At 69.8% G+C, this 57,671-nt stretch carries 46 protein-coding genes, 2 tRNA genes and 3 pseudogenes; 33 read left to right on the top strand and 18 right to left on the bottom strand.

What is annotated here, in order from left to right; genetic code table 11:
• Positions 1-90: 90 nt before the first annotated feature.
• From ACFYO5_RS27315 to ACFYO5_RS27295, 5 genes are all read left to right on the top strand, one after another.
• Positions 91-267, top strand: coding sequence for a hypothetical protein (locus ACFYO5_RS27315; RefSeq protein WP_356568819.1), 177 nt, complete (start codon positions 91-93; stop codon positions 265-267).
• A 32-nt stretch (positions 268-299) separates the two neighbouring features.
• Entirely contained in the window at positions 300-593 is a 294-nt protein-coding gene (locus ACFYO5_RS27310) for a Dabb family protein (protein WP_356568817.1), read from the top strand.
• 561 nt (positions 594-1,154) lie between these two features.
• Positions 1,155-1,988, top strand: coding sequence for an RNA polymerase sigma factor SigF (locus tag ACFYO5_RS27305; RefSeq protein WP_356568815.1), 834 nt, complete (start codon positions 1,155-1,157; stop codon positions 1,986-1,988).
• A gap of 348 nt (positions 1,989-2,336) precedes the next feature.
• Positions 2,337-3,248: an RNA polymerase sigma factor SigF gene (locus ACFYO5_RS27300; protein ID WP_356568813.1), complete on the top strand. Its 912-nt coding sequence runs from the start codon at positions 2,337-2,339 to the stop codon at positions 3,246-3,248.
• A gap of 543 nt (positions 3,249-3,791) precedes the next feature.
• Complete coding sequence (locus ACFYO5_RS27295; protein ID WP_388713493.1) at positions 3,792-4,082, top strand: hypothetical protein; 291 nt, start codon at positions 3,792-3,794, stop codon at positions 4,080-4,082.
• A 660-nt stretch (positions 4,083-4,742) separates the two neighbouring features.
• Here the strand turns inward: ACFYO5_RS27295 and ACFYO5_RS27290 are convergent.
• On the bottom strand, positions 4,743-4,940 hold the full coding sequence (locus tag ACFYO5_RS27290; protein ID WP_356568809.1) for a hypothetical protein: 198 nt from the start codon (positions 4,938-4,940) through the stop codon (positions 4,743-4,745).
• 215 nt (positions 4,941-5,155) lie between these two features.
• Between ACFYO5_RS27290 and ACFYO5_RS27285 the strand changes: the two genes are divergently transcribed.
• The 4 genes from ACFYO5_RS27285 (at position 5,156) to ACFYO5_RS27270 (ending at position 9,653) form a co-directional block, all read left to right on the top strand.
• Entirely contained in the window at positions 5,156-5,701 is a 546-nt protein-coding gene (locus ACFYO5_RS27285) for a MarR family transcriptional regulator (protein ID WP_356568807.1), read from the top strand.
• A gap of 13 nt (positions 5,702-5,714) precedes the next feature.
• On the top strand, positions 5,715-8,240 hold the full coding sequence (locus ACFYO5_RS27280) for an MFS transporter (protein ID WP_388713490.1): 2,526 nt from the start codon (positions 5,715-5,717) through the stop codon (positions 8,238-8,240).
• Between the two features lie 71 nt (positions 8,241-8,311).
• Positions 8,312-9,133 (top strand): YceI family protein, encoded by an 822-nt coding sequence (locus ACFYO5_RS27275; RefSeq protein WP_388713488.1) that lies wholly within the window; start codon positions 8,312-8,314, stop codon positions 9,131-9,133.
• A gap of 49 nt (positions 9,134-9,182) precedes the next feature.
• Positions 9,183-9,653 (top strand): PPOX class F420-dependent oxidoreductase, encoded by a 471-nt coding sequence (locus tag ACFYO5_RS27270; protein ID WP_356568801.1) that lies wholly within the window; start codon positions 9,183-9,185, stop codon positions 9,651-9,653.
• Positions 9,654-9,668: 15 nt separating this feature from the next.
• Here the strand turns inward: ACFYO5_RS27270 and ACFYO5_RS27265 are convergent, their stop codons facing one another.
• From ACFYO5_RS27265 to ACFYO5_RS27230, 8 genes are all read right to left on the bottom strand, one after another.
• On the bottom strand, positions 9,669-10,424 hold the full coding sequence (locus ACFYO5_RS27265; RefSeq protein ID WP_388713486.1) for a TetR/AcrR family transcriptional regulator: 756 nt from the start codon (positions 10,422-10,424) through the stop codon (positions 9,669-9,671).
• Between the two features lie 110 nt (positions 10,425-10,534).
• A complete protein-coding gene (locus ACFYO5_RS27260) occupies positions 10,535-12,016 on the bottom strand; it encodes an MFS transporter (RefSeq protein WP_388713484.1) in 1,482 nt (493 codons plus the stop codon).
• 113 nt (positions 12,017-12,129) lie between these two features.
• Positions 12,130-14,373, bottom strand: coding sequence for an ArnT family glycosyltransferase (locus tag ACFYO5_RS27255; protein ID WP_388713481.1), 2,244 nt, complete (start codon positions 14,371-14,373; stop codon positions 12,130-12,132).
• Positions 14,370-15,839 carry a glycosyltransferase gene (locus tag ACFYO5_RS27250; RefSeq protein WP_388713478.1) on the bottom strand — a complete coding sequence of 490 codons (1,470 nt, stop codon included), beginning with the start codon at positions 15,837-15,839 and terminating at the stop codon, positions 14,370-14,372. Before ACFYO5_RS27250 ends, ACFYO5_RS27255 begins: the two co-directional genes overlap by 4 nt.
• Positions 15,840-15,853: 14 nt before the next feature.
• Positions 15,854-17,458 carry an ATP-binding protein gene (locus ACFYO5_RS27245; RefSeq protein WP_388713475.1) on the bottom strand — a complete coding sequence of 535 codons (1,605 nt, stop codon included), beginning with the start codon at positions 17,456-17,458 and terminating at the stop codon, positions 15,854-15,856.
• Positions 17,455-18,195, bottom strand: a complete 741-nt coding sequence (locus ACFYO5_RS27240) for a response regulator transcription factor (protein ID WP_388713472.1) — start codon at positions 18,193-18,195, stop codon at positions 17,455-17,457. The genes ACFYO5_RS27245 and ACFYO5_RS27240 overlap by 4 nt, the downstream gene beginning before the upstream one ends.
• Before the next feature lie 577 nt (positions 18,196-18,772).
• Complete coding sequence (locus ACFYO5_RS27235; RefSeq protein WP_388713469.1) at positions 18,773-19,651, bottom strand: DUF2797 domain-containing protein; 879 nt, start codon at positions 19,649-19,651, stop codon at positions 18,773-18,775.
• Complete coding sequence (locus ACFYO5_RS27230) at positions 19,572-19,991, bottom strand: HGxxPAAW family protein (protein ID WP_388713466.1); 420 nt, start codon at positions 19,989-19,991, stop codon at positions 19,572-19,574. Before ACFYO5_RS27230 ends, ACFYO5_RS27235 begins: the two co-directional genes overlap by 80 nt.
• A 115-nt stretch (positions 19,992-20,106) precedes the next feature.
• Between ACFYO5_RS27230 and ACFYO5_RS27225 the strand changes: the two genes are divergently transcribed.
• Together ACFYO5_RS27225 and ACFYO5_RS27220 are read left to right on the top strand one after the other, a co-directional pair.
• Entirely contained in the window at positions 20,107-20,583 is a 477-nt protein-coding gene (locus ACFYO5_RS27225; protein ID WP_388713463.1) for a MarR family winged helix-turn-helix transcriptional regulator, read from the top strand.
• A gap of 125 nt (positions 20,584-20,708) precedes the next feature.
• A complete protein-coding gene (locus ACFYO5_RS27220; protein ID WP_388713460.1) occupies positions 20,709-21,182 on the top strand; it encodes a carboxymuconolactone decarboxylase family protein in 474 nt (157 codons plus the stop codon).
• 40 nt (positions 21,183-21,222) lie between these two features.
• Here ACFYO5_RS27220 and ACFYO5_RS27215 read toward each other — a convergent pair whose 3' ends face one another.
• Together ACFYO5_RS27215 and ACFYO5_RS27210 are read right to left on the bottom strand one after the other, a co-directional pair.
• Positions 21,223-21,768, bottom strand: coding sequence for a YciI family protein (locus tag ACFYO5_RS27215; RefSeq protein ID WP_356568780.1), 546 nt, complete (start codon positions 21,766-21,768; stop codon positions 21,223-21,225).
• A 280-nt stretch (positions 21,769-22,048) separates the two neighbouring features.
• Positions 22,049-22,699, bottom strand: a complete 651-nt coding sequence (locus ACFYO5_RS27210) for an FMN-dependent NADH-azoreductase (RefSeq protein WP_388713457.1) — start codon at positions 22,697-22,699, stop codon at positions 22,049-22,051.
• Positions 22,700-22,822: 123 nt separating this feature from the next.
• Between ACFYO5_RS27210 and ACFYO5_RS27205 the strand changes: the two genes are divergently transcribed.
• The 3 genes from ACFYO5_RS27205 (at position 22,823) to ACFYO5_RS27195 (ending at position 24,955) form a co-directional block, all read left to right on the top strand.
• The gene (locus ACFYO5_RS27205) at positions 22,823-23,200 is read left to right on the top strand and encodes a helix-turn-helix domain-containing protein (protein WP_356568776.1); all 378 of its coding nucleotides are present in this window, start codon (positions 22,823-22,825) and stop codon (positions 23,198-23,200) included.
• A 201-nt stretch (positions 23,201-23,401) separates the two neighbouring features.
• Positions 23,402-24,166 (top strand): GAF and ANTAR domain-containing protein, encoded by a 765-nt coding sequence (locus ACFYO5_RS27200; RefSeq protein WP_388713454.1) that lies wholly within the window; start codon positions 23,402-23,404, stop codon positions 24,164-24,166.
• Between the two features lie 39 nt (positions 24,167-24,205).
• A complete protein-coding gene (locus tag ACFYO5_RS27195; protein ID WP_388713451.1) occupies positions 24,206-24,955 on the top strand; it encodes a GAF and ANTAR domain-containing protein in 750 nt (249 codons plus the stop codon).
• A gap of 314 nt (positions 24,956-25,269) precedes the next feature.
• On the opposite strand, the gene ACFYO5_RS27190 is transcribed toward ACFYO5_RS27195, so the two are convergent.
• From ACFYO5_RS27190 to ACFYO5_RS27180, 3 genes are all read right to left on the bottom strand, one after another.
• Positions 25,270-25,491, bottom strand: a complete 222-nt coding sequence (locus ACFYO5_RS27190) for a hypothetical protein (RefSeq protein ID WP_356568771.1) — start codon at positions 25,489-25,491, stop codon at positions 25,270-25,272.
• 370 nt (positions 25,492-25,861) lie between these two features.
• Complete coding sequence (locus tag ACFYO5_RS27185; RefSeq protein WP_388713448.1) at positions 25,862-27,679, bottom strand: ATP-dependent endonuclease; 1,818 nt, start codon at positions 27,677-27,679, stop codon at positions 25,862-25,864.
• A gap of 16 nt (positions 27,680-27,695) precedes the next feature.
• Positions 27,696-29,786, bottom strand: coding sequence for a 3'-5' exonuclease (locus tag ACFYO5_RS27180; protein WP_388713445.1), 2,091 nt, complete (start codon positions 29,784-29,786; stop codon positions 27,696-27,698).
• 116 nt (positions 29,787-29,902) lie between these two features.
• Here ACFYO5_RS27180 and ACFYO5_RS27175 point away from each other — a divergent pair, with 116 nt between their 5' ends.
• The 9 genes and pseudogenes from ACFYO5_RS27175 to ACFYO5_RS27135 all read left to right on the top strand — a co-directional run bounded on the left by ACFYO5_RS27175 (position 29,903) and on the right by ACFYO5_RS27135 (position 41,605).
• Positions 29,903-32,350 carry an N-6 DNA methylase gene (locus ACFYO5_RS27175; protein ID WP_388713442.1) on the top strand — a complete coding sequence of 816 codons (2,448 nt, stop codon included), beginning with the start codon at positions 29,903-29,905 and terminating at the stop codon, positions 32,348-32,350.
• Positions 32,343-33,557, top strand: coding sequence for a restriction endonuclease subunit S (locus ACFYO5_RS27170; protein ID WP_388713439.1), 1,215 nt, complete (start codon positions 32,343-32,345; stop codon positions 33,555-33,557). The genes ACFYO5_RS27175 and ACFYO5_RS27170 overlap by 8 nt, the downstream gene beginning before the upstream one ends.
• A gap of 134 nt (positions 33,558-33,691) precedes the next feature.
• Positions 33,692-33,888 (top strand): annotated as a pseudogene (locus ACFYO5_RS27165) (IS630 family transposase); the annotation flags it as partial.
• Between the two features lie 117 nt (positions 33,889-34,005).
• On the top strand, positions 34,006-37,263 hold the full coding sequence (locus ACFYO5_RS27160; RefSeq protein WP_388713436.1) for a type I restriction endonuclease subunit R: 3,258 nt from the start codon (positions 34,006-34,008) through the stop codon (positions 37,261-37,263).
• 47 nt (positions 37,264-37,310) lie between these two features.
• Positions 37,311-38,033 (top strand): M48 family metallopeptidase, encoded by a 723-nt coding sequence (locus ACFYO5_RS27155; protein WP_388713433.1) that lies wholly within the window; start codon positions 37,311-37,313, stop codon positions 38,031-38,033.
• A 356-nt stretch (positions 38,034-38,389) separates the two neighbouring features.
• Positions 38,390-38,986: pseudogene (locus ACFYO5_RS27150) on the top strand (transcriptional regulator); the annotation flags it as partial.
• 55 nt (positions 38,987-39,041) lie between these two features.
• On the top strand, positions 39,042-39,482 hold the full coding sequence (locus ACFYO5_RS27145; protein ID WP_388713430.1) for a hypothetical protein: 441 nt from the start codon (positions 39,042-39,044) through the stop codon (positions 39,480-39,482).
• Between the two features lie 651 nt (positions 39,483-40,133).
• Positions 40,134-41,249 carry a hypothetical protein gene (locus ACFYO5_RS27140; protein ID WP_388713428.1) on the top strand — a complete coding sequence of 372 codons (1,116 nt, stop codon included), beginning with the start codon at positions 40,134-40,136 and terminating at the stop codon, positions 41,247-41,249.
• Entirely contained in the window at positions 41,246-41,605 is a 360-nt protein-coding gene (locus tag ACFYO5_RS27135) for an ASCH domain-containing protein (RefSeq protein WP_388713425.1), read from the top strand. Before ACFYO5_RS27140 ends, ACFYO5_RS27135 begins: the two co-directional genes overlap by 4 nt.
• Before the next feature lie 1,480 nt (positions 41,606-43,085).
• On the opposite strand, the gene ACFYO5_RS27130 is transcribed toward ACFYO5_RS27135, so the two are convergent.
• Entirely contained in the window at positions 43,086-43,538 is a 453-nt protein-coding gene (locus ACFYO5_RS27130; RefSeq protein ID WP_388713422.1) for a GntR family transcriptional regulator, read from the bottom strand.
• 162 nt (positions 43,539-43,700) lie between these two features.
• On the opposite strand from ACFYO5_RS27130, the gene ACFYO5_RS27125 reads away from it, so the two are divergent.
• The 7 genes and pseudogenes from ACFYO5_RS27125 (at position 43,701) to ACFYO5_RS27095 (ending at position 49,672) form a co-directional block, all read left to right on the top strand.
• Complete coding sequence (locus ACFYO5_RS27125; RefSeq protein ID WP_388713419.1) at positions 43,701-44,087, top strand: hypothetical protein; 387 nt, start codon at positions 43,701-43,703, stop codon at positions 44,085-44,087.
• 160 nt (positions 44,088-44,247) lie between these two features.
• Positions 44,248-45,660, top strand: coding sequence for an FtsK/SpoIIIE domain-containing protein (locus tag ACFYO5_RS27120; RefSeq protein ID WP_388713416.1), 1,413 nt, complete (start codon positions 44,248-44,250; stop codon positions 45,658-45,660).
• Position 45,661: 1 nt separating this feature from the next.
• Positions 45,662-45,844 (top strand): hypothetical protein, encoded by a 183-nt coding sequence (locus tag ACFYO5_RS27115; protein WP_388713413.1) that lies wholly within the window; start codon positions 45,662-45,664, stop codon positions 45,842-45,844.
• Between the two features lie 48 nt (positions 45,845-45,892).
• A complete protein-coding gene (locus tag ACFYO5_RS27110) occupies positions 45,893-46,630 on the top strand; it encodes a DUF2637 domain-containing protein (RefSeq protein WP_388713410.1) in 738 nt (245 codons plus the stop codon).
• A 120-nt stretch (positions 46,631-46,750) separates the two neighbouring features.
• A pseudogene (locus tag ACFYO5_RS27105) lies at positions 46,751-48,210 on the top strand (replication initiator).
• Positions 48,207-48,389, top strand: a complete 183-nt coding sequence (locus ACFYO5_RS27100; protein WP_388713407.1) for a helix-turn-helix domain-containing protein — start codon at positions 48,207-48,209, stop codon at positions 48,387-48,389. Before ACFYO5_RS27105 ends, ACFYO5_RS27100 begins: the two are co-directional and overlap by 4 nt.
• Entirely contained in the window at positions 48,389-49,672 is a 1,284-nt protein-coding gene (locus tag ACFYO5_RS27095; protein ID WP_388713404.1) for a tyrosine-type recombinase/integrase, read from the top strand. The genes ACFYO5_RS27100 and ACFYO5_RS27095 overlap by 1 nt, the downstream gene beginning before the upstream one ends.
• 91 nt (positions 49,673-49,763) lie before the next feature.
• On the opposite strand, the gene ACFYO5_RS27090 is transcribed toward ACFYO5_RS27095, so the two are convergent.
• Together ACFYO5_RS27090 and ACFYO5_RS27085 are read right to left on the bottom strand one after the other, a co-directional pair.
• Positions 49,764-49,836, bottom strand: a tRNA-Arg gene (locus ACFYO5_RS27090).
• Between the two features lie 206 nt (positions 49,837-50,042).
• A tRNA-Ser gene (locus ACFYO5_RS27085) sits at positions 50,043-50,133 on the bottom strand.
• A gap of 156 nt (positions 50,134-50,289) precedes the next feature.
• Between ACFYO5_RS27085 and ACFYO5_RS27080 the strand changes: the two genes are divergently transcribed.
• The gene (locus tag ACFYO5_RS27080) at positions 50,290-50,802 is read left to right on the top strand and encodes an SSI family serine proteinase inhibitor (protein ID WP_388713401.1); all 513 of its coding nucleotides are present in this window, start codon (positions 50,290-50,292) and stop codon (positions 50,800-50,802) included.
• 351 nt (positions 50,803-51,153) lie between these two features.
• The gene (locus ACFYO5_RS27075; RefSeq protein WP_388713398.1) at positions 51,154-55,572 is read left to right on the top strand and encodes a PAS domain-containing protein; all 4,419 of its coding nucleotides are present in this window, start codon (positions 51,154-51,156) and stop codon (positions 55,570-55,572) included.
• Positions 55,573-55,582: 10 nt separating this feature from the next.
• Here ACFYO5_RS27075 and ACFYO5_RS27070 read toward each other — a convergent pair whose 3' ends face one another.
• Positions 55,583-56,179, bottom strand: coding sequence for a TetR family transcriptional regulator (locus ACFYO5_RS27070; protein WP_356568765.1), 597 nt, complete (start codon positions 56,177-56,179; stop codon positions 55,583-55,585).
• A 124-nt stretch (positions 56,180-56,303) separates the two neighbouring features.
• Here ACFYO5_RS27070 and ACFYO5_RS27065 point away from each other — a divergent pair, with 124 nt between their 5' ends.
• Positions 56,304-57,509: an MFS transporter gene (locus tag ACFYO5_RS27065; RefSeq protein ID WP_388713395.1), complete on the top strand. Its 1,206-nt coding sequence runs from the start codon at positions 56,304-56,306 to the stop codon at positions 57,507-57,509.
• Positions 57,510-57,671: the final 162 nt, after the last annotated feature.

The following is a 57,671-nucleotide window of genomic DNA, read 5'->3' as shown; positions in this document are numbered from 1 at the left end:
TTGTGGCGTTGATCGGGAAAAACGATGTGAGGGTTACACTCGCGGCCGGCAACAGGGGACCCCAGGGGCAGGACTCAGAGGGAGGCCGCGGTGGCGGTGAACGCAAAGAAGATCGCCGTCTACGTACTCGTGGTCTTCGTGCTGTACGTGATCATCACGGATCCGGAGAAGGCGGCGGACTACGTCCAGATAGGCTTCGAGGGCATATCGGACGCCGCCAGCGCCGTCGGCGACTTCTTCACCTGGCTCGCCGACGGAGCGAAGTAGCAGCCGCGCAGCCGCAGCCGACGGGAGTTCCCTTGATCCGCCATCTGGTCCTCTTCAAGCTCCACGAGGGCGTCACCCGTGACGACCCCCGGGTGGTGGCGGGCGAAGCGGCCTTCCGCGCCCTGGGCGGGCAGATCGAGGAGCTGCGCTTCTGGGAGCTGGGCTGGAACATCAGCGACCGGCCCATCGCCTACGACTTCGCGATCAACTCCGCGGTCGAGGACGCGGACGCCCTGAAGCGGTACATCGAGCACCCGGCACACCAGGCGGGCGTCGCCCTCTGGCGGGAGTTCGCCACCTGGGTGGTCGCCGACTACACGTTCTGACCGCGCGACGTGGCGGGGCGGCGCGTCCGGGCTACGCGTACGGGCGATGGGTCCGGACTACGCGTCCGGGCGCCCCGCCGCGCGGGCGGTCCGGGCGCCCCGCCTGCGCGGCCGGCCGTTGACCGCGTGCGTGCGGCCCGTCCGCGCGGCCCGTGCGGGCGCCCTGCCTGTACGGCCCTGGCTGCGTGGTCGGTCCGTGCGGGCGCTCTGCCTGTACGCCCTGCCTGCGCGGCCTGTCCGTGCGACCCGTGGCGGCGCCCCGCCTGTACGCCACGCCTGTGCGGCCGGTCCCGGCCGTTCTGACTTCGCAGGCCCCCTTGGCGTGCCGACTTCCGGATCCCTCTTCGCGTGCCGGCTTCTCGGCTCGTCCTCGCGCACTCCCCATGCGCTCGGACCGCTCCGCACCGAGCCCTGCGCCGGAACGGCGGGGGCTTTCGCGCGTCCCGGGACCAACTTCTCCCTCAACACGGGGTTATGGGGTGCTTGCACACAGTGCACATGTCTTGTGATGCTATGACCGCTTTTGACGGATGAGTTGACCGATGTTGACCTGACGAAGAGGTGGCGTTGACCGTGTCGGCCAGTACTGCGCCGCCTCAGGAAGAGGCACCCGCCCCGACGCCCGAGCGGCGCCGCGGCGCGGACACCCGGGCACTGACCCAGGTGCTCTTCGCCCAGCTGAAGAACCTGCAACCGGGCACCCCGGAGCACGACCGCGTGCGGGGGGCTCTCATCGAGGCCAACCTCCCGCTGGTGCGCTACGCCGCCGGCCGCTTCCGCTCCCGCAACGAGCCGATGGAGGACGTCGTCCAGGTCGGCACCATCGGCCTGATCAACGCCATCGACCGCTTCGACCCCGACCGGGGCGTGCAGTTCCCGACCTTCGCGATGCCGACGGTCGTCGGCGAGATCAAGCGGTACTTCCGCGACAACGTGCGCACGGTCCACGTACCGCGCCGGCTGCACGAGCTGTGGGTGCAGGTCACCAGCGCCACCGAGGACCTGACCACCGCCTTCGGCCGTACGCCGACCACCGCCGAGATCGCCGAGCGGCTGCGCATCCCCGAGCACGAGGTGCTGTCCTGCATCGAGGCCGGCCGGTCGTACCACGCCACCTCGCTGGAGGCCGCGCAGGAGGGCGACGGGCTGCCCGGCCTGCTGGACCGGCTCGGCTACGAGGACCCGGCCCTGGACGGCGTGGAGCACCGCGACCTGGTCCGCCACCTCCTCGTCCAGTTGCCCGAACGCGAGCAGCGGATCCTGCTGCTGCGCTACTACAGCAACCTGACGCAGTCGCAGATCAGCGCGGAACTCGGGGTCTCCCAGATGCACGTCTCACGCCTCCTGGCGCGGAGCTTCCAGCGGCTGCGGTCGGCGAACCGCATCGACGCCTGACGGTTCCGTCCGCCGCCCGGCGGGCCCGGCGACCCCTCGGCGGCGGTGACGCATAGCCCTTCGGGGTGAAATCGCGTAACCGAACGCGGAAGCGATCCATCACCGCCACGGGCGAATCACCCAGCAGGGCGCTTCCCGGCGAATCCGTGCTGATAAACCGTCACACCCCCTGTTTCCAGGGCCGATTCGTGACTGACATGTCGACATGTCACTACAGCGTGTTGCCGACATGTGACATTCTGCCGGAAGCGCGTTTGCCAGAGCTTCGGCTCCGGTATTCAGGTGAAGGCTGGCGTTCCTCGATCCGGAGCGTTCGTCACGACCGTCCCGCGACCCAAAGGGGGTGGCATGTCCGCAGACCAGGGCAGCTCGAAGGTGCTCATGCTCACGAAGAGCGAGTCCGCGCCCACCGAGCCCGTCACGCCCGTCGAGCCCGACGTGCTCGACGCCGTCACGGCCCTCGAGGCCGCTCCCGTCCCGGCCCTTCCGGCCACGGGAGCCATCGACACCCGCACCCTGTCCCGCTCCCTGTTCCTGCGGCTGGCCGCGCTCGACGAGGAGAGCCCCGAGCGCGCGTACGTCCGGGACACGCTCATCGAGCTGAACCTCCCGCTCGTGCGGTACGCGGCAGCACGCTTCCGCTCGCGCAACGAGCCGATGGAGGACATCGTCCAGGTCGGCACCATCGGCCTGATCAAGGCGATCGACCGCTTCGACTGCGAACGGGGCGTCGAGTTCCCGACCTTCGCGATGCCCACGGTCGTCGGCGAGATCAAACGCTTCTTCCGCGACACCTCGTGGTCGGTGCGCGTCCCGCGCCGCCTCCAGGAGTTGCGGCTCGCCCTCACCAAGGCCAGCGACGAACTCTCCCAGAAGCTGGATCGCTCGCCGACGGTGGCCGAACTCGCCGTCGTCCTGGGCGTGTCGGAGGAGGACGTGGTCGACGGCCTGGCCGTCGGCAACGCGTACACCGCATCCTCCCTCGACTCCCCGGCCCCCGAGGACGACGGCGGCGAGGGCTCCCTCGCCGACCGCCTCGGCTACGAGGACATGGCGCTGGAGGGCGTGGAGTACCGCGAGTCGCTGAAGCCGCTGCTGGCCAAGCTGCCGCCGCGCGAACGCCGGATCATCATGCTGCGCTTCTTCGCCAACATGACGCAGTCGCAGATCGGCGAGGAGGTCGGCATCTCCCAAATGCACGTCTCGCGCCTCCTCACGCGCACCCTGTCCCAGCTCCGCGAGGGCCTGATCTCCGACTGAGCCACCCGGCGGGCCCGTCACCGGGCCCGCGTCCTCGTCCGCGGGCTATCTTCCTGACGGCCCGTCAGCGACACTGGCGCGATGCGCCGACCAACGTGGACACAGGGCCGCCGAGGCGCCTTACTGGGCGCGTCGGCGGCCGTCGTCGTCTGTACGGGAGTCCTCCTGGTCCCGGGCGACGGCGGTCAGGACAGGGGTTACGTGGCGACGGGCGCGGCACCGGGCCCCTCGGGCGCCGCGGTGCCGCCCACGGCCGGGGTCAGACTGGTGCCGCTGGACGGGCAGAGCGCCGGGTCGCCGCCGCACGGGAGCGGTCCGACGGCTCCGGCGGCCGTACCGCCGGAGAGCGGCGACGGGTCGGCCACGGCTCCGGACCCACGGCCGTCGTCGCCGGAAACCCGGACGGAAACCCGGACGGAACCCGGCCCGACTCCGGCCGGCCCCTCCGAGCCTCCTTCGGCCTCCCCCGTCTCACCCGCGCCTCCCTCCTCCCCTTCCACCCCCTCCCCCACCGTCCCGCCCGCCGGCCCGGCCGTTCTGAACGTGGGCGAGCCCGAACGTGCCGCCACGGACCGCCGTTGGTGCGAGCGGGTGACGCTCACCTTCCACAACTCCGGCGGTACGGCCGTCCGTTCGGGCTCGGTGACACTGGGGACGCACGTCATCGGCGCCCTGGGCGTCGACTGGGCGACGATCGAGGCCACGGAGGACCTCCCGGCGCCGATCGCTCCCGGAGCCCGCGAGCACGGCACCTGGACGGTCTGCGTGGACGCCTGGCGCGTCCCCCTGGGCATGCGCGTGGAGACGCGGGACGTGTCGGTGCGGTGGGAGTGACCCCTTGGGTACGACCGGGGTCCGGATGCCGACCCGGCGGGTGCGACCCGAGGGCGTACGACCTGGTGCACGGCGCGGGTGGGGCGCTTCCGGGCGCCGGGCAGGGACCGGTGCGGACGGCTTCGGCGGACGTGTGAGCAGGGCGGGGCGGGTGCTCGGCGGGGGATCGCGCGAGCGGGATACGGCCGCCCGGGCGTAAGGGCTGTGTGGGGGTGGGCCGGGGGCGCTCTCGGTCCGAGCGGGTGCGGCAGGTACCGGCGGACGGATGCCGCCCCGACGGACGCGGCGGGACGTGCGGGCTCACGCGGCCGGCCCGAGCACCTACGACGTGGGCCGGCCCGCTCGGAGCCGAGCCGAGCCACCGACCACCGAGGCGTCAGAGGCGGGCAGAGGCGGGCAGAGTGCCGCCCTGACATGTCGGCTCGGGCGGGCCGTCCGTGCCGACCAGTCGTGCGGAAGCCCGGCCGGCGCATTCCCGTCACCCTCCCGGAAGCCGAAGCCGAAGCCGAAGCCGACGCTGGAAGCCGGAACCTGGAACCAGGAGAACTCCGAGCCCAGGTGGGGCGGGAACGCGTCGGCGGGACCTCCGGACGCGGCGCGGCGGCAGGCCCGCCCCGCGTCGTCGAGGCGTGGTCGGGCGGGGGCTGGTCGCCCTGCCCGTTACTTCAGTGCCAGCCAGGCCACCGCCGCGACGATCGCCACCGCCGCGACGATGCCGAGGATCAGGCCGAGGCGGGAGCCGGTCGGGGCGGGGGCCTGGCGGGATGCCTGGGGGGCGCCCTCGTCGACGAAGGCCCGGAACATCTGGGTGCTGCCGGCGGGGTCGTGGTTGCCCTGGGGGCCCTGCGTGTTAGCCATGCCCCGAGACACTAGCGAAAGCGGCCGGGACGGCCCAAGCGGGGGGCGCGGTCCGGCCCGATCGGTGCTCCGCCCTCGGTCACCTCCCTCACCTGGGCGTTTACTGCCGCAATACGCGTCTTTGCCAACTTTTTGCGGCGCTCACCGCCGATTTATTTGTCTGTAGCAACCAAGCGCTTCTATGGTTGCCCTAAGCAACGAACACGGGAGGTGTGATGGCCGGGCAGGCGCAGTTCGAGGAACTGGCCCGTCAGCTCAGCGCCGTCGGAGCCGTGAAGCGGGACCTCGGGCGGATCCTGCCGGCCGACTGCTCCCCGGGCTCGGCGGGTGTGCTGACGCTGCTCGACCGGCACGGTGACCTACGCATGAGCGCCCTGTCCGAGCTGCTCGCCGTCGACATGTCGGTGACCAGCCGGCACGCGGCGCACCTCGCCGAGCGGGGCTGGATCGAACGGTCCCCGGACCCGGCGGACAAGCGTTCGCGCATTCTGCGCCTCACCCCCGAGGGTCACGCGATGCTCGCCGAGCTGACCCGGCGCAGCACCGATCTCCTGGCGGAGCGGCTGGGCGACTGGACCGACGACGAGGTCGGCCAGCTCATCGGGCTGATGACGCGGCTGCGCGCCAGCTTCGGCGACTGCCGGTCGACCCCGCACCGGCCCCAACGGCCCGCCCCCGTTCCCCCTGCCGTTCCCGTGGGCGAACACCCGCGTGGACCGTCACGCGAACAGACCACCCGTACACCCGCACAAGCGACATAAGAGAAGGAAGCCCATGGCAACGACCACACCAGCCGGTGTGCGGGCTCACGCGAAGCACGGCGGAGGGTCCGCCGGCGACGCTCCGATGACCCACCGGCAGATCATGGAGGCCCTCTCCGGACTGCTCCTCGGCATGTTCGTGGCGATCCTGTCGTCCACGATCGTCTCGAACGCCCTCCCGGAGATCATCGGCGACCTCGGCGGCGGCCAGTCCGCCTACACCTGGGTCGTCACCGCCACCCTCCTGTCGATGACCGCGACCACCCCCCTCTGGGGCAAGCTCGCGGACCTGTACGACAAGAAGGCGCTCGTCCAGATAGCGCTCGTCATCTACGTGCTCGGATCGGCCGCCGCCGGTCTGTCGCAGAACCCCGGGATGCTGATCGCCTGCCGCGTGGTGCAGGGCGTCGGCGTGGGCGGCCTCTCCGCGCTCGCCCAGATCGTCATGGCCGCGATGATCTCCCCGCGTGAGCGCGGACGTTACTCCGGCTACCTCGGCGCCACCTTCGCCGTCGCCACCGTCGGCGGTCCGCTGCTCGGCGGTGTCATCACCGACACCAGCTGGCTGGGCTGGCGCTGGTGCTTCTACGTCGGTGTGCCCTTCGCCGTGATCGCGCTGATCGTGCTCCAGAAGACCCTGCACCTGCCCGTCGTGAAGCGGGACGTCAGGGTCGACTGGGCCGGCGCGTTCTTCATCTCGGCCGCGGTCTCGCTGCTGCTGGTCTGGGTCACCTTCGCGGGTGACAAGTACGACTGGCTGTCCTGGCAGACGTACGCGATGGTCGCCGGCTCGATCGCGCTCGGGCTGATCTTCGTGCTCGTCGAGTCGAAGGCCACCGAGCCGATCATCCCGCTGCGGCTCTTCCGCAACCGCACGATCACCCTCTCCTCCATCGCCTCGATGTTCGTCGGCGTCGCGATGTTCTCCGGCACGGTGTTCTTCGCCCAGTACTTCCAGCTGGCCCGGGACAAGTCCCCGACCATGTCGGGCGTCATGACGATCCCGATGATCGGCGGCCTGTTCGTCTCCTCCACCGTCTCCGGGCAGTTCATCACCAAGACCGGCAAGTGGAAGGCCTGGCTGGTCAGCGGCGGTGTGCTCATCACGGCCGGCCTCGGTCTGCTGGGCACCATCCGCTACGACACCCCGTACTGGAAGACCGCCGTCTTCATGGCCCTCCTCGGCCTCGGCGTCGGCATGATGATGCAGAACCTGGTGCTGTCCACGCAGAACCAGGTCGCCCCCAGCGACCTCGGGGCGGCCAGCTCCACGGTCACCTTCTTCCGCTCCCTGGGCGGTGCGATGGGCGTCTCGGCGCTCGGTGCCGTCATGGCCAACCGCATCGGTGACTACGCCCGTGACGGCATCGCGGGCCTCGGCCCCGACTACGCCTCCCTCGCGGCCGGTTCCAGCTCGGGCGACTCCATCCCCGACATGGACAAGCTGCCGCTGCCGCTGCGCACGGTCATGGAGAGCGCGTACGGCCACGGCATCGCGGACGTCTTCCTGATCGCCGCCGTCATGGCCCTGCTGGCCTTCCTCATCACGCTGTTCATCAAGGAGGTCCCGCTGAGGACCAGGGGCGCGCTGGCGCAGACCGCCGCCGACGGCACCCCGGCCGAGGCCCAGGCTCCCGCCGAGGCGCAGGCCCCCGGTGAGGCCCAGGCTCCCGGTGAAAAGGTCCTCACCGGAGCCGGCTCGACCGCCGAGGCCGGTCCCGAGGGCACGCAGCGGCTCGCGGCCGTCGCCACCGCCGACGCGCCCGGGGCCTCCTCCGGCGGGATCCCGGTCCGTGGCTTCGTCCGCGGCGCCGAGAGCGCGCCCGTCCCGCAGGCCGCGGTCACGCTGATCTCCCTCGCCGGCCGTCAGCTGGGCCGCTCGGTCGCGCAGGCCGACGGCTCCTACGGGCTGGACGCGCCGGGCACGGGATCGTACGTCCTGATCGCCTCCGCCGACGGGTTCCAGCCGCAGGCGTCCACGGTCGTCGTCAACGGCGAGCCGGTCGCCTACGACATCCTGCTCAGCGGGACCAGCGGGCTCGGCGGTGTCGTGCGGGCCGCCGAGTCGGGCGGGCCCGTCAAGGACGCCATGGTCGTCGTCACCGATGTGCGCGGCGATCTGCTGGCCACCGGGACCACCGGTGAGCAGGGCGAGTTCTCCTTCACCGAGCTGGTGCCGGGTGCCGTGACCGTCGCGGTGAACGCCGCCGGGTTCCGGCCGCGCGCCCTGCCCGTCGAGGTGGGCGTGACCGGGGTGACCCGTGTGGAGCTGGTCCTCGACGCGGGGGCGCGGGTCCAGGGCGTCGTCCGGGCGCCGCACGGTCCGCTGGCCGACGCGCGCGTGACGCTCGTCGACGCGGCGGGCAACGTGGTCGGCACCGCCACCACCGGCGTCGACGGGGCGTACGCCTTCACCGACCTCGACGGCGGCGACTACACGGTCATCGCGACCGGATACCCGCCGGTGGCCACCGCCCTGACCGTCGCCGGCACCGGCGTGGACGGCCACGACATCGCACTCGCCCACCCCGGCGAGTAGCACGACACGGCACCGGCCCGTGGCGGGGGTTCGCCCCGCCACGGGCCGGTCTCTTCGAGGAGTTACGTGAGATGGGACTGACCGCGAGGATCCGCACCCGGGACGGATGGGCCGTGACGCACGCGGTCGTCACGGTGACGGACACGACGGGCACGCAGGTCCTGCGCGCCGAGGCCGACGCGGAGGGCGCCGTGCGGGACGCGACCGCGCTGGCGCCGGGCGCGTACACCGTGATCGTCACCGCCGTCGGATACGCGCCGGCCGCGGCGAGCGCGCTGGTCACCGCGAGCGGCCGGGCCGAGGTCGGCACGCTCACGCTGGCCCGGCAGGGCGGCACCGAGCTGCCGCCGCCCGGCCCGTGGACCGTCGACCCGGCGCACTCCACGGTCGGCGCGGTCGCCCAGCACCTGGGGATCTCCAGTGTGCGCGGCCGCTTCACCGACTTCGCCGCGTTGGTCGAGATCGCCCCCGACGACGTCGCCCGGTCGCGGGTGGAGGCGGTGATCCGGGCCGCGTCCATCGACACCGGGAACGGCATGCGCGACACCCACCTGCGCTCGGCGGACTTCCTGGACGTCGACGCCCACCCGGAGATCACCTACCGCTCGACCGGCCTGACGGCCGCGGGCCCCGACCGCTGGACGGTCCACGGCGACCTGTCCCTGCGCGGGATCGTCCGCCCCGTCGACCTGGACCTCGCCTACCTCGGCACCGGCGCGGACCCGTGGGGCGGCACCCGCGCGGCCTTCCGCGCCACGGCCGACCTGCACCGGGAGGACTTCGCCATCAACTACAACCAGGTCGTGCAGGCCGGCATCGCCGCCATCGGTACGACGCTCAAGGTGGAACTGGACATCCAGGCCGTGCAGGGGCGGTCGCTGCCGCAGGCGTAGGACGGCCGGGGTCGGCCACGGCGCCCGCCCGCGCGCCTACGCTGGCCCCATGGCACCGAACATCGCGACCAACACGTCCGTCTCCCTCGACGAGCTGCTGGACTTCGTACGCCCCCGGCACCGCGCGATCCTCCTGACCCGCCGGTCCGACGGCAGCCCCCAGGCCTCGCCGCTGACCTGCGGGGTCGACGACTCGGGCCGGATCGTCGTGTCCACCTATCCGGAACGGGCCAAGACGCGCAACGCCCAGCGGGACGAGCGCGTCAGCGTCCTCGTGCTGAGCGACGAGTGGAACGGGCCGTGGGTCCAGATCGACGGCCGCGCCGAGGTCATCGACTCACCCGACTCCGTCGAGGCGCTCGTCGAGTACTACCGCAACATCGCCGGTGAGCACCCGGACTGGGACGAGTACCGGGCGGCGATGGTGAAGCAGGGCAAGTCGATCATCCGCGTCACACCCGAGCGGTGGGGTCCGGTCGCCACCGGCGGCTTCCCGGCGCGGCTCGCACCCCAGGAGTGAACCGGCCCGAACCCCTCAGCCCCGTTCCACCATCGCCTCGATGCCCGCGACCAGCAGGTCCAGGGCGAAGGTGAAGTCGCGGTCCAGCATCTCCGCGACCGTGTCGCCGCCGCGGGCCGCCATGAGGTTCCTGGACTCCTCGATGACCTCGGCGGTCTCCGGCGCCTCGGTCACCTTGCTCATGGAGTGCTGGAAGTACTCGTCCGGGGTCATGCCCGCGTCCGCCACCCGGCCGAAGAAGTGGCCCTCGATCGTGCCGTAGCCGTACACGAACTGGAAGACCGCCGAGATCGCGCTCGTGATGCGGTGGTCGGGCAGACCCGTGCGGCGGACCACCCGCTGGACCGTGCGGGAGAAGACCAGCGCGTTCGGCCCGATGTTGAGGTACCGCCCGGCCAGCGGCGACAGCCAGGGGTGCCGCACCAGCAGCGCCCGGTACGACGCCGCGAGCGCCCGCAGCTGCCCGCGCCAGTCCTCGCCCGCCGCCGGGTCGGGCAGCTCCAGCTCGCCGAAGGCCGCGTCGAGGGCGAGTTCCAGCAGGTCGTCCTTGGTGTCGACGTACCAGTAGACGGACATCGCCGTCACGCTCAGCTCGGTCGCCAGCCGGCGCATGGAGAACCTGTCCAGGCCCTCCGCGTCCAGCAGCCGTACGGTGACCTCGGTGATCCGGTTCCGGTCGAGTCCCGACGGCTGGCTCCCGCCCCGTCCCCGGCGCGCCTTGCCCTCCAGCCACACGCTGGTACGCCTGGGCTGCTCGGCAGCCTTCGCCATGGCACACCTCTCTGGGGTTCTCCGGGTCACTGCTGATGACGATGCTAGGCGCCGACCGAGCCTTCAAGAGGCGGGGCCGACGACGGGCGGCTGCCCCGACGGCGGGGGGCTCACGCGGCCGGTGCCGTGGCGTCCTTCCTCGCCGCCCTGCGCAGCAGCACCGCCGCCACCAGTCCGCCCAGCAGCACGGCGGCCGCGCCCACCAGCTGACTGCTCTCCAGTCCGGCGGCGAACATGTCGACCACCCGGCGCCGTTCCTCCCCCGGACCCGCCGCGGCCAGCGCCTCCGGCAGGGAGTCCGCCGTGAACCGCGAGCTGAGCACCGCCCCGAGGACGGCCACACCCAGCCCGGTCCCGAACTCGGCGAGGGTGCCGTTGATCCCGGCCCCGACCCCGGCCCTGGCGGGCGGGATCGCGCTCATGACAGCGTGGGCCATGGCCGGGCCGGCGAGCGCGGTGCCGGTCCCGATGAGCAGCAGCCCGGCCAGCGTGCCGGCGTACCCGCCGGAGGCCGTCGTGGCGATGGAGACCAGCCCCGCCGACATCGCCGTCATCCCGAGCAGGATCGACACCGGGCCGCCCAGCCGCGCCAGCCACTTCGCCGACACCCCGGTGAAGTTGAGGGCCACGACGGTCAGCGCCAGCGGCGCGGTGCGCAGGCCCGCCTCCAGGGGGCCGTATCCGAGGACGAACTGGAGGTGCTGGGTGAGCAGGAAGAGGGCTCCGCCCATGCCGAAGGCGACCAGCACCGTGCCGGCGACGGCGCCCGTGAAGCGGCGGTCGCGGAAGAAGCGGAGGTCGAGCATGGGGTGCGCGAGGTGGTTCTCCCAGTAGCCGAACAGGCCGAGGGCGGCCACCGCGACGGCCGCGCTCGCCAGGGCACGGCCCGACGTCCAGCCGTGCGAGGGGCCGGAGATGATGACGAAGACGAGTGACCCCATGCCGATCGTGGAGAACAGCGCGCCGAGCAGGTCGGGGCGGTCGCCCTGCGGGTCCTTCGACTCGGGGACCAGGGCGACGACCGCCACCAGGCCCAGGGCGGCGACCGGCAGGTTGATCAGGAAGATCGAGCCCCACCAGAAGTGGTCGAGCAGGAAGCCGCCGACGAGGGGGCCGGTGGCGAAGCCCAGCGAGTTGACCGCGGCCCAGACGCCGATCGCCTTCGGCTGTTCCTCGGGCGGGAAGATCTGCATGGCCACGGCGAGGGTGGTGGTCATCAGCAGCGCCCCGCCGACGCCCATGCCGGCGCGCGCCGCGATCAGCTGGCCGGTGCTCTGGGCGAGGGCGGCGGTCAGGGATCCGATGCCGAACAGGACGAGGCCCGCTGCGAGCATCCTCTTGCGGCCGTACCGGTCGGCGGCGCTGCCCGCGGTGAGCAGCAGGCCCGACTGGACCAGCGAGTAGGCGTTGATCATCCACTGGATGTCGGCGGTGCCCGCGTCCATCTCGCGGGTGAGCGAGGGGATCGCCACGTTCAGGACGGTGTTGTCGAGCAGCACGGTGAGCTGCGCGAGGCAGATCACCCCGAGGATCGGCCAGCGCTGGGGGTGGCCCTGGGCGCGGTCCTGGGGGAGTGTCGAGGGCACGGTCATGTTCTACACCGTATAACCACTCCTGTACGGCGTACAACAGCCGGGTGCGGCGGAGACGCGGGGAAGGGCGGCGACCGCGGTCACCGCCCTTCCCCGAACACCGGACGTCGGCCTCAGCCGGTCGCCTCCTTCGTCAGGTCGTAGAAGGTGGCCGAACCCACCGTGACCTGCTGGAAGTTGGCCTCGATCCACTCGGTGATCCGCGCGGAGGCGCCATCGCCGCTGCCGCCCATGCCGCCGCCCGATCCGCCGCCGATGAAGTAGTGGATCCTGCCGTCGGCGACGTACTGCTGGAACTGCGCCAGCGTCGGCGACGGGTCGGTGCCGTTGAAGCCGCCGATGGCCATCACCGGGTCACCGGTGGCCAGTTGGTAGCTCGCGGCGTTCTGGGAGCCGATGGCCGCCGCGGCCCAGGTGTACCGGTCGGAGTCGGTCTCCAGCAGCTTCTTGGCCTCGTCGGTGACGGTGGCGCCGTTGATCAGGCCGCCCACCCCGCCTCCGCCGCCCGTCCGGCCGCCGTCGCCGTTCGCCTGACCACCGGGAGCGGTCTGGCCCTGGCCCGGCGTGGTGCCGTTCGGCCGGCCGGGCATGCCGCCGCCGGGGAGACCGCCGCCGTTGCCCTGGCCCTGCTGACCCTGGTTCTGCCGGCCCTGGCCCTGCTGACCCGGCATGCCGCCACCACCGCCGGGACCGCCCCGGCCGCCGCCCCCCATGGACGCGCCCGCCGGACCCGCCGTCGGGATGGAACCGGTGTGCGCGGAGTTCACGGTGCTCAGCGTGTACGCCGCCGGTCCGGCCAGTGCCGCGACGACGCTCACGGCCGCCGCCGCGAGGGCGAGCCGCCGGGTCAGCCGGCCCGCGAAGACGAGGCCGAGCGCGCCGGCCAGCCCGCCGACCAGCACCAGCCACTTCAGCCAGGGCAGGTAGTCCGGGGTGCGGTCGAGCAGGACGTATCCCCAGGCCGCGGCCGCCACGGAGGCGGCTGCCAGGGTGAGGGACGCCCGGACTCCGGAGCGCTTCTCCCACAGGAGACCGGCGCCCATGCCGATCACGGCGGCCAGGTACGGGGCCAGCGCGATCGTGTAGTACTGGTGGAAGATGCCCGCCATGTAGCTGAAGACCACCGTGGTGATCAGCAACGACCCGCCCCAGACCAGGAACGCGCCGCGCGTCGCCGAGGTCCGCCCCCGCCTGCGTGTGGCCACCAGGCCCGCGACCAGCAGGATCAGCGCGGTGGGCAGCAGCCAGGAGATCTGGGCGCCGATCTCGGAGTTGAACATCCGGTCCCAGCCGGTCTCACCCCACTGACCGGTCCCGCCACCGCCGCCACCGCCGCCGACGCTTCCGGTCTCCTCGCCGTTGAGGCGGCCGAGCCCGTTGTAGCCGAAGGTCAGCTCCAGGAAGGAGTTGTTCTGCGAGCCGCCGATGTACGGGCGGGAGGACGCGGGCCACAGCTCGACGATCGCGACCCACCAGCCGCCGGAGACGACCAGCGCGGCCGTCGCCAGGGCCAGCTGCGACAGACGCTTCCTCAGCGGCACCGGCGCGCAGACGGCGTACACGACCGCCAGCGGCGGCAGGATCAGGAAGGCCTGCAAGGTCTTGGCGAGGAACGCGAAGCCGATCGCGACACCGGCCCACACCAGCCACCTGGTGCGGCCGTCCTCCAGGGCGCGGACCACGAGATAGCAGGCCACGGTCATCAGCAGGGCCAGCAGGGCGTCCGGGTTGTTGAACCGGAACATCAGCGCGGCGACCGGGGTCAGCGCGAGGACCGCGCCCGCGATCAGACCCGCCGCGGGGCTGAACCGGCGGCGCACGGAGGCGTAGACGACGGCGACCGAGCCGACGCCCATCAGCGCCTCGGGGACGAGGATCGCCCACGAGCTGAGACCGAAGATCCGCACGGCGAGCGCCATCGGCCACAGCGCGGCCGGGGGCTTGTCGACGGTGATGGCGTTCGCCGAGTCGAGCGAGCCGAAGAAGAAGGCCTTCCAGCTCTGGCTGCCGGCCTGTACGGCCGCCGAGTAGAAGGAGTTCGCGTAGCCGGAGGCGCTCAGGTCGTACAGGTACAGGACGCAGGTGGCGAGCAGCAGTGCGAGGAAGGCCGGGCGCACCCAGCGGGGGTCCTCGGGCCGGCCGCGCCACAGCCGGCGGGCGAGGGGCTGTTTCGGCTCGCCCGGACCGGGGGCGGGGGCGTCCGGTTCCCGCGGCGCCGCGGGAGGGGCTGTGTCGGGCGCGCTCCGGGCGGCCGTGGCGGTTGTGGCGCCCGTGGCGGTTGTGGTGCCCGTGGCGGTTGTGGCGGCCGTGGCGGCGGTACCGGCCGCCTGAGCCGTGTCGTCGAGGTGGGTGGTCATCGGGCGTCCCCCGGGTCGGTGTCGTGGGGGCGCACCGGCTGCAACCGCATGGTGGCGTCCCGCCAGGTGCCGTCCGCGCCCGTGCCGGCGCGGAACTGGGTCGTGCCGCCGGTCCCGGGCGGGGTGGAGGGCCGCCGCGGCAGCGGTCCGGGCGCGGGACCCGTCGGTGGGGCGGCGGGGCGCGCCGGGGGCCGGTCCGCGAGCCGGGCCCCGGGCTGCTCGTCGTCCCGCCGGTCCGGGAACACCCAGGCCCGGAAGAGGAGGAAGCGCAGGACCGTCGCCGCGAGGTTGGCGGCGACCAGGACGGCCAGCTCGGTGGCGTGTGCCGGGTCGGACGTCGCCGCGTCGAGCGCGAAGAGGGATCCGCTGGTCAGCGCGAGGCCGATACCGAAGACGACCAGGCCCTGCGCCTGGTGGCGGACGGCGCCGGCCCGGCCGCGCACCCCGAAGGTGAGCCGGCGGTTGGCGGCGGTGTTGGCGACCGCGGAGACGAGCAGCGCGAGCGCGTTGGCCGTCTGGGAGCCGGAGAACTGCCGGAAACCGCTGTAGAGCAGCAGGTAGAAGAGGGTGGACAGGCCGCCGACGACGCAGAAGCCGACGAGCTGACGGGCCAGGCCCTTGGGTACGTCCATGATGTCGCGGTCGCGGGGATCGTCGCCGAACGGCCTGGTCAGCCGGTCCAGGGGGAGCGAACCGGTGGCCAGCGCCCGGCCCACGCGCCATACCCCTTTCAGGTCGTCGGTCGCCGTCCTCACGATGTGCACCGTGGAGTCCGGGTCGTCGACCCAGTCGACCGGCACCTCGTGGATACGGAGACCGGCTCGTTCGGCGAGCACCAGCATCTCAGTGTCGAAGAACCAGCCGGTGTCCTCCACCAACGGGAGCAGCAGTTGCGCCACATCGCGGCGGATCGCCTTGAAGCCGCACTGGGCGTCCGAGAAGCGGGCCTGGAGCGAGCCGCGCAGGATCAGGTTGTACGAGCGGGAGATGAACTCCCGCTTGGCCCCGCGCACCACCCGGGAGCTGCGGGCCAGCCGGGAGCCGATCGCCAGGTCGGAGTGGCCCGAGATCAGCGGCGCCACCAGCGGCAGCAGCGCGTTGAGGTCGGTGGACAGGTCGACGTCCATGTAGGCGAGGATGGGGGCGTCCGAGGCCGACCAGACGGTCCGCAGGGCCCGGCCGCGGCCCTTCTGCTCCAGCCGCACGGACCTCACCTCCGGGACCCGCGCCTCCAGCAGCCTCGCCACGTCGGGGGTGCTGTCCGTCGACGCGTTGTCCGCGACGGTGATGCGGAACGGGTAGGGGAACGTCCGCGTCAGATGGTCGTGCAGTCTGCGCACGCAGGGCTGGAGGTCCTTCTCCTCGTTGTAGACGGGAATCACTACGTCCAGGACAGGCGTACCGGCGGTGGCGGCCGGGAGGTGCTCCCGCGCCGGCAGGGTGCCGGGAGAAGAGTCGGTTCGCATGTCGACGACTTTCCTCAGGCGCCCTGTTGCGCCCATGTGCCGGCCCTGTGCTGGCCCTGTGAGTCCCGGCGCCAGTCGGTTTCGGGCGCGGGCCGGGGCACGGCGGGGGCGACAGCGGGCAGGTGCACGGTGAAGACGGTCCGTCCGGGAACGCTGTCGACGGTCACGGCGCCGCCGTGGGCGGTCGCGACGGCCTCCACGATGGCGAGGCCCAGCCCGGTCGAGCCGGTGGCGCGGGAGCGCGCGGAGTCGCCGCGGGCGAACCGTTCGAAGACCCGCGGGAGCAGGTCCGACGGGATGCCCTGACCGTTGTCCTGGACGTCCACGCACAGCCACGGGCCGCGCCGCTGCACGCGCGCGGTGACGGTCGTACCCGGCGGTGTGTGGGTGCGGGCGTTGGCCAGCAGGTTGACCAGGACCTGTTGGAGACGGGCCGGGTCGGCGGAGACGAGGGCGGGCTCCTCGGGGAGTTCGAGGCGCCATACGTGACGGGGTCCGGCCGCGCGGGCGTCGCTGATGGTGTCGATGACGAGCGGCACCAGGTCGGTCTGCTCGAACTGGAGCGGGCGGCCCGCGTCGAGGCGGGCGAGCAGCAGCAGGTCCTCCACGAGGAAGGTCATCCGGCCGGCCTCGGACTCGATCCGGCCCAGCGCGTGCCGGGTGTCCGGCCCGACCTGCTCGCGTCCGCGGCGGGTCAGCTCGGCGTACCCCCGGATGGAGGCCAGCGGCGTTCTCAGTTCGTGGCTGGCGTCCGCGACGAACTGGCGGACCCGCATCTCGCTCTCCTGGCGGGCGTGCAGGGCGCCGTGGACGTGGTTCAGCATCCGGTTGAGCGCGGCGCCGACCTGGCCGACCTCGGTGTGCGGGTCGGTCTCGGACTCGGGGACCCGCTCGGAGAGGTTGACCTCGCCGGTGTGCAGGGGGAGTTCGGAGACCCGGGTGGCGGTGGCGGCGACCTTGCGGAGCGGCCGGGTGGCGAGGCCGACGAGCACGTAGCCGGCGATGACGGCGGCGCCGAGGCCGGCGGCGGTGACGCTGATCTCCACGATGATCAGCGTGTTGACGGTGCTGTCGACCGCGGCGGTCGGCAGGGCGACGTAGTAGTCGGAGCCGTCGTCGCCGTGCACATGGGCGACGAGATAGTCGCCGAGGCCGGGAATGGTCACGGTGTGCGTGCCGGTGGTGGGCACGTCCTCGAACACGGAGCGCTGGGCCGCGCTCAGCGCGGTGGCCCGCATCTGCTGGCGGATGTCGTCCGACACCCGCTCGGCGACGACGGCCTTGGAGATCGTGCCGTCGGCCGCGACCTTCGCCGCCACGGTGTTCTCCTGCGTCGGACCGTTGGTGACGAAGCCGTCGACCCGGTCCTCCACCAGGGTCGACTTCTCGTCGCCGTGGCCGAACGGAGGGCCCGTGAGACGCTTGCCGGCGTCGACGACCTGACCGCCCAGCTGCTCGTACAGGTGCGACCGCAACGCCAGCGTCGTGACCGTGCCGATCACCGCGCAGACCACCGCGATCAGCACCACCGACGCGACGACGAGCCGGGTCCGCAGGGTGCGGGGCTTGCGCAACCTGCCTGCTCGCTGCTGCGCACGCGGCCGTCGTCGCCCGCTCATGACACCGCGGGCTTGATCAGGTAACCGGCGCCGCGCCGCGTGTGGATCATCGGCTCGCGACCCGCGTCGATCTTGCGGCGCAGATACGAGATGTACAGCTCGACCACGTTGGCCTGGCCGCCGAAGTCGTAGGACCACACCCGGTCCAGGATCTGCGCCTTGCTGAGCACGCGCCGCGGGTTGCGCATCAGGAAGCGCAGCAGCTCGAACTCGGTGGCGGTGAGGTGGATGTTGTCGCCGCCCCGCGAGACCTCGTGGCTGTCCTCGTCCAGGGTCAGGTCGCCGACGACGAGCACCGACTCGGAGCGGCGGTCGGCGGCGCCGGAGCGGCGGATCAGCCCGCGCAGCCGGGCCACGACCTCCTCCAGGGAGAACGGCTTGGTGACGTAGTCGTCGCCGCCCGCGGTGAGGCCGGCGATCCGGTCCTCGACGGCGTCCTTGGCGGTGAGGAACAGGACGGGCACGTCCGGCAGTTCGCGGCGCAGCCGACCGAGGACCGCGAGCCCGTCCATGTCCGGCAGCATCATGTCGAGGACGACGGCGTCGGGCCGGAAGTCGCGGGCGGTCTGGATGGCGCCCGTGCCGTCACCGGCGCTCCGGATCTGCCATCCCTCGTAGCGCAGGGCCATGGACAGCAGTTCGGTGATCGACAACTCGTCGTCCACCACAAGCACTCGGACGGGGCTCCCGTCCGGCCTCAGCAGTTCGGTGCGCCCCTGGGGCGAGGTCGTGGTCATGGAGGACACCATGTCGGGGTCCTCTGAGAACACGCTTTCCCCTGTCTGTGATTTGCCTGAGAACCGCACAGGAAGCTCTCAGGGTGGCGCGGCGCGGGCGCGTTCCGGTCGTCCGTCCGTCCGCGTATGCCCCGGTTCGGCGGCCGGGGCGATGCTGTGAACCGCCCGACCCCGCGAGGGAAACCCTGGGAGTTCCTGGGAATTCCTTGAGGACCTGTCCTGTCCGGTGCCGGCCGCGAGGGCGGTCCGGCGGAGCGCGCCGCAGCGGCCGCTGGGGGAGGACTCCGGCCGAACGGGCGACGGGCAGGCACGGGGGCGGCCGTGCGCAGGGGGGATGACGGGTGACCCGTTCGGCAGAACCGGGGTGGACGGACGGGGGCCCGGACGGGCGAGGGCCCGGACGGGCGAGGGACGGACCGACGAGGGCCCGGACGGGCGAGGGACGGACCGACGAGGGCCCGGACGGGCGAGGGACGGACCGACGAGGGACGACATCAGACAGACAGGGTGACGACGGAGGGCCGCAGCCGGACGGCCCGGCGGGAACGTCCGCCCCCCTCCCGCCTCGTCCCGCCCCTCAGAACAGCTCGTCCTGGGTATGTCCCGCCGGCTTCGCGAACTCCCGCACCGGAACGGTCACTTCATCCGCTCCCGTGGCCGGGACCAGCTCCCAGCCGCGCATCAGCCGGGTGTCCAGTACGACGACTCCCGCCGCCGTCGCCAGATGCAGATCCGGGCCGGCGGCGGCGACCAGCTCACCACTCACCGCACCCCCGGCCACCAGCTCGCTCACCGCGCCGACGGCAGCCGGTGCCCCCGCCAGCCCGAAGGCCGCGACATGGTCGACGGCCCGGAAGGGCGCCCGGGTCAACGACTCGGGCCAGCCGCCCAGTCCGACCGCCCTCGCGTGCAGGTCCCGGAGTTCGAGCGCCCGTTCACCCTCGTCCACCGGCAACTCGGCCCGCACGGCCCGCTTCTCGGCGTACGGGATGCGGTCCGGGACGCGCAGGGCGGCCCGCAGCAGTTCCTCCGTGCGCCGGGCGGCCATCAGGGGGCCGGTGCCGAGCCAGCTGAAGGACACGGCACCCTGCTCCAGCAGCCGCGCCGGGCCCCGCTCGGCCGCGGTGATCCCGACCTTGACCAGGCCGGGCCCGAACCAGGCCAGGTACACGCGGTAGGGCCGCGGGTCGTCGGCGACGCCGTCCGCGGCGACGGAGTGCGCCCGGTCCAGCCGCCCGCACTCCTCGCAGCGCGCCCCGGTGCCGCGCGCCGGCACCACCGCCCGCACCGGGCACGCATGCCCCCGAGCCCCCGAACAGGACCGCACCGCTCCTTCCGCGACCCCGAAGGCCACCCGCTTCCCCCACGACAGCGGGCTACGACGGCCCCCGTCCCACACCAGCTCGGGTCCCGGCCCCGACCAGCGCAGCCCCGCGCACTTCCATGCCTGTGCCATCCCCCACAACGGTAGGCGCCCCCACTGACAGCACCCCCTCGGCCACCCGCCCGCGCCCCGCCAGCCGGCATCCCACGCACCCCGGATGACCGGCCCGCGCCCGCGTGTCCCGCACCCGCATGCCCCACTCGGCCGGTGGCCGCACGCCCGGCGGCTTGCCCCACCCGGACAGGTGCAGCACCCATGTCACCAGCGCGCTCAGGCCCACGACCGCGAGCCCCGCCGCCAACGTCGCCCGGGACCCGGCACACACCCCGGCCCCCGCCACCGAGGTGCCGACGGTGGCGACCGCCACCCCGGTCCAGCCCGCGACCGTATGCCCTTCGTCGTACAGAGCCATGAAACCCTCACGATCTAAGAAGTTCAGCGAAGTAACCTCTTAGAGGGTAAGAGAAACCGAAAGCAGATAACAAGGAGCCAACAGAAACCGATCACAGAGGGAGCACCGTCCGGCGATGACCGCCCAGCCACCCCGTCCCCCCGCCACTCCCGCGCAGGCGCTGTCGGCGATGGACGACCTCATCGCGGCCAGCCTGGTCGGCCAGCAGGAGATGGCCCAGCGCCTGGGCCTGAACGTCACCGACCTGACCTGTTTCGGGTACGTCATCCAGGCCGGCGAGGATCTCCTCACGGCGGGCGACCTCGCGACCCGCGTCCACGTCACCACGGGCGCGGTGACCGGCATCCTCAATCGCCTGGAACGCGCGGGATACGTCACCCGCCGCCCCGACCCACGAGACCGCCGCCGCGTCCGCGTCGCCGCGGAACCCGCGGCCGTCGCCCGGGTGCACGCCCTGTACGAGCCCTACTACGCCCGGCTCCACACCCTGTTCGCCGACTACTCCCCCGCGGAGACCGCCGTCCTCACGGACTGGTTCACCCGCGCGACCACCCTCGCGAACGCCTACCGGGAGGAGCTGCGCGAGCCGTGACGCCGGCTCACACCGGCAGCGGGCCCACCCACGCCCAGGAGACGCACGTCACACTGCCCCGCTGTCACACCGCCCCGGGCCGCTCCGTCAGAGAGACGTACCGCACCGACGACGGAGGAGACACCATGGAAGCCCGCCTGAACCTCTACGGCAACCGACTGGCGGCCAAGATCGTGAAGCACGTCAACTCGGCCGGCCGGGAGATCACGACCTCGACGCTGCCGGCCGCGACCCAGGAGCTGGTGAAGATCCGCGCCAGCCAGATCAACGGCTGCGGCTTCTGCACCGACATGCACACCAAGGACGCCGCGCACGCCGGGGAGACCACGCAGCGCCTCCACCTGATCGCGGCCTGGCGCGAGGCGAAGGTCTTCACCGACGCCGAGCGCGCCGCCCTGGAGCTGACGGAACAGGGCACGCGCATCGCCGACGCGTCCGGCGGCGTCACCGACGAGGCCTGGGCGAACGCCGCGAAGCACTTCGACGAGGACCAGCTGGTCGCCCTGGTCTCGCTCATCGCCGTCATCAACGCCTACAACCGCATGAACGTCATCGTCCGGCAGCCCGCCGGGGACTACCGGCCGGGCCAGTTCGGCTGACCTGGCCGACGGGGCCCGAGCACGGTGCGGGGGCGGCCGCTCAGGACGGCCGCCCTCCGAACTCCCACTCGTGGACCTCGATCGCGGCGTACCGGTCCGCGGTCAGGACGGCGCGTGCCGCGTCCGGGTCCGACGCCCGGACCAGCACCGCCGTCCCGAGCCAGGCCTCGCCGTCGTCGGACAGCAGCGGCCCGTACGCGATCAGCTCGTCACGGTCGTCGGGCACGTCGAGATCGGCGGCCTCTCCCGCACCGAGCCCGAGGACCAGGTACCGCTCGCCCCCGGTCCGGCCGCCGGGGAAGGCCCACATCGTGCGTCCCAGCAGGTTGCGCCACCGTCGCAGCATCACGTCCCGGTAGGCACCGGCCTGGTAGTTGGGCTCGTCGAACGCGAACGCCCGTGCGGCGGCCGGGTCCGGCAGGTCGAGGAGGTGCACGCTGCCGGTGAGCACACCCTCGTCGAAGGTGGGCCCCCGGGCGATCATCTCCGCCTCGTACCGGTCCATGTAGGCCCAGTGCCTCTCCACCGACGCGGTACGCAGGGCGAGGGAGCCGGGCCGGTCGCGGTGGTGACAGAAGAACTCCATGCGCCCAGTCTGGGCGCATCCCCCGGGGGCCGGGGACGATCCGACGGATCGTGCGGTCCGGACCGAAAGCGGACCCGACGAGTCCGCGCGAAGCGGACCCGACGCCACCGGAGCAGGCCGACCGCCCGGAGCAGACCGACCGGACCGGAGCAGGCCGACGAGCAGACCGGCCGGGGCGGGCCGAGCCGGGGCGGGCCGAGCCGAGGCGGGCCGAGCCGGGCCGAGCCGAGGCGGGCCGAGCCGAGCCGAGGCGGGCCGGTGCGGACCCGGCCTGCCCCGGCTAGGCCGCGAGGCGGGCGGCCAGCAGCTTGGCCTTCTCGGCTGCGCTCACCAGGGCCTGTTCACGGGACGCCTCGGCGAGGGGCACGAGGTCCGCCATCGCGGGGTTGACGGCCGCCATGGTCAGCTCGGGCACGATGAAGTGGACCTCCGCGCCGAGCAGGTCCCCCAGGACGGCCTGGAGGTAGTTCTGCACGTACTCCAGGCCCTCGCGCGGGGTGCCCGGCGCGTAGGAGCCGCCCCGGCTGGCGACGACGGTGACCGGCAGGCCCTTGACGGTCGACTCGGGTCCGGCCGTGCGGCCCATCAGGACGACCTGGTCCAGCCAGGCCTTGAGGGTCGAGGGGATGGTCAGGTTGTACATCGGGGCGCCGATCAGCACGGCGTCGGCCTGCTCCAGTTCCTCCACCAGCTTGAGCCGCTCGGCGAACGCCGCGGCCTGCTCCGGGGTGTGGGTGGCGGGTTCGGAGAAGGCGGCCGAGGCGGCGAGCAGCTCCAGGTGCGGGACGGGGTCCGCGGAGAGGTCGCGGTAGTTCACGGTGCCCTGCGGATGCTGCTCCTCCCACGTCCTGCGGAAGGCCTCCGTCACCGCGCGGGAGGCGGAGGCGGAGGTGGGGAACAGCGACGAGTCCAGGTGCAGCAGCGTGGCCATGGGTACTCCAGATCGGGATGCGTCGAGGCGTTTCGGTGCGCAGCCAAAAACAACTACGTCCCAACTAATAACACAGCTCCTTACTTTTTCTCACCCCCGAACGGGAAGGCGTACCCTGGCGGCATGGCGGACACGACGACGGACACGGGCACGAGGACAGAGCACGGGCCGGGGCCGTGCAGCCGCGTCGGTGACGGCATCACCAGCGTCTTCGGACTGCTCGGCAAGCGCTGGACCGGTCTGATCGTGGCCGCCCTGATGGAGCGCCCGGTCTACTTCGCCGAACTGCGCCGCGGGATCCCCGGCATCAGCGAACGCATGCTCTCCGACCGCCTCACCGAACTGGGCGCCGCCGGCCTGGTGGTGCGCGAGGTCGACGAGGGCCCTCCGCTGCGCGTCTCGTACCGCCTGACCGAGGCCGGCGCCGCCCTGGACCCCGCCCTCCAGGAACTGGCCCGCTGGGCGGAGAAACACCTGCTGAAGACCGGCGGTGCCTGCTGAGCCGCCGCCGGAACCCCGCCTTGTCGGCCTCCCTCGGCGACGCCGTCCCCCGACCGGCCCCGCGCCCCCCTCGATCGCGGAACGGCATTTCGGCCCACCGCGCCAGGCATGACGGCGTGCACGCCGGGGCAGCCGTACCCCGGTCGATGGGGCAGGATCGGAGGGAGGCAAGGTGGACGTTCCCGCCGGGAGGTGATGATCGTGGGCGGCGACGCGGGTTACGACGGCGGTGACGCCGAGAAGGAGACGGATCTGCGGCGGGCCAGGATCGCCCGCGAACTCGTCGACGCCGTACGGGGGCTGCCTCCCCAGGAGGTGCCCGAAGCCCTGTGCCGGGCCTGCGCCGCTCTGCTGCCGGGCGTCGCGGGACTGTCCGTGTCCGTGCTCGGAAACGGCGCGGACTCGGCGGTGGTGCTGTTCGCGAGCGACGAGACGGCCTCGTGGCTCGCGGAGATCCAGTACACCCTCGGCGAGGGACCCAGCGCGGAGGCCGTCCGGCTGCGGGCCCCGGTGTTCGCACCGGACCTCAGACGCGGTCCGGACGTACGGCGGTGGCCGCTGTTCTGCGATCAGGCGGCCAGGACGGGCGCGGAGGCCGTCTTCTCCATGCCGCTGGCGGGCGCCGGTGGCGCCTTGGGCACGCTGGACCTGTACCGGGAGACCCCGGGCGGACTGGACCACGACGACGTACGCACGGCCCTGCTGGTGGCCGACGCCGTAGTGCTGGCCGTGAGCGCGCTGGACCGCGCTTCTTCGGACACCGATGGAGTCGTAACGTGGCTAGCAGGAGCGGAGTCGGATCGGGAGGAGATCCACCAAGCCACCGGAATGATCATGGCGCAGCTGGGAGTCGGCGCGGACGAGGCACTCCTGATCCTGCGTGCCAGGGCTTTCGCGCACGGCCGCACCTCCATGGAGGTCGCGCGCGCCGTCATCGACCGGACCATGGACATGTGTCATGACTGAACGACCACGACATGTGACGAATCCGCCGGGGAGGCGAGCATGAACCGCGAGCGGGAGCTGGCGCAGGCGTTCGTCGACCTGGCCGACACCTATGCCTCCGACTTCGACCCACTGATCCTCTTCGACCGACTGGTGCACACCTGCCGGGGCCTGCTGGACGTGGACGCGGCGGCGGTGATGATCGCCGACGGCCGGGGGATCCTGAAGACGATGGCGGCCACGGAGGACGGCGCCGCGTTCGTCGAGCTGCTCCAGATGCAGACGGGCCGCGGCCCCTGCATGGACTGTTTCCGCACCGGCGAGGCGCGTGGCATCCCGGACGTCACCGCCGAGCGGGAGCGCTGGCCGAAGCTGGTTCCCGCCCTGCTCGACCACGGGTACCGGGCACTGCACACGGTCCCGCTGCGTCTGCACGAGCGTTCCCTGGGAGCCTTGACCCTGCTCAGGGCCCAGGTGGGGGACCTGTCAGCAGCCGACGCGCACCTGGCGCAGGCGCTGGCGGACTCCGCCGCGCTGTCGCTGATGCACTGGTCCACGGAACCGGCGCGGGTGGACGACGTCATCACCCGCGTGCAGAGCGCCATCGCGGCCAAGGCCGCCCTGGAGATCGCCAAGGGCATGATCGCCGTGTACGGGGACATCGAGGTCGGTGAGGCGGGGCGCCGTCTGGCCGACTACGCCCGCCGCCACCGGGTGAGTCTGGCCGACACGGCCCACGGCCTGGTGAGCCGCACCATGGATCCGACCGTCGTCGTCGAAGGACCGCTCCGGGGCCGACCCGGCCCATAGTCGTGAGGCGGGGGCCGGACAGCTCCCGGTGGGGGCTAGCCGGCCCTGCGCCGGGTCGAGGCCCGCTCCGGGATGAACTCGGCCGCGTACTCCGGTGCGTCCTCGGGCGGGAAGTTCTCGTTCTCCGTGTAGTCCCCGAGGTCCCCGAAGTCCGGTGCCTGGAAGGGATTCGCCGTCGGAGGCGGCGAGGGAGCGGTGGCACTGCGCGGCGCCCCTTCCGGAGCGGAGAACAGCGAGGTCGAGTCGATGAGAGGACTCCCATTCGTTACAGGTCCGTGAGGAAGCGGGCGTGCCGTGACCGGGCACAGCGGGTTCTACAGCTTGGTCAGCTTGGGGTACGGGCTGAGGATCCGCTGTTGCGCCGAGCCGAAATCCACGAGGACCGCGATCCCCTCCTCGATGCCGATCACCCGGCCGAGGCCGTACACGTCGTGCGTGACCTGGTCACCCACGGCGAACTGCTTGGGCGGCGGCGCGACCGGGGCCTTGAAGGGGCTGGTGGGCAAGTAGCGCTTCGATGCAGGAGGCTTTGTCATTGACTCCAGTATGCGCCTGCCCGCAACCCCCTGGCAGCGCTCGAACGCATCCTCTGTCCGCCAGAGGGCTTCCGAGGACCGGCGTGCGCCCGCAATCCGGGCCGTCGGCGGCCGAGGCCGAATGGACGCCGACCCAACGCGAGAGGCCCCGGATCTCTCCGGGGCCTCTCGTCCGTGTGCACTCGGCAGGATTCGAACCCGCAACCTTCTGATCCGTAGGATCGGGCAGCCTGCCGCAACGGGAGCCAGCGGACTCTGACTGCGATCGCTCAGGTTAGCGATCATGCGCGTCTGTGTGCCGTCGTTGCCGTCAGGGTTGCCGTCAACTCCGAACGCGGTCGGCTGGCTCCACATCCTTAAGGCTGGACCATCAGATGACTCGTGGCCACGCGGGTACGGAGCAACTGCACGTGTGACGCGGAAAGGTTGCGACCTCGAGCGGCAGATCGACGGCCGGTGGAGGCAGAGTCGGCGAGATCAGTGCGCCCTGAAAGTCCGGCAGCTGCCGGTAGGAAGCGATGTCACGGCCCACGAACAGGTCTTCGAGTACAGCAAGCAGATTGTTAACCCGCGCCGGTAGAGGTGAAGACGGGTCCGCGTAGGCTTGGCTGAGGGAGGCACCGATGTTTGCTGCCTTCCAGGGGTTGTCGTGCTCCTCCGTGATGCCGAGCCAGCGCTCAATGGTGCCGGTAAGACGAACTGCGCCCACGAAGGATGATTCGGAATCGTTGGCGGCCGCTGCCAGCGCGGTGAGCGCCGATGCGTCCTCACACAGCCGCTTCTTGAGATTGTTCTGGGTTGTAGCCATGACCGCGTCCTCGTCCCAGAGAACAACGTGCGGGATACCAAACAGGGACAGAGTGCTCGCCGCACGATGCAGCTCGAATTTGCCGAACGCGCTGAGGAGACCCACATTGGGGCCGAGTTTGGCAAGGAGACCCCGACGGGCCAGCCACTCGAAGAACAACACGTCGCTAGGACCTTCGACGACGATCACCTGGTCAGCGAAGAATGCGGCGGCCCGGTGCGCGTCCAGGTCGTAGAGGACCCGGTCTCGTTCCTCGTCGGCCGCGGTCAGGCGGGCAGTCTTGAAACAGGAGCGAGAGCCCACGGCGTAGGTCGAGCGGGTGTGTATGTCCGAGAGAACCCTGCTCACAAGTGCGGGAGAAGGCGACACCACTTCGATCCGATGGAGTAAACGACGCACCCGAGTGATCGCCTCGGGAGAGGTCTCGGCAGCCGCAATCACGGATGCGTTATGCGTGGTGATCGTCACTGCTGTATTGCCCGCAGCAACGAGCTGGTGCAGGTCGTGGGCGAGCCGTGTCACCTGGGATGGGTGGAGGAAGGCCTCGGGCTCCTCGAAGAGGACCCACCGGAACGCGCCCTCCTTGGCCTGAGCCCGTAGTCGTGCCGCCGCTTGGATCAGTGCGGCGATCATTGTGCGCTGTACGCCGGATCCCTGAGTCTCCAGCGGGCGGTGAGTGCCCTCTTGGTGGAGTCGCAGCTCGATGAGGTGGCGCATGATCAGCTCGTTGGACAGCTCGCCAACGTCGACCTTCGCGGACAGGCCCCAGGGCATTAGTGCCTCGTCGAGATCGCTCTCAAGGTCAGTGATGGGCCCTTCCTGCAAGGCACTGCTCAGCGTTCCGAGAGCAGCCCTAGCAGTCATGAGCATTGTTTCGATGTGCCGCTCAGAGAAGGCAAGGAGCAGTACGTCCCGCAAAGGCGAGGGACCGGTAAGCGACATGTGGTCGGCCATCTTGCTGATCGCCGGGATATAGACGCACTGACCGAGCTTGGCGGCGCTGGTCCAACCAGTCGGCTGTGGTTCACCGCCGTCCTGGGGAATCAGGTAGTAAGCCCCGGCAAGTCGGTCAGTGTTCTTGGTGAACCAGCGCCGGATCCGGAGGAAATCGCCGTCAACCAGGTCGACGCCAATCTGCTTGGCCTCGGCGGCGTCAACGCTGTAGTCGATCTCCACCCAGGATTCTGCACCAGGCTCCGCGTGCCAGGGAATGTCTCGGGTTTCGTTCCAGTCCAGTGCGCCGTAGAACAGTAGGATGGCATCCATCAGAGTGGACTTTCCCGCGTTGTTCGGGCCGATCAGTGCGCCGAACGGACGCAGGTGTAGTTCGACGTCGAGGGCGCCGCGAACGTTCCGGATGGCCACGCGTAGGGGGCGCATGGGAGGCTCCTCGAACTCAACGGGGAAGGAAGGGGCTGGGAGCCCCGGAATACGACACATACAGCCGGTCACGGGCACGAGTGCACGCGACATAGAGCACGCACCGCTCCCTCTGCACACTCTCCAGGTGGGCGGCTCTGTCGACTTCCAACGGAACGATCGCCCGGTCGTGCGGCACCACCTTGTCCTGGACGCCAATGACCGCGACGCACTGAAACTCCAGGCCCTTCATGCTGTGCATCGTGCCGACCTGGACCCGGCCGCCGGACGGACCGGGCGGCTCGGGCTCAATCCCCGCGGAGCGAAGTGCGCCCGCCACGTCGTCGGACTTGGCGTTGACCCGGGCCGCGACGGCAATCGCACCCGGTTCTACGCCATCGGCTAGCCAGCCCCGGACTTGGGAGACCACAGCAGCGCGCTCTTCGGACCACTCGGCGAACCGCCGGACGATCGGCCGGCGGCCGTGCATCGGCGACTCATAGCCTTCCCGGCTGTCGGGCCAGCCATCGAGGTCCTCCTCGGACACGAGCCCCAGCACTCGGACGGCCCATGTGAGGATCTCCTGGGTGGTGCGGTAGCTGACGGTGAGTCGCAGTGTCCGGCCGACGATGTTGATCCCAGTGTTCTTCAGCGGTACCCGATGCTGCCAGATCCGCTGATGCGGGTCCGCAACGAGGAAGAGGTCGTCCTCCGCCGGGCGGACGGCCGCTCGGAGCAGCCGCCATTGCGCAGGATGTAGGTCCTGAGCTTCGTCGACGATGATGTGCTGGTAGACGGCAGGTCCGCCCTCCTGTCGCAGGATTCGAGCCGCCTCATCGGCTACCTGCAAGAACGACCAACGCCCGAGGCCGCTCAGCTGAGTCCGCAGCGCCTCGATGGCGGCCCAGACAGACGGCCGCTCCGAGCGAGGCAGGCCTTGGCCTCGGCCAGTGCGTGCTGCCGTCAGGTACGTCTCCAGCGTGGTGACATCCTGGGCGAGCAGCACCTGCTCCCATTCATCGATCAAGAACTCCCCGGCGTAATCCGGGTGCACGGCGTCAGCCAGGCTGACCAATTCGCGCGACGTGAGCACCACCGGGCGACTTCCACGGCGGTCACTGACAACCCGGGAAGCAAGCTGATCAGTGGTGATCACCTCGATCCGGTCGCGGTCCTCGGGGTTCTCGACGAGCTGGTCCAGCTGACGAGCCAACTCCGCAGTGAGCGGGCGGCTGTAGGTGGTCAGCAGGATCTGCGCGCCGCTGTCAGAGAGGCTGGCGAGATGCGCAGCCCGGTGCAGGGCAGTCACCGTCTTGCCAGTGCCCGCGCCGCCGGTGATCATCACCGAGCCGGGATAGGGATCGTGGTAGGCAATCCGGCGCTGCATCGGATGGAGGAAGATCCTCCACAGTGCAAACGGGGGGCGCAGCAGCTTCTCAAGTTCTTCAGGGCCACTGACGAGCGCAACTTGGTCGGGGGTCCGCCCGATCGCTGCGGACAGGTCGTCCGGCTCTACCCGGTCAGGCTTAGCGGCGTTGACGAGATGCTTGCTGACTTCTCCCCAAGTCTCCTCGATCGTCATACCCGAGGCCAGCGCGACGAGGACGTCGTACTGGAGTGAGGGCAACATGTGCTGGAGGGCATCCAAGTGCGCCTCCCGGGTCAGCAATCGGACGATCGGCAGCACCTGGCCGTCGATGCCGAGTGTGCGGAAGTCCGAATCCTTGACGTGATCAAAGAGCCTGGACGGTGTAGCTTCGGCGGCCAGACGCAGTGTGCCAGTCATGTTCTGCAACTGCGTCTCGTCACGCATCTCCAGGACGCCGAGGACCTGGTTGACGGTGAACAGCCTCGTCGTGGCCCAAGCGATCGCGTCATCGTGTGGCAGGACGCGTAGCAGGCAGTAGAGGTCTCCGGTCGCCGGCGCCAGCACGACGCCGCGGTAGAACTGGTTGATACGGATCGTCCTGATCCGAGGGTCCTCGGCTCGGTTGAGTTTCTCCAGATGCAGTCCCGCGTGGGTGGCGTGGGCGAACTTGGAGAGCGCGGCCTGCACAGCCTTCTGGACCGGCTTCTCCAGCTTCGCGTACTCGGAGAGGAACTCCTTGGCGATCGCCAGCTGCGGCACGGTCACTCCTCCGACGGGGGTGGGCAACCCTCATGGTAGGTCGTTGATGATCTGTGCTGGGCAGTATCGTATGAGGTTGTCTGACCCACCTTGACTGACGACTGGAGGCTCCGCCTGTGGCGAAGCTGACGTTGCCGCAGCTGGAAACACACCTGTTCGGCGCGGCCGACATCTTGCGCGGCAAGATGGACGCCTCCGAGTTCAAGGAATACATCTTTGGGATGTTGTTCCTCAAGCGCTGCTCCGACCAATTCGACACGATCCGGGGCCGGGTCATCGCCGAGCAAGTCGCGGCGGGTCGGACAGAGACACAGGCCGAGGAGATCGCCAACAACCGAGCGTTCTACCGGGGCGGCGACTTCTTCGTTCCGATGGCGGCCCGATGGAGACACCTGGTCGGCAAGTCGGCCGAGAACGGCGTCGCGGACCTACTCAACAAGGCGTTGGCAGCGCTGGAGACTGCCAACGCCACAGCCCTGCAGGGGGTGGTCGGGCACATCGACTTTAACCGCAAGGTCGGTAAGACGTCGTTGTCGGACCAGAAACTGCGGGCCTTGATCAGGCACTTCGACCACTATCGGCTACGCAACGAGGACTTCGAGTTTCCCGACCTCCTAGGCGCCGCCTACGAATACCTCATCGGCGAGTTTGCTGACTCGGCGGGCAAGAAGGGCGGGGAGTTCTACACCCCGCGCGGCGTCGTCCGGATGATGACGCGCTTGGTCGATCCACACTCAGGGATGCGTGTATACGACCCTTGCGTCGGCTCCGGCGGCATGCTGATCATGTCGAAGGAGTACGTCGCGGAGTCTGGTGAGGATGCCCAAGATCTGCGTCTGTACGGCCAGGAAGCCAACGGCGGCACCTGGGCCATTTCCAAGATGAACATGATCCTTCACGGCATCGTCAACGCCGACCTAGAGAACGACGACACCCTCGCCAATCCGCTGCACATCGAGCCGGATGGTTCGACCCTGACTCTCTTCGACCGGGTACTCACGAATCCGCCGTTCTCACAGAATTACGTGCGTGCCGGAATAAAACACGCCGACCGCTTCGAATACGGCTGGACTCCGGAGACGGGGAAGAAGGCCGACTGGATGTTCGCCCAGCACGTGCTCTCGGTACTTCGACCCGATGGCATAGGCGCCACGGTTATGCCGCACGGCGTGCTATTTCGTAGCGGCGAGGAACAAGCAATCCGAAGGAGAGTCATCGAGGCCGATCGGCTGGAGGCCGTCATCGGCCTCGCCTCAAACCTATTTTACGGCACCGGTATCCCGGCGTGCATCCTGATCCTGCGTGGCTCCGGACCCCGCCCGGCCTCGCACCGGGGCAGGGTCCTGTTCATCAACGCCGACCGCGAGTACCTGTCCGGCCGCGCCCAGAACTACCTCGAACCCGAACACGCAGAGAAAATCGTCGCCGCTTACCGGGCCTATCAGGCCGACCCGACACACGACATCCCTGGCTTCGCCCGCGTAGTGTCGCTCACGGAGCTCGAAGACAACCAGTTCAACCTCAACATCCGCCGTTACGTCGACAACACCCCGCCACCAGAGCCCCAGGACGTCCGGGCCCACCTGCACGGCGGCGTCCCGAAGTCCGAGGTGCGTGATCAGGAGGCCGCTTTCCGGGCGTACGGCGTAGATGTGCACTCCCTGTTCGTGGAACGGGACGCCGATTACTACGACTTCCCGGTAGATGGCTGGCGGTCGGCAGCCGCCCGTATTCCTGAGCTGGCCGCGCCTGCCGAAGCGCGTATGCGGGACGCATTCGATGAGTGGTGGAGTCGGCACAGTAAACGGCTGAGCGAGCTGCCCGACACCCACAAGGTCATGGACACCCGCGCCGAGCTACTGGAGTCCTTTGTCGCAGAACTCGAACCCCTCGGTACGCTCGACCGATTTCAGCTCTCTGGCGCCGCTGCATCCTGGTGGGGCAGCGTCCAATACGACATCCGCACGCTGGCATACCACCAGTTCAGTGGAGTCGTTCAGGGCTGGCTGACGACGATCCAGACTGCTTTCGCGAATGACGGCGCGGCGGTACTGAACGCCCAGCGCCAGGCAGCCGCCAAACGCAAAGCCCGGGAGCATCCGTTGGTCCCGTACGTCCTCGCTGACTACCTCACCGAGCTAGAAGAAACCGAGAATCTCCGGGCTGAGCTTGACTCTAAAGTCAAGGCCGCCACTGCGACCTCCGAGGACGACGCCGACGAGGTCGAGGAGGTCGATCCCGTTATGCTGAAGCGCTTGCGCGCCCAGCTCACCGCGGCCAAGTCCAAGGTGCGCAAACTGGAGGCCACCTTCATTGACCACCTCGGCTCGGGCGTGCGCCAGATCCGCAATGCTGAGACCGAGCCCGAACTGGTCATGCGCATCCTCAAAGCTGACCTCAGTCGGCGCCTCGACGCCCGCCTCGCCACCGGCCGCAAAGCCTTGATCGACCGCTACGGAAGGTGGGCTGCCAAGTACGCGGTAACGCTCCCAGAACTCGAAGCCCAGCGAGCTGCCACAGCCACCCGAGTCGACGAGATTCTGCGGGAGCTCGGTTATGCGTGACGTCCCTGAGGGCTGGAGGCAGGTCCAGCTAAAGGACTGCGGAACTTGGTGGTCTGGCGGAACCCCAGACACTGAAGAGCCCCGCTTCTGGGGTGGAGATATCCCGTGGATTAGCGCTGCGAGTCTCAAAGACTTCCGGATTACTGATTCGGATCGTCGGGTGACCCGCGCAGGCAGTATGGCCGGCACGAAGGTGGTTGAACCTGGAACTGTGCTGTTCATTGTACGAGGTATGAGCCTGAAGAAGGAGTTCCGGGTAGGTGTCGCTCGGGGCCGTGTGGCCTTTGGGCAGGACTGCAAGGCACTGCTGCCTCACACATCGATCGACGGAACTTTTCTCGGCCACGCACTCAAGGCCCGTGAACGTAATATTCTCGCAATGGTCGATGAGGCAGGTCATGGGACCGGGCGTCTCCCGACCGATCTGATGGGGCGGTTGGAGATCGCGATGCCAGCCGATTTGGCTGAGCAGCGACGGATCGTGGAGATCCTCGATGCACTGGACGAGCAGATCGCGTCCGCCAATCGAGAACTTGCAAAGCGGCGCGAGGTGGGGGCAGGTTTTGTTGCGAATATTTTCAAGGCTGACTTCCGTTCGAGCTGGCAAAATCCTACGGTCGGAGCGCTGCTAGAGGGCAGTGGGACCATTCAGATCGGCCCCTTCGGCAGCCAGCTACACTCTTACGAGTACACCTCCGAAGGCATTCCCGTGGTCATGCCTCAAGATATTATCGATAGGTCCATTTCTCCGGACAAGATCGCTCGCGTATCCACGAGGAAGGCTCGCGAGCTCGCACGGCATCTTCTCGTACCGGGAGATCTAATTATCGGTCGCAGAGGAGATCTATCGCGGTGTGCAGTCGTCCGCACTGAAAACGAAGGCTGGCTATGCGGAACCGGCTGTTTGCGAATTCGCCTCGACAGTAAGCGAGTTCTTCCTGAATGGCTTGCACTTGCCTATACGCAAGATTATTGCCAACGTCAAATTTCCGCTATGGCGGTAGGGTCAACTATGCCGAATATCAATTCCGGAATCATTAAGGCTCTAAGAGTCCCAGCACCTCCGATGGAAATGCAACGGAAAGCAATCTCAGCATTGGATGCGCAACGGGACGGCTTGTCCGCGGCCGAGCTCAAAATCTCGCAATTGATACGCATCAAACAGGGCCTTTCGGAGGACCTGCTGAGTGGGCGCGTTCGGGTTTGAGGTCAGGTGGACATAAGGGCCCAGATGGATTGGCCGGTGTCGGTGGGTGAGGGCCCTGTCAGCTTCCTTGGCGTAGACGGTGAAGCCTTGGTCGGGTTCGGCGATGTGGGGGCCGCGGGGCGGGTGCCCTATCCCTGCCGCCCTACGCGCCCGACCTCAACCCGGTCGAAGACATCTGGATCCTGCCGGCGTGGCTGACTCTCCAACGTCGCCTTCACAACCCCGACCAGTCATCCAGCGCATCCGACGCGGCTTACGGCACATCGAGTACTACAGCAACCTAATCGACGGCTGCCTCAGGGAGACCGGTCTGATCATCAGACCAACCTGAGCAACGGCACGGCACCACAAGTTTGGGCTCAGTAGGAATGTCCGTGGCGTGTAGCGGTCTCCGCAAGGAATGATGGGATCGCTGTACTGACAGGCAGACTTGAAGCGAGGGACGCCCGTGTCCGGGCCCGAGTACATACAGGTTGAGGCGCCACTGCTCCGGCAGTTGGCGGACATGGGCTGGGAGCACGTGCCGGGCCAGGCAGAGGGCGCATTCAAGCCGGAGGACCCGACGGAGTCAGGGCGCGAATCGTTCGCCGAGGTGCTGATGGAGTCGCGGCTGCGTAGGGCGCTGCGTGACATCAACCCGGGGCCAGATGGGGAACCCTGGCTGGACGACGCGCGGATCAGCCAGGCTCTGGGCGAGCTGACCCGGATCACGGCCAGGGGTCTGTTGGAGGCCAACGAGCTGACAACTGAGCTGTTGGTCAAGGGCGTCACCGTGCCGGGTCTGCCAGGCTGGGACGGCGGCCGGAACCAGCGCGTCCACTTCATCGACTGGAAGCACTGGCAGCGCAACGAATTCGTGGTCGTGTCCCAATTCCGGGTCGACGTGCCGGGCACGAGCGGACTGAAGCACATCGCACCCGACGAGGTGCTGCTGGTCAACGGCATCCCCTTGGTCGTCGTGGAGTGCAAGAAGCCCAGTAAGGGTGACGCAATCGCCGCGGCCGTGAGGCAGCTCAGGCGGTACGCCGGCCAGGGCCACGGCAGGATCTCCACCGGAAATCCGAAGCTCTTCCATACCGTCCAGCTGACCGTGGCGACCTGCGGGGAGCGGGCACGCCTGGGTACGTTCACTGCCGACACCGAGCACTACGCGCCGTGGCGCGACCCGCACCCGCTCACCGACGCGACCCTCGCGGCTCAGCTCGGGTGCGATGAGCGGTCGGTTACCGAGCAGAACCGGCTCACGGCTGTGGTACTCCACCCCGAGCGGCTCTTGCAGATCATCCACGACTACGTCACGTTCATGACGCTGGACAATGGCATCCGAATCAAGGCCGCGCCGCGCTACCAGCAGTATCGCGCTGTCGAGAAGACCCTGGAGCGCCTACTGACGGGGGCCACGCGCGAGGAAGACGGTGTCCAGGACCGGCGGGGCGGGATCATCTGGCATACCCAGGGCTCCGGCAAGAGCCTCACCATGACGTTCCTTGTCCGCCGCATGCGGTCGATCCCGGAACTGTCCGCGGTCAAGGTCGTGCTGGTCACCGACCGGACGCAACTGCAGAAACAATTGTCTGAGACGCTCCGGCTTACCGGTGAAGAAGTCGAGGAGGCCAAGCGGGTCAAGGAGGCCAAGCGGTTGTTGGCTGCCGACGGCCCAGGCATCGTCGCCGTAATGATCCAGAAGCAGCAGGACGTGGCAGCACGCGCTACCAATGGTGAGCTGGGCGAGGCCGTCCCCTCACTTGGGGAGCTCAACGACAGCAGCGCCATTGTGGTCCTCATCGACGAGGCTCACCGGTCGCACGGCTCCACTCTGCACATGAACCTTTTGGAGGCGCTGCCCAACTGCGCCCGAATCGGCTTCACCGGAACCCCGATCATCATGGGCAAGCAGAAGAAGACCTCCCAAATCTTCGGCAGCGTCATCGACACCTACCGCCTGGCCGACGCCGAGGCCGATGGCGCGGTCGTGCGGATCTTCTACGAGGGCAACACTGTCAAGGGCGCGGTCAAAGACGGCCGTGACCTCGACGAGGTCTTCGAGGACCTATTCGCCGAGCAGAGTGACGAGGACCGCGAAGCCCTGCAGCGCCGGTACGCCACCAAGGGCGATGTGCTCGAATCGGAAGAGCTAATCACGGCCAAGGCCAGGCATCTGCTCCGGCACTACGTCACGGCCGTGATGCCTGGCGGGTTTAAGGCCCAGCTGGTGGCGAACAGCCGGGAGGCGACACTGCGCTACCGAACGGCTCTGCTCGCCGCGAGGGACGAACTGGTCCGCCAGGCCGAGACAGTCCCGGCGCGATTGCTCGACACCCCACTGGACCAGCTGACCGCCCGACAGATCGCGCAAGTAAACGCACACCGGAATCTAGATCTCCTTCGGGCCATGGACTTCACTCCCATCATCTCTCCCGGGACCGACGACCAAGAAGAGCGTTTCGCCGAGTGGACCGCTCAGAAGGCGCAGGAAAGCAGGGTCGACGACTTCACCAAGCCGTTTCCGGCGGAGCTCGGAGCCGACGACCGACCGGTCGCATTCCTGATCGTCAAGTCAATGCTGCTGACTGGCTTTGATGCGCCGATCGAGCAAGTGCTCTACATCGACCGCTCACTCAAACAAGCCGAGCTGTTGCAGGCTGTGGCCCGCGTCAACCGACCTGCCAAGGACAAGAAGTGCGGTTATGTCGTCGACTACTTCGGTGTTGCCAACCATCTGACGGAAGCACTTAAGGCCTACGCCGCCGACGATGTCGATGGAGTCATAGTCGACCTCCGCGAGGAAGTCGCCAAACTGGATCCGATGCGTCGGCGCCTCCAAGCGATCTTCGCCGACCAAGGTGTGTCCCCCTCCGGGACGACCCTGGAGGACTGTGTACTTCTGTTGGACGACGGAGCCCGGTTCGATAGGTTCGAGGCCGAGCTCAAGCGGTTCCTCACCACCATCGACGTCATCCTGCCCGAACCAACCGTGCGCCCCTTCCTCAAGGACGCCACCCTTTACGCGGAGATCGCGATGCGGGCCAAGCGCAGGTTCCGGGTCGACGGTGGCGACTTCGATCCCGCAGCGTATGGCGCGAAGGTGCGGCAACTGCTCGACGACCACCTGTTGTCGCTGGGCATCGACCAGATGCTGCCGCCAGTTTCGCTGACAGCGGACGACTTCGAGGAGAAGGTGGCGGCACTGCCTGGAGCACGAACCCGCGCCTCGGAGATGGAACACGCCGTACGCGACCACATCGAGATCAATCGAGGCAAGGACCCGCGCTTCTACAAGCGACTCAGCGAGCGCCTCGAAGAGATCCTGCGCGACTACGCCGAGAACTGGGAGCAGCAAGCCGCGCTCCTGGCCGACTTGGTCGCCGAGTTGCGAACGGACCGCCCCGCGCCCGATGACCCGCTTAGCCCAGTCGAGCGCGCCCTATACGGCGTCCTGTTGGAGGAGACCGCTAGGGACGGAGTGATCGACCCGCAGACCGACCAGTTGTTGTGCGATGTCAGCGCCGGCGTCTACACCCTCGCCCAGCAGGTGACCCATCGGCGCGATTTCTGGCGGAGTCCGGTCGACCAGGAGGACTTCCGACGCCAGACCGTACAGTTGCTGATCATTAAAGATGCGGCGGCGATCGACAAGGTCGACTCGCTGGCCGATCAGCTGGTGGAAGTGATCGGACACCGTCGTTCCGAGATTCCGCGCCCCTGACTCTGGGCTTGGCTGGGAATGTCAGTGATGGGTGCCAGGATGTGGGCGTGAAGGGTTCAGCGGCCTTCAAGGTCCTGCGAGTCGATGACCTTGACGTAGAAGTGCGCGTCAGCGAGCGACGGCGCCACGTCAGGCTGACCGTCGAGCGCGACTCGACCGTCAGCGTCACCATCCCTCCGGGGACCGAGCATGCCGAACTGATCAAACTGATCAGAAGCCGGCGGCAATGGCTGTACGGCAAGCTGGCCGAACGCGAATCGCTGAGTCAGGGCAGACCCCCACGTGAGTTTGTCTCTGGAGAGGGATTTCCCTATTTGGGGCGCAGCCACCGGCTGCTCGTCGTCGAAACTGGCCCGGCCGATGTGCGGTTGCTGCGGGGACGACTGGAGATCCGGCAGGACGTGCTCCACGATTCATCGGCCTTGATCGCCTGGTACACCCAGCGTGGTGACAGCTGGTTGCCCGGTCGGCTCCGACCGTGGGCCGAGCGGTTGGACGTGGCTTGCGGTGAACTCCGGATCAGACCTCTGGGCTACCGCTGGGGATCGTGCTCGCTGAATGGCGATCTCAACATCCACTGGGCGACCATGCAGCTTCCACCCGATCTGATCGACTATGTGCTCGTGCACGAGCTCGCCCATGTGCACGTACCCCATCACGGCGAACGGTTCTGGCGGACGGTTCAGCGGGCCATGCCCGACTGCCATGCCCGTCGCGACCGGCTGAGACGGCTCGGGCCCGACCTCTGGCTGCCGGAATCGAAGACTTGAAGGCAGTAGCGGGTGGTTTACGTACGACAGCCTGAGCCCCTCATGACGCCGTAACCCGGAGTAGAGGCTCCCACCGAATCCGGCCTCTCAAGTGGATCCCATGAGATGCGGAGCACGATCGAGCGCTGCGACATTGTGAGCAGCGGATCTCCTGTTGACCTCCTAGACCTGCTTATGGACGCAGCGATGCCTTGGCACCTCCGTCATTGGTGGGCAGTTCCCGACCTATAGCACTCCACACCTGACGCCCGCTCTAGGTACCTTCGTGAGGAGAAGCCTCTATGGACGGAGCACCGATGTCTCGCCGCCCGCTTGAACGCCGGCGCCTCACCCACAAGGGGGCGCGCTGATGCTGGTGGGCTACGGCGGACTGGGACGACGCCATTGCCCTGTCGGACAAGGCCATCCGCAGCGTGCAGGAGGGATACGACCTGGGTGAGCCGCTCGCCGTGCGGGCGTGGGGTTCCCTGCAACTGCGTGCGGCCATCTCCGCCGCTCGGGGTGGTCACCGTGCGGAAGCTCGCGAGCGAGTCGACCACGCGCGGACCGCAGCCGATCGAATGACGGAGTACGCCGGCCCTCCGGTGTACGACCGCCACAGCACCACCTTCTCGCCTGGCAACGTGCAGATCCACGCAATCAGCGTGGCGCTGGAGATGCACGAACAGGGCAAGGCACTGTCGATAAACCGGCGTACGAGTCCGGACCTGATCGAGGCGCTTCCCAACTCCCGCCGTGGTCATCACCACATGGACCTGGCGCGTGCCTGGCTGTGGGACGGGAATCGCGACTCGGCGCTGAAGGAACTGGAGAAGGCTGAGCGCATCGCACCGCAGCTCGTTCGCAACCACCCCATCGCTCGGTCAACCCTGCGCAGCATCGTGTACGCCGAGCGAGCGAGCACCCGTGAGAAGCTGTGCCGCATGTCGGACCGCTTCCACCTCGACGGGTGAGGGTCGTATTCCTGCGGTTCATATTGGGCCCCGAGCACACACCTAGCTTCGGGGCATGGCCGATCGAACCTCGAAGCAACTCCCCACGCCCAGGACTGCGTTAGCCCCAGGCAGCCCCTTTCACCCACGCCTCGGCGACCTCGCCGTCGACCTCGCCAAGGACGGAACGGTCGGGGTGGTCGTCGCCCTGCCCAGCGACAGTTCGGCGTCGTACCAACTGCGTCCGCCTGGCGGTGGCGTGGACTGGCGCGCGAGGTCGGACGGAACCACCCTCCGGCCCGTACCGGTGCCGGTCACGCACGTCACACCCATGCGGCGAGACGCTGCATACGACCCCCGTGCGCAGCAGGCGGGCCTGGCGGTAACCGTCCACTACGAGGACGGGGGCACATGCGAGTCGCTACTCGTTCTCACCCCCGCGCAAGTCGAACTGTTCCACACCCAGCTCGACCGCATGATCAAGGCGAGGGAATCGGCCCAGGATCGTAAGCGGTGAGCCCGAACGTGCTGATGCTCGCCCCACCGACCTCTGCACGTGCCCTCGTGCGACCTCCTGTCGCATTCCGCTGTGAATCCACCGCCCACGACCTCAGCGGCTCCTGCGAAGTCCTGCTCGCCACCTACCGCGGCCGTTCCCCACGCCTCGCGGCCCGGTGGCTGAGAGCCTCCGCGCACCGCCTCGCCCGGCTGCTGTCCCCGGACCTGGGGGCCATGAGTCTCGCTGACGCGCCGCTCGTCGTCACCGGGCCGGAAATCCCCCGTCCTGATGTGGAGTTGAGGGCCTGGGCCGAAAGCGACCAGGCGTACGAGCACGCGCTACGCGCTCTCGCCGCAGGCCGCGCGTTCATGTTCACCGTGACGGACTACGACGCCCGCTACTCCCTCCGCGTGTACCCGTTACCCGCCCGCCGGCCACGCCTCCCTCAGCATCCCGCCCTCGCCGAGGGTCCGCCCGATCCATCGGCGAGGGCGGGCCGTCACCGACGACCCCGCGGGCGTCGCCCGACCCGATGACTCCCGCCCCCGCGTCTCTTCCGGTTCCCCCCGGCGCGGGGGTGGGTCCACCACGCAAATCACAGTTCAACCGCTGAACGCACACCCGTCGCTCTGCGGCGCAGTCCTGCCCATCTACCGAGGGGAAGACGCGGTGACCACCTATCCCGTATCGCCGAACACCGTTCTCGCCAACGCGCTCACAAACGCTGAGGACCTGCTCAGGCCGCACATAGTCGTCGCGGCTCCGGAACGGATCGTGTTCGTGGTGGGAACGCAGATCAACGGAGCGCCGCACATCGGAACGTCCCTGGTTCAGTCGCTCACGTTCGCCACGGCAGCCCGCATCCGGGACAAGTTAGACGTACCGGCCGAAGTCCAGTTCAGCGCCCTCGACAACGCCCCGTATGCCATCGTCACCGACAAGGAGACCGGTCACCGCTACCAACGGGCTTACGCGCAAGCCCTCGGTGAAGACGGCATCGCGGAACAGGTCGACAAGCTGTACCGCCCGCTCTTCGCGGCTCTGTCCGAGCGGCTGGAAGTGCCGTACTCCATCGAGACCTACAGCCAGCAGCAAGCAGGCGAACACTACCGCCGTACCTGGCTGCGTGTGTTGCCCTGTATGGCAGCAGCCCGCTGGTACCTGTCTCCGTCCTCCGGTCGGCCACACGTTCGCGTTCCCTGCCCGCGCCCCGGCTGCGGATGGGCCGAGAAGCACGCCGAACGCACCCGCGTCCGTGACGACGGCTTCGAGCGGGCGACCATCTCAGCCGTGTGCCTGCACCACGGCGCATACGAGGTCGTCATCGAGCCTGCAAGCGGCGGCTACCTCGACCTCGCCACCCTGTACCGGAACCTCGTCAAGGAACTGGCCATCGCCGGATCGGACGGCACGCTGTACGTCATGGTCGAGGGCGGCGACTGGATGCCCGGCTGTCTCCTCGTCGACGGCGCCCTACAGGCCGTCGGCCTCACCCACGGACAACTGCCCGCCCGGCTGTTCTGCCCCCAGGTGGTCACCGACACGGGCGCGAAACTGTCCAAATCCCTTATCAGGGAGGGGCAAGCGCCCTTGCCGGACGGTGCGGCCCCGTGGATGCTCGACACCCGGGAGTGGCCGGGGTCGTTGGCTGAGTACGTCGACCGTCTGCTCGGTCTGACCGACGTGTTACTCGCTGATCCACGCCACTTCTTCCGCTCGTACTCGGCCGGTGAACTCGGCCGGCTGATGACCACCGCAACAGCTAGGAGCGTTCCCGCCCCATGACGGAAACCGCCGCCGCTCGCGTCCGCGAACTGAACCTGTACCGCCGGTACTTCGATCTCGTCGCCGCAGGTGAGAAGACCATCGAGGTGAGGGTGAAGTACCCCCACCTCGAAGACCTGGCCGCCGGAGACGTCATCCGCTTCCGGATCAAGGGCATGGACGAGACGTGCGACGTCCACGTGAATCGGGTGACGGAGTACAAGACGTTCGAGGAACTCCTCGACGGGGAGGGCCCGGCGAACGTCAACCCGGCGTCCTGCCGCGAGCAGCAGCTCGCCAACATCCGCGAGATCTATTCCGCGGAGAAGGAAGCACTCGGAGCGCTCGCCATCGAAATCGAACTGCTTCCCCTGTAGTCCAGTCGTACGGTCCTCGCCCCCGAGGGCGGTGCGGCTTCCTCCGAGGGAGCGCCGACAACTGAAAGCCGGACCACCCCTCAGGCTGGACAGCAATCCGGGCGGTCCGGTCCCGGAATCCCCGGTTCTCGGTCAGGACCCCGGTGCGGAGGGCACCGGGGTGGTTGGCGTGCTCTGTGATGGGTCCTGCTCAACCGAGGTTCTCTGTCACCGAGTTGGAGAAGGGGCCTGACCTGAGCCATCGAAAGTCAGCCACGGCGACGGGTGCGCCGAACGCGCACCCGTCACGTATGTCTCCAGCAACCACCCACCGGCATCAGCCACGCTTCTTCGAACGTCACGAGCCTCCGCATCGCACCGGCCCCGGCGCTCCGTCGGTTGCGGCTGAAGGATGGCTTCTGTCTGCGGCGCTGAGGCTGGCCGCCTGACCGCAACCGGCTGACAGCAATACGCGGTGATATGTGCCGACTTGGCGAGCGCCACGCTCCTGTCGACCGTGCGCACCTTGGGGTGACTGGCAGGGTTCTTCCCGGTTTCGGCTGGCTGCTTCTCGGGCTGTGCGGCGCGAGCGGGCGGGGCCGCCGCGGGCGGTGGCGGAGACATGGAGCCAGCGGCGGCCTGGGCCGCCGCGCCGCGCGGCCCGCGCCAGCGGGCCGCCTTGATCCAGTAAAGAAACTTTGGACAGCTCGCTCCCTCGGTCGCTTCGGCCAGTAGGTGGCGGGCTGTTTCGACGTGTTCGACATATCTCATCCGCATTATTGCCATTTCAATCCGTTCTGTTCGCCGGATCGCCGTTCTCTATCCACAGGCCCCGCCATGTCTGATGTCCCTGCTGAAAGTTATCCACAGGCGTGCCCGCCGGGCGCGGGTCATCAGAAAGGGGGAGCGAAGTGCGCTATCTGACTGATCATCAGCTTTCACTGATCGCACGCAGCTCACGCCGGAGGGCCTGGAGCCTATGCCCACCGAAGGCGATAGATGTGACTCAAGCCACACAGCTGACCGTCACACGCTCAGGCCTTCCGGCACCTGTAGCCAGTGAGAGTCCGGATTCCTCTGCGAATTTCCGGAGGGCTACGGCCCAGGGCAACGGAGGTGGAGCGAGTGGGAGATGACTGGCGGGCTCTGCGCCGGTCACAGCAGCCGACTGCTTCCCGTCAGCCGGTGCGGTCCTGCGACTCGCCGCCCGCGCGACGGGAGGTCACGAGGGATTTTCCTGCCCGCTCCCGCCCGGCGGGCACGTGGGTTGCGGCAGGCAGACCGGTTTCAGCAGGCTTCCCGGACGAGCGGCCGAATGGTGCACGCGCGCTTCACCAGGACGGGCCAACGAGGGGATTTGCGACGACACGGAAGAACGGCACAGCAATGAACGGGGAAACGGTGGACGAGCGAGAGATCGCAGCGCTGGAAGCGGACGTGAAGCAACTGGATGGCGAGATAGCCGAGTTCGCGAAACTCATGCAGCAGGCAGCGCGGGAACTCAACTCTCTCGCCCGTCGATGTGGTCTGCCATCTTCTGCATCAGAGTGAACATCTTGGCCATGTCCCGCTTCAGGCCCGCCAGTTCATGCTTCAGCTCCTCCACGTCCATGGCGAGGTTGAAGTAGCGAGTCTCGGAAGGCGTCGGCTTGGGGGCCGCACTCTCGGGTGCACCCTCTCCGGCAGCCTGTTCGTCCTGAGCCTGCTCGGGTTCACCTTCGGGCCGGCGCACGAAACTGCCCCTGCCCTGGACGCCGTAGATGAGCCCCTCGCTCTTGAGCATGCGGAACGCGTTCTGCACGGTGGCGCTGGCAATGCCGAACTTCTCCTGAAGTTCCCGCGACGGAGGGATCTGGTCACCGGGCTTCAGAACGCCGGTCTGAATCTGGCGTCGCAGGTACTCGGCGACCTGCACATAGGGGGGCCGGTGGTCCCGATCGAGGGGCAGTGTCATGGCCGCAGGATACGGCCACCCAGCTAGATCACGCGGGAGTACCAGCAAACTCCCACCCTCAGGGTTTCAGTTGCCTAGCGTTGCAGCCAACTGAAACATGTGGTTGTATCTTATCCTGGCCAGAGATCACCGGTCACCTCCTGCAGAAAGGGCCTCACTGTCATGGCCAGGACCGTTATCCGTGTGCACGTACTGGACTCCACGAACGTCATGGTCGGCACGCCGACGGTGCCGAAGTGGAAGGACCAGGAGAACGGCGTCCGCGCGGTGGACTTCGAGACCGGTGCGCCGCTGTGCACGCTGACTCTCTTCGTGATGGAGGGCGAGCGCGCAGAGGCGATCAAGGTGACCGTCCCGCAGACCGGTCTGCCCAACGGCCTGCACCCGGGCCGGTTCGTCCGCCCGGTGGACCTCTTCGCAAGCCCGTGGGCGCAGATCTTCAACGATCGGCTTCAGGAGGGCGTGGCGTACCGCTGCTCCGCGCTGGAGCTCGTCGACGGTTCGCACGTGCAGCAGGACATGGCCGCGCCCGAGTCCGCTGCGGCGTGACGCCGCTCCCCGCATGGCTGGGGTGAGACCCCAGATGGCAGCCGCCCGCTCGCAATCTTCATCGACGGAGCGGCTGCCCTTCCGGGGCATGCGCCCCCATCCCTGTGCTTCTCCGCGCGTCCGATGCCGCGCGTTTCCCGAACGACATGAAGGAAGACCGGTGAACGAACTCAACGAAGCGTCTGGTTGGCTCCGCGGAGCGATGTGGCTGGGACTCGGACTGATCGCCCTGTGGGCTGTGGTCTGGGTCGTCCGCTACTTGCGGGCGTCGCCGATGGAACGGATCAGTATCCGGCAGGCGATACGGATTCGCTGGGGCTGGAAGCGGCTCGCGCAGATGTGCGGACTGTCGGTCACGGACAAGATGCCCGCCCCTCTGGCCTCGCTCGCGAACACGGACGGCACACCGCCCAAGCCCCGGGTCTTGGTTCCGGCGCTCAAGGTCACACCGGACGCCTTCGGGGTGATGGCGTGGGCGAACTGCTTGCCGAAGGTGGGTCTGGCGGAGTTCCAGAAGGCCGCCCCCTATCTGGCGGACGCCTGGCGCATGACGCGGGTGTCCGCGCTACCCGGAGAGAGGCCCGGGCAGGTCCTGCTGCGTGGGGTGCGGGTGGACCCGCTGATCGTGCCGACCGTGCACGTGCCCACCGGCCACCCGCCGGAGGAGTACGCGCAGTGGGACCTGGGGGTCGACGAGTTCGGTATACCTGTCGTCGTGCCCCTCAGGGAAGTACCCGGCATGGCTGTCGGCGGCCTGCCGGGCTTCGGGAAGACCTCGTGCGTGAACCGGCTGGTGTGCGACTGGGCACCCTCGCCGGCCGTGCAGTTCGTCTTCTTCGACGGCAAGGTTTCCCACGCCTATGAGGGCGACTACGCCGACCTCGTCCAGCGGGCGTTCGCGTTCTGCGGCGACGACCTGGAACAGGCGAACAAGCTGTTGAAGGAACTGGTGCAGCTGCGCCGCGCTCGCTCCGCCTCCATCCGCAGCGTCCTGGGCGTGAAGAACATGTGGCACGTCGGCCCGTCCGCCGACTGGCCACTGATCGTCATCGTCATCGACGAAGCCCACACCTACTTCCGCGATCACAAGGGCTCCGACCCGGCCACCAGGAAGCTCGCCGCGTTCGCGGCGGACAACGCCCGCTTGACGGAGGACCTGGTGAAGAAGGGCCGTTCGGTCGGCTTCCTGACCATACTGACCACACAGAAGACCACCGGGGACGCCATCCCCACCTTCATCCGGGATGTGTGCCCGGTCGGGCTCTCCTTCGCGCAGAAGACCGCGGATGCCGCCGTGGCCGCGCTCGGCGACGACATCCGCGAGTGGCCCGACGCCAGCCCCGTCAACCTCCAGGACCCCGCCTATGTCGGTGTCGCGGTCATGTCCCAGCACGGGCGCCCCGGCTTCGTACGCATTCGTACGCCCTACGTCGCCGACGAAGACGCTGCCCGCATCTCCGAGCAGACCGCCCACCTGACGCAGCACCCGGCCCGGCTGCTGGAGAACCTGACCGGCCGCCCGGTGGTGGACCTCACCAAGCCCGACCCCGAGCCCCCGGCAAAGGCGGCCTGACATGGGCCGCGTCATGAGGATCTACATCCGGCAGATGCGCAGGGCGATCACCGCCCAGGACTTTGACATGGCCGGTCGGATCGGCATCACCGCTTACCGCGTCGCCAACGCCAGCGAACGCCGGGTTTTGGAGAGCTACCTCGGGCCGAACGCCGCCTACCGGGCCGACCTCGACCGCGACTGACCCCCTGCTCTTGTCCCCAACTCATCCTGGAAGGAGGTGAAACCCCTCATGTCAGAAGACCGGATCACTCAGCGCACGATCACTGTGGTCATGGCGGTCATCGCCCTCTTGGCGTTCGTGTTCTCCTTCGGCAACGTCTGGAACCTCGCCCTGCGCCTGGGCGTCCCCAACCCGATCGCACCCCTGATTGCCCCCATGGTCGACCTGTCCGTCCTCGGTCTCCTGGTCGCCCTGCGCTACCTGTCCCTGCGCGGCGTCCCCGCCGACAACCTCAAGGGCGCGACCCGGCTGATGCACACCTCCGGCTTCTTCACTCTCGCCCTCAACATCGCCGAACCCATCATCGCCGGGCACTACGGCCGCGCCTGTGTCGACGCCGTCGCCCCGCTGCTCCTCCTCGGCTGGGGCGCTGTCGGCCCCGCGCTACTGCGCCACTTCCACGCCGTCACCACCCCCGCCCCCGCCGGTGTATCGGCTGGTCACGGGACCTCCGTAGCCCTTCCGGATCCGAACAGGGAAACTATGCCGAAGGACGACCGGGCCGAAGCCGCTCCTGCCCCGGAGCCTGCCCCCGAACCGGCGATGCCCCCGGCTCCCGCCGTCTCTCCAGTCGCTGCGCCGCACTCGCCGGTCAAGGTGGCTCCGGCCCTGCTCGACGCCGCCCGCGAGATCGCCGACGCCCACCGCGCCGCACACGGCCAGCCGATCACCGCGCCCCAGCTCAAGGCTCGCCTCGGCGTAAGCCTTCCTTTGGCCACCGCCGCACACGCGGCTCTGACGGCCTGACCTTCCCGCCTCTTCCCCTCCCCGGCCCCCTGGGCCTGACCCGTCACGCCCCCGGGCAGCACCCAGCCCCCGCCCTCAGCGCTGCCCGGGGCTCAATCAACGGAAAGGACGTACCTGCCGATGCCCCGCGACCTCGACCTGCGGCACGTGATCAGCCCCGCTGTCCGGGACCTGATCGAGCTGGCCAACCTCGGCGACTTCGACCGCACCCGCGATCAAGTCTCCCGCCTGCGCGGCTGCACCCGCCCGTCAACCTCGTCGGCCACACCCACACCCGCGACACAGCCACCGGAGAAACGATCCGTTCGTACTCCACCAGCGATGAACCTACGGGACGCCTGCTGACCACCTGCGGCAACCGTCGCGCCTCCCGCTGCGCCACCTGCTCCCGCGTCTACGCCGCCGACACCTATCACCTCATCCGCACCGGACTCTCCGGGGGCAAGAACGTCCCCGAAACCGTCCGCACCCACCCCCGCGTATTCGTCACGCTCACCGCCCCTTCGTTCGGCCCCGTCCACAACCGGGCCACCACCAAGGCCGGCAAGCCGCGCGCCTGCCGCTGCGGCCAGCGCCACGCAGACGATGCCCCCGAACTCGGCGCACCACTGCACCCGGTCTCCTACGACTACACCGGCGCCGTGCTGTGGAACGCCCACGCGGGAGCCCTGTGGGCCCGCTTCACCCTCAACCTCCGCCGCGCCCTGGCCGCCCACTTCGGCATTACGCAGAAGGACATGAAGCAAGTTCTGCGGGTGTCCTTCGCCAAGGTCGCCGAGTACCAGAAGCGCGGCCTGGTCCATTTCCACGCCGTCATCCGCATCGACGGCCCCGACGGCCACACCAGCTCCCCGCCGGCCTGGGCCACTGTGGACGACCTCACCCACGGCATCCGTACCGCCGTCCCCCGCACCGCGCTCACCGTCACCTCCGACACCGTCGGAGACCACGAGATCCGCTGGGGACAGATGCTCGATGTGCAGGAGATCACCGCCCTCGGCGACGGCGAACTCACCGACGCCGCCGTGGCCGGATACGTCGCCAAGTACGCCACCAAGAGCGCTGAGGACTCCGGCACCGTCGACCGTTCCCTGGTCTGCCGCACCTGCTCCGGCCACGGCACGGTCGGCGACCGTATTCGGGACCTGTGCCCCGACTGCGAAGGTACCCGCCAAGCCGAACCCCTGCGGGACCTGCCCGTCCACCAGCACGTTCGGCAAATGATCCGCACCGCCTGGGACCTCGGCGGCCTGCCCGAATTCGCGGACCTCAAGCTCTGCAAGTGGGCCCACATGCTCGGCTTCCGCGGCCACTTCTCCACCAAGTCCCGCGCCTACTCCACCACCCTCGGCGCCCTCCGCGACGTACGCCGAACCTGGCGCCTCGCCCAGGCCGAAGCCGCCCGCATCCGCGCCGGCCTCCCCGCACCCACTCCGGACACCGTCCTCGTCACCGAAGCCTCCTGGGCCTACCTCGCCTCGGGCTACCGCCCCGGCGAAGAACTCCTCGCCAACCAGACCCGCCACGACATCAACCAGGCCCAACGCCGCAAGCACGAAGGGCTGGGGCCTGCTGCATGACGACCGCCGTACTCACCGTGGACCAGGTCGCGACGCGCCTCGGCATCAGCCGCTGGAAGGTCCACGACCTGATCCGCTCCCGCGAACTCGCCTCTTTCAAGATCGGCCGCTGCCGCCGCATCAGCGAAACCGCCGTGGACGCCTACGTATCCCACCGCACCGAACAGGAAGCCGCCTGATGGCCACGCCGAAGAAGAACGCCAACAACGAGGGCACCATCTACCAGCGCAAGGACGGACGTTGGGAGGGCAGTGCGTACGTCCTGACTACGGACGGCACGTACAAGCGGCGCAGCGTCTACGGCAAGACCTGGGACGAGGCGCACGAGAAGCTCACCAACCTCAAGGCCGACTCCCTCAACGGTCTCCCGGTCGCCACCAGCAAAATGACGATCGCCGAGTACCTAACGTACTGGCTGACGAACATCGCCAAGAACAAGGTCCGCAAGACGACGTACGTCAACTACGAGTCGCTGGTGCGCAACTACGTCACCGCGGAGTTCGGCAGGAAGAAGCTGGTCCGGCTCACCGCTCGCGACATCCGCGCCTTCCTCGCGAAGACTGCGGTCACCTGCCAGTGCTGCGCACAGGGCAAGGACAAGAAGCGGCCGGAGCACAAGCGGCGCTGCTGCGCCCTCCGGCAGTGCTGCAAGAAGCTTCCCTCTGACCGGACCGTGCGCTTCCTGCTGGTGATCCTGCGTGCCGCTCTCCAGCACGCCGTACGTGAGGACGAACTGCCCCGCAACGTGGCCCGGAGCGTGGAGCTCAGCATGGGCACGAAGCGCGAGATCGAACCGCTCACGGCCAAGGAGGGCCGTCAGCTCCTGGCGGCGGCCCGGGACAACCGGCTGTGGGCCGCGTACGAACTGGCGGTCCGCATCGGACTTCGGCGCGGTGAGCTGCTCGGGCTGCGCTGGTCGGACGTGGATCTCTACGAAGGAGTGCTCACCGTCCGGCAGGCGCTCCAACGGGTCGGCGGCGAACTGCTGATCGTCGCGCCGAAGACCCAGCGCTCGGCCCGTCGTGTGGCCCTGCCTGCTGAGTGTGTGACGGCGCTCCGCGCTCAGCGTTCCCAGCAGATCGCTGACAAGAAGGCAGCGGAGGACAGCTGGAAGGAAACTGGACACGGTCTCGTCTTCACCACGAAGAACGGGACGCCGATCGAGCCGCGCAACATGAACCGCTCGTTCGAAGCCCTGTGCGTCCGCGCCGGCGTCCGCAAGGTCCGCTTGCACGATCTGCGCCATACCTGCGCGTCACTCCTCCACGAGCAAGGAGCCGACGCCCGCATGATCATGGAAGTCCTCGGCCACAGCTCGATCCGCGTGACCATGGACATCTACACCTTCGTGCGGCTCGACTCGCAGCGATCCGCTTTCGATCGCGTCGGGGATGCCCTGAGGGGTGACGGCAACGATCCGGACGATGACGACGGCGCGGCCGGTGTCCCGGTAGCCGTCTGATCGGCTCGCAAAGGCGGTTGCCGTCAAAGACTGCCGTCAAGACATAAGCCAGAGGCCCTAAGGATCACTCCTTAGGGCCTCTGGTCTGCTGTGCACTCGGCAGGATTCGAACCTGCAACCTTCTGATCCGTAGTCAGATGCTCTATCCGTTAAGCTACGAGTGCTTGTTCTTCTTTTGTTTTCTGCCTTCGCTCCCGGCCCTTCCGGCCCGCTCGCGGCGACAGGAAGAACATTACATGACTGCCGCCGCCATGTGAAATCCGATTCCCCTACCCCTTGTGACCTGCGAAAAGGGCCGATCTGGGGGTGCGGGAGGGAGGTCGGCGACGACGAAGCCCCGGTCGCGGAGGACCGGGGCTTCGATGTCGAGCGGAGGCGGAGGGATTTGAACCCTCGATGGGATTGAAGTCCCAAACCGCATTAGCAGTGCGGCGCCATAGACCGGACTAGGCGACGCCTCCACACAGCCGCTCGCGTGTGGGCGAGTGGCGCGTGCAGATGATGACACAGTCGAGCGTCGTGTCACCAATCGGCGTCCACGATACTAGGCGGGCGGCCCGCGGGGCAAAGGTGTTCGCCGGGCGGAACGTCGCCGCGGGCGGGGCGTTAGGCAGGCCATGGTCCAGGTCACACCGCTCCGGCGGCTCGTACTCACCCTCTCCGCCGCCTCCGCCGTAGCCGTCGCGGGCTCCCTCGCCGCGGGCTCCGTCACCGCCCATGCCGGATCCGGCGCGGCCCGGCCGCCCCTCGCGCCGCCGCCCGTGCGCGACGAGGACCGGCCGGCCGCCGGCGACCACCTCACCGTGACCGTGCGGGGCGCGGGCGGGGGCGCCGACGGAACGTTCGCGGTGCGCTGCCACCCGGACCGCGGGGAGCACCCGGATGTGTCGGGGGCCTGCGCCGCCGTGGACCGCAACACCCGGTGGGGGAGGGATCCCTTCGCGCCCGTGCCGGACGGCGGCGTGTGCACCATGCGGTACGGCGGTCCGGCCACCGCGCATGTCACCGGCCGGTGGGCCGGTCGCCCTGTCGACACGACGTTCGAGCGCGGCAACGGATGTCACATCGAGCGCTGGGACCGGTTCGTGCCGCTGCTCCCCGAGGTGGGGCGGCTGCCCGCCCGCCCCTGACAGGAGGTGCCGGGCGGCCGACTGGGTTCCGCTCCGCCGCCGTCCCGCCGTCCCGCCGTCCCGCCTCCCAGGAGGCCCGTCGGGACGGCGGCGGCGGTCCTCCCGCGCCCCGTGGAGCGCGCACAGGTTCCCCCTGGCAGAAGCACCGGTGGCGTAAACGTCACGCGAAGGTCCCGCGAAGGCCGGACGTGCGGTCATACGTTCTGTGTCACTTAGTCGTGCGAGCTGCCTCTCATCCGGCGCCGCGAGGACGACCCCAGCCCTTAGACTCGCTCGCGTGACACGCTGCGGGACGGTTGGCAATATGGCCCGAGCGGTCGGCAAGGTGCGGTAACAGGGAGGAAGCGACTCGTGAGCAGCAGGCCATCCCGAGGCGCTGCTCGCCTCGCGGCCATACTCGACGCACTGCCCGACGCGTTGGTCCTGGTCAACGCCAACGGCACCGTCGTCAACGCGAACACCATCGCGCTCGAGGCCTTCGAGACGCCCGGCACCGCCCTCGTGGGGCGCGGCCTGCTCGACCTCCTTCCGGAGTTCGACTCCAAGCTCATCCCCGGTTCGATGCGGCGCCCCGACCACATGGACCCGCGCGGCCGGACCAAGCCCACCCGGATGGTCGCCCGGCGCACCGACGGCACCGAGTTCCCCGTCGAGGTCACCAGCGCCAACCTGGAGAACGGCCAGCAGGCCTACGACAGCTACGGCTACGCCAACGACGAGCTGCTGATGCTCGTCGTGCGCGACCTGTCCGGCACCGTCGACACCGAGGCCGAGCTGGCCCGGTCGCAGCGGCAGACCGAGATGATCCTGCGGGCCGCGTCCGAGGGGGTCGTCGGCACCGACACCGACGGGCGGATCGTGCTGGTCAACCCGGCCGCCGCCCAGATCCTCGGATACCGGGCGAGCGACCTCGGCGGCAAGGAACTGCACACGCTCGTGCTGCACTCCCGCGCCGACGGCTCCCCGTTCCCCTACGACGAGTCGCCGCTCGCCGACACCCTGCGCTCCGGGCGCAAGCACCGGGTGCGCGGCCAGGTGGTGTGGTCGAAGGCCGGGGACAAGGTGTCCGTGGACCTGACGACCGCCCCGGTGCGGGACGGGGACCAGCTCGTCGGCGCGGTGATGACCTTCACCGACCGGCGGCTCTACGACACCCTGACCGAGGAGAAGGCCGCCCTCGAGAAGCGGCACGCGGACGAGCTGGAGCGGCTCTCCGAGGAGCACGCCTCCGACCTGACCGCGCTCCGCCAGCAGCACGTCGCCGACCTGGAGGAGCTGCGCGAGCGGCACGAGGAGGAGCTGGCGGCCGGCGAGGAACGCTATGCCGCGCTGGGCGAACGGGAGAAGGACCGGTACGAGGCCCTCGCCGCCCGGTACGACCAGTTGCTGACCCTGCTCGGCGGGTCGCTGCGCGGCCCCCTGGACGAACTGCGCCGCGAGCTGTCCGCGCTCGCCGCCGACGACGCCGGGCAGCTGTGGCCCGAGGCCAACCAGGTCCTGCACCACCTGTCGGCCGGGTACGCCCGCATCACCACCCTCATCGACAACGTCCTCGGCTACCAGCGCCTGGACACCGGCGGCGAGGCCATCACCCGTACGAAGGTGATGCTCGACGCCGTCGTCGCCGCGGGTGTGGACGGGGCCGTGGAGCTGGTCGGCCCCGGCCGGGTCCAGTTCGCCGTGCACGCGCCACCCATCGAGGCCGAGGTCGACGCGCGGCTCCTCGCCACCGCGCTCGCCCACCTCGTCGCCGACGTCGCGGGCGTCGACGCCACCGGCAACGCGCCCGTCTCGGCCGGCGGGTACATGGACAACACGGTCGTGGTGGCCGCCGCCCAGCGCGGCGAGGTCGTCCGCATCGAGGTGCGCGGCCCGTACGCCGGCGGCGATCCGGTGCACGAGCCGATCGTGCGGGGGATCGTGCGGGCGCACGGCGGCGTGCTGCAGACGCACGAGGTGCCGGGCATGAGCGGCAGCGCGTACGTCCTGGAGGTTCCGCTGGGCGGCGGCGCGGGCGCCGTCGCCGCTCCCGTCGTCGGGTCGGCCTTCGCGCTGCCGGCCGGTTCGCCTGCCGGGGCCGCCGAGGCGGCCGACGACCTGCCCGCGGCGGACCCGGCCGACGAGCAGGGTTCCCTCGCCGGGCCGCGGCGGGCCCGCCGGTCCTCCGTGGACGCCTTCCTGGACGGCGAGGTTCCGGGTGCGGCACCCGTCGGTGCCGAGGCCGACGCCGAGGCAGGGGTGCCGACCGGCCGCCGTCGCCGGCGTGGTCCGGCCGCCGAGGAGATCCCGGCCCCGGCCCCCGCCGAGGAGGCGGACGCCTCCGGCGGAACCGGCCGACGGCGCGCGCGGTCCGCCGAACCCGGGCAGGACGCCGGGGTGAGCGAGGGTGCCGTGGTCACGGCCGCCGAGCACGCGGCGGGCACCGCCGCCTCGGGTACGGGACTCGGCGGCACCGTTCCGCCGCAGGGCGTCCCCGCGCCGAGCGGACGGCGGGCCCGGCGCGACGGTGACGAGCCGCAGGCCGCCCTGCCGCCGGCCCTGCCCGCCGTCGCCGGCGCTCCGGTGCCCGCGGAGGGTGCCGAACAGCCGACGGGACGCCGTCGGCGTGCCCTGGCCGCCGCGAACGAACGCGCCGCCGCGCAGGAGTCCGGGCCCCGTACCGTGTTCGCGCTGCCGCCCGCCGAGGCGGACCGCTCGACCGACGGGCCCGAGAGCGCTGGGGCACGGGACGCGGGGCAGGTCACGGGGCAGGTCCCCGGGCAGCAGGGGCCGGTGCCGCCCGCTCCCGTGCCGGGGCAGGAGGCCGTACCTGTTCCTGGTTCGATCCCCGCTCCCGCTCCCGTGCCCGCTCCCGCTCCGGTTCCCGGGCGGGCCCAGGTGCCCGCTCAGGCGGCGTCCGACGACTCGCTGATCGACCACGGCCGGCACGACGCCGTCGCGCACGGCCAGGCCGACGACCACACCCCACCGCAGCCGCACCCCACCGCCGCGCCCACGGGCCGTCGGCGGCGGGCCGTGGGCCAGCCCGTGCCGGAGGCGGAGGGCGGCCCGGCCGCCGCCGTTCCGGCGCAGGCCCAGGCCCCTCGGGCACAGGTTCCTCAGGTGCAGGCCGCCCAGGCGCAGGGGCCGGTGCCGGTTTCCGCCCAGCCCGTCGAGATCGTCCCCGAGCTGCCGCTTCCGGCCCAGCCGGTGCCCGCGCAGCCGCTGCCCGGTCAGCCGGAAGCCGGCCGGCCCGTCGTTCCCGGTCTGCCGGACCCGGCCGCACCGGCCCCCCAGGCCGCACCGAACGTGCCCGGACAGGCAGGCCCCTCCACCCAGGTGCCGCCCGTCGGGCCGCTTCCCGCCGAAACGGCCGTCCCGGCGACGCCGACCCCCGGTTCGGGCACCCCGCTGCCGCCCGAGGCGGCCACGGCGCACCCACGGGTGGCTCAGCCGCTGCCCGCCGAGGCGGCGACGGCCCCGCCCGTCGACCCCAACTCCACCCAGGGCCGCGCGATCAGCGTGCGGACGCTCGGCCAGGGCGTGCCCTTCGCCCGGCAGGCCGCGCAGGCGCCGCAGGTCCACCAGGTCCAGTCGGCGCAGCAGGCCCAGCAGGTCCAGCGGTTGCCGGAGGCCCCGCAGGCCGCCCAGCCCACGCCCACCCACTCCGCCTCCGCCTCCACTCCCGCCCCGCACCATCCGAACGGCTCCGGAAGGCGCCGCAAGCTGGGGACGCCGCCCGACCCGGCGGGCGGGCAGGAGCAGGCGGCCCGCCCGCATCCGACGGGCGAGCAGGCCGCCGTACCGCAGGCACCGGCGGCACCGGGCGGCGCGCATCCCTCGCTCGCGGGTCAGCCGCTTCCCGGACAGGCGATGACCGGACAGACGATGGCCGGGCAGTCCATGGCCGGGCAGTCGCGGCTCGCGCCCGGGACCGAGGGGGCCGGACGGTCCTACGCCATAGGGGCACCGGACAAGAACGCCGCCGAAGGGCCGGAGCCGCTGGACGGTCCGGGCGGGGCCGTCGAGGTCGCCGATCCGCCGCGGCCGCAGCCGATGGACGACGAGCTGCCGCCGGAGCCGCTGGACAACCCGCGCAGGCTGCTGGTGTGGCCGGCTCCGGACGTCAGTACCCAGCAGGCGCTCAGCGACCGCGGCTACCGGCCGGTCATCGTGCACTCGCGCGAGGAGGTCGACGCCCAGATCGCCGCCTTCCCCGCCGCACTGTTCGTCGACCCGCTGACCGGGCCGATCACCCGGACCGCCCTGCAGTCGCTGCGCCAGGCGGCGGTGGCCGCGGAGGTCCCGGTGCTGGTGACGGCCGGGCTCGGACAGGCGACGCGCGAGGCGGCGTACGGTGCCGATCCCGCCGTCCTGCTGAAGGCGCTCGCGCCGCGGGACAGCGAGCAGCATCCGCCGCGGGTACTGCTCATCGAGGAGCACGCGGAGATCGCGCTGGCGCTGACGTCGACGCTGGAGCGGCGCGGGATGCAGGTCGCGCGGGCGGCCAGTGACGCGGACGCGGTCACGCTCGCCGGGCAGTTGCGGCCGAACCTGGTGGTGATGGACCTGATGCAGGTGCACCGGGGACAGGCCGGGATCGTCGACTGGCTGCGCGCCAACCGGCAGCTGAACCGCACGCCGCTGGTCGTCTACACGGCCGCCGTCGACCAGGCCGATCTGCCGCGGCTGGCCTCCGGCGAGACGGTCCTGTTCCTCGCGGAGCGCTCCACCAGCGCGGAGGTCCAGACGCGGATCGTCGATCTGCTGGCGCGGATCGGCACCAACTGAGAGGTGCGGTTCAGGGGCGGGTGACCAGCCTGCGGGCCGCTTCCTTCACGGAGGCGCGCAGGCGGTCGCCGGCGGAGTCGTCCGCGCCGACCAGGATGCGGCTCATCTGGGGGACGACGGTGGCCCAGTTGGCGAGAGCGATCAGCAGGAACAGCAGGTCGCGGGCGGGGATCGTGTCGTCGATGACCCCGCGGTCCTGGCCGTCCTGGACGGCGGCGACCTTGCGGGCGTAGTGCTCCTGCCGTTCGGGCTCGTCGGGGAGTTCCGCGGTGCCGTACTCGATGCCCTCCCAGTAGAGGAGCCGCAGGAGTTCGGGGTGGGCCGCGTGGTAGTCCATCAGCCGGTCCATCCAGCCCTCGACGTCGTCGGGGTCGACGGGGGACGCGGCGGCGAGGTCGACCATGCAGCGGCCGAGGACCTGGGTGAACAGCTCCGCCTTGTTGCCGAAGTAGGCGTAGATCAGCTGCTTGTTGGCCTTCGCCTCGGCGGCGATGCGGTCGATGCGGGCGCCCGCGATGCCGTACCGGGCGAACTCGGCGACCGCCGCTTCGAAGATCCGCGCCTTGGTGGCCTCCGGGTCGCGGGTGGTGGTCCTGGTCGTTGCCATGAGGACATGGTACGACGCGGTAACCAACTGGTTGGTTGACAGGGAATGGGCGGGCGGCCGAGACTGTTCCCCGTTCCAACCAACTGGTTAGTTATCAGTGTCGGCCCGAAGGAGCGTCTCCGCCATGCCGTCCGCGGCCACCGTCAGGCAGCAGCACACCGAACCCGTCGAGCGCGCACGGCTCGCCCACCGCCTCTTCCTTCCCCTCATCGCCCTCTGCACCGCCGTCACGGCCGCCAACATCTACGTGGCCGCCCCCCTGCTCCCCCTGATCGCCCACGACTTCGGCACCGCGCCCTCGGCGGTCGCCTGGATCGCCTCCGTCGCCCAGTTCGGCTACGCCGCCGGACTCCTCTTCTTCGCCCCGCTCGGCGACCGCGTGAACCGCCGCCGACTGGTGGCGGTCCTCTCGCTGGTCACCACGGCGGCGCTCGTCGCCGGCGCCGCGGCGTCGGGCACGGCGGCGCTCGCGGCCGCCGTGTTCGCCGCCTCGGCCGCCACCGTCGTACCGCAGCTCCTGGTGCCGCTGGTCGCCGAACGCGCCCCCGCCCACCACCGCGCCCGGCACGTCGCAGCCGTCATCGCCGGTCTCTTCACCGGTATCGTCGCCGCCCGCGTCCTCGGCGGACTCGCCGGACAGGCCTTCGGCTGGCGCGCGGTGTTCGTCGGCGCGGCCCTCCTCACCGCGGCCCTCGGCCTGCTCACCGCCGCCGTCCTGCCCGCCGAACACCGCCGGCCCCGCGAAGGCGGCCTCTTCGCCGGGCTGCGCGCGATGCCCGGCCTGGTGCGCCGGTCACCCGACCTGTGGCGGGCGTGCGTGCGGCAGGCCGGCATGTACGGCGCCTGGAGCGCGCTGTGGACCTCACTGGCCCTGCTCCTGACGGGCGAGTCGTACGGCCTCTCCACCGCGACCGCGGGCCTGTTCGGCCTCTTCGGCCTGGCGGCGAGCGTCGTCGCCCCGCTGGCCGGTGGCCTGGTCGACCGCTTCGGTGCCGCGAAGGTGGTCCGCAACGCGTATCTGCTGGCCGCCGTGTCGGTGCCGCTGTTCTGGCTCGGCGGCCAGGTGATGGTCGCGCTGTTCGTCGCCGCGATCGTGATCCACACGGCCCTCGTCGCCTCCCACGTCGCCAACCAGACCCTCGCCCTCACCACCACCGACGCCCCCGCCACCGCCAACAGTGCCTATGTCGTCGCGGGCTTCGCCGGCGGAGCCACGGCCTCGGCCCTGGCAGGCCTCGCCTTCGCCCACTTCGGCTGGACCGGCGTGGTCGCCATCGCGGCGTTCTGGCTGATGGCGGGCTGGGCAACCACGGCGGGCAAGCGGGCGTGAGGGAGGAACGGCTCCGGCGCGAAGGCCGCGGGCAGCGGACTCCGGCGGTGGGGCCGGCGTCGGCCCAGCAGCCCGCGAGGCTCAGCGACCCGCGGCGGTGAGGCGGGCGTAAGCCCAGCGGCCCGCGGCGGCGAGGCGGGCGTCGGGCAGCGGCACCCGGCG

The sequence above is a fragment of the Streptomyces sp. NPDC006259 genome, assembly GCF_042870975.1.
Lineage (GTDB): Bacteria > Actinomycetota > Actinomycetes > Streptomycetales > Streptomycetaceae > Streptomyces.
The sequence above is the reverse complement of the archived record's forward strand: the minus strand, read 5'-3'. Positions and strand labels throughout refer to the sequence as shown.

What these genes read in the sequence shown, in the direction of transcription:
- ACFYO5_RS27110 (WP_388713410.1), top strand. Translation starts at nt 45,893, where the DNA reads ATGTCAGAAGACCGGATCACTCAGCGCACGATCACTGTGGTCATGGCG.
- ACFYO5_RS27220 (WP_388713460.1), top strand. Translation starts at nt 20,709, where the DNA reads ATGGAAGCCCGCCTGAACCTCTACGGCAACCGACTGGCGGCCAAGATC.
- ACFYO5_RS27115 (WP_388713413.1), top strand. Translation starts at nt 45,662, where the DNA reads ATGGGCCGCGTCATGAGGATCTACATCCGGCAGATGCGCAGGGCGATC.
- ACFYO5_RS27125 (WP_388713419.1), top strand. Translation starts at nt 43,701, where the DNA reads ATGGCCAGGACCGTTATCCGTGTGCACGTACTGGACTCCACGAACGTC.
- ACFYO5_RS27230 (WP_388713466.1), bottom strand. Translation starts at nt 19,991, where the DNA reads ATGGCTCTGTACGACGAAGGGCATACGGTCGCGGGCTGGACCGGGGTG.
- ACFYO5_RS27130 (WP_388713422.1), bottom strand. Translation starts at nt 43,538, where the DNA reads ATGACACTGCCCCTCGATCGGGACCACCGGCCCCCCTATGTGCAGGTC.
- ACFYO5_RS27190 (WP_356568771.1), bottom strand. Translation starts at nt 25,491, where the DNA reads ATGACAAAGCCTCCTGCATCGAAGCGCTACTTGCCCACCAGCCCCTTC.
- ACFYO5_RS27195 (WP_388713451.1), top strand. Translation starts at nt 24,206, where the DNA reads ATGAACCGCGAGCGGGAGCTGGCGCAGGCGTTCGTCGACCTGGCCGAC.
- ACFYO5_RS27215 (WP_356568780.1), bottom strand. Translation starts at nt 21,768, where the DNA reads ATGGAGTTCTTCTGTCACCACCGCGACCGGCCCGGCTCCCTCGCCCTG.
- ACFYO5_RS27185 (WP_388713448.1), bottom strand. Translation starts at nt 27,679, where the DNA reads ATGCGCCCCCTACGCGTGGCCATCCGGAACGTTCGCGGCGCCCTCGAC.
- ACFYO5_RS27080 (WP_388713401.1), top strand. Translation starts at nt 50,290, where the DNA reads ATGGTCCAGGTCACACCGCTCCGGCGGCTCGTACTCACCCTCTCCGCC.
- ACFYO5_RS27250 (WP_388713478.1), bottom strand. Translation starts at nt 15,839, where the DNA reads ATGCGAACCGACTCTTCTCCCGGCACCCTGCCGGCGCGGGAGCACCTC.
- ACFYO5_RS27285 (WP_356568807.1), top strand. Translation starts at nt 5,156, where the DNA reads ATGGCCGGGCAGGCGCAGTTCGAGGAACTGGCCCGTCAGCTCAGCGCC.
- ACFYO5_RS27210 (WP_388713457.1), bottom strand. Translation starts at nt 22,699, where the DNA reads ATGGCCACGCTGCTGCACCTGGACTCGTCGCTGTTCCCCACCTCCGCC.
- ACFYO5_RS27240 (WP_388713472.1), bottom strand. Translation starts at nt 18,195, where the DNA reads ATGACCACGACCTCGCCCCAGGGGCGCACCGAACTGCTGAGGCCGGAC.
- ACFYO5_RS27245 (WP_388713475.1), bottom strand. Translation starts at nt 17,458, where the DNA reads ATGAGCGGGCGACGACGGCCGCGTGCGCAGCAGCGAGCAGGCAGGTTG.
- ACFYO5_RS27235 (WP_388713469.1), bottom strand. Translation starts at nt 19,651, where the DNA reads ATGGCACAGGCATGGAAGTGCGCGGGGCTGCGCTGGTCGGGGCCGGGA.
- ACFYO5_RS27065 (WP_388713395.1), top strand. Translation starts at nt 56,304, where the DNA reads ATGCCGTCCGCGGCCACCGTCAGGCAGCAGCACACCGAACCCGTCGAG.
- ACFYO5_RS27225 (WP_388713463.1), top strand. Translation starts at nt 20,107, where the DNA reads ATGACCGCCCAGCCACCCCGTCCCCCCGCCACTCCCGCGCAGGCGCTG.
- ACFYO5_RS27265 (WP_388713486.1), bottom strand. Translation starts at nt 10,424, where the DNA reads ATGGCGAAGGCTGCCGAGCAGCCCAGGCGTACCAGCGTGTGGCTGGAG.
- ACFYO5_RS27270 (WP_356568801.1), top strand. Translation starts at nt 9,183, where the DNA reads ATGGCACCGAACATCGCGACCAACACGTCCGTCTCCCTCGACGAGCTG.
- ACFYO5_RS27260 (WP_388713484.1), bottom strand. Translation starts at nt 12,016, where the DNA reads ATGACCGTGCCCTCGACACTCCCCCAGGACCGCGCCCAGGGCCACCCC.
- ACFYO5_RS27300 (WP_356568813.1), top strand. Translation starts at nt 2,337, where the DNA reads ATGTCCGCAGACCAGGGCAGCTCGAAGGTGCTCATGCTCACGAAGAGC.
- ACFYO5_RS27290 (WP_356568809.1), bottom strand. Translation starts at nt 4,940, where the DNA reads ATGGCTAACACGCAGGGCCCCCAGGGCAACCACGACCCCGCCGGCAGC.
- ACFYO5_RS27135 (WP_388713425.1), top strand. Translation starts at nt 41,246, where the DNA reads ATGACGGAAACCGCCGCCGCTCGCGTCCGCGAACTGAACCTGTACCGC.
- ACFYO5_RS27145 (WP_388713430.1), top strand. Translation starts at nt 39,042, where the DNA reads ATGGCCGATCGAACCTCGAAGCAACTCCCCACGCCCAGGACTGCGTTA.
- ACFYO5_RS27170 (WP_388713439.1), top strand. Translation starts at nt 32,343, where the DNA reads ATGCGTGACGTCCCTGAGGGCTGGAGGCAGGTCCAGCTAAAGGACTGC.
- ACFYO5_RS27100 (WP_388713407.1), top strand. Translation starts at nt 48,207, where the DNA reads ATGACGACCGCCGTACTCACCGTGGACCAGGTCGCGACGCGCCTCGGC.
- ACFYO5_RS27255 (WP_388713481.1), bottom strand. Translation starts at nt 14,373, where the DNA reads ATGACCACCCACCTCGACGACACGGCTCAGGCGGCCGGTACCGCCGCC.
- ACFYO5_RS27275 (WP_388713488.1), top strand. Translation starts at nt 8,312, where the DNA reads ATGGGACTGACCGCGAGGATCCGCACCCGGGACGGATGGGCCGTGACG.
- ACFYO5_RS27095 (WP_388713404.1), top strand. Translation starts at nt 48,389, where the DNA reads ATGGCCACGCCGAAGAAGAACGCCAACAACGAGGGCACCATCTACCAG.
- ACFYO5_RS27070 (WP_356568765.1), bottom strand. Translation starts at nt 56,179, where the DNA reads ATGGCAACGACCAGGACCACCACCCGCGACCCGGAGGCCACCAAGGCG.
- ACFYO5_RS27205 (WP_356568776.1), top strand. Translation starts at nt 22,823, where the DNA reads ATGGCGGACACGACGACGGACACGGGCACGAGGACAGAGCACGGGCCG.
- ACFYO5_RS27280 (WP_388713490.1), top strand. Translation starts at nt 5,715, where the DNA reads ATGGCAACGACCACACCAGCCGGTGTGCGGGCTCACGCGAAGCACGGC.